This is a genomic window from Nocardiopsis sp. MT53 (genome assembly GCF_019598965.1).
Lineage (GTDB): Bacteria > Actinomycetota > Actinomycetes > Streptosporangiales > Streptosporangiaceae > Nocardiopsis > Nocardiopsis changdeensis.
This window is the reverse complement of record NZ_CP080600.1, coordinates 1-55119: the sequence shown is the minus strand read 5'-3', so window position 1 is coordinate 55119 and position 55119 is coordinate 1. Positions and strand designations below refer to the sequence as shown.

General features: G+C 72.4%; 63 protein-coding genes (1 of these 63 only partly in view). 21 read left to right on the top strand and 42 right to left on the bottom strand.

Going from position 1 to position 55119, the window contains the following annotated elements; all coding sequences use genetic code 11:
• Together K1J57_RS32400 and K1J57_RS32395 are read right to left on the bottom strand one after the other, a co-directional pair.
• On the bottom strand, positions 1-621 hold the start of the coding sequence (locus K1J57_RS32400; RefSeq protein ID WP_220566009.1) for a hypothetical protein. 1248 nt of this gene lie to the left of the window's left edge; 621 of the gene's 1869 nt are visible here — the first part of the coding sequence; it begins with the start codon at positions 619-621; its stop codon lies beyond the left edge, outside the window.
• 404 nt (positions 622-1025) lie between these two features.
• Positions 1026-1247, bottom strand: coding sequence for a hypothetical protein (locus K1J57_RS32395; protein WP_220566008.1), 222 nt, complete (start codon positions 1245-1247; stop codon positions 1026-1028).
• Between the two features lie 394 nt (positions 1248-1641).
• Between K1J57_RS32395 and K1J57_RS32390 the strand changes: the two genes are divergently transcribed.
• The 4 genes from K1J57_RS32390 to K1J57_RS32375 all read left to right on the top strand — a co-directional run bounded on the left by K1J57_RS32390 (position 1642) and on the right by K1J57_RS32375 (position 6799).
• Complete coding sequence (locus tag K1J57_RS32390; RefSeq protein WP_255647290.1) at positions 1642-1914, top strand: hypothetical protein; 273 nt, start codon at positions 1642-1644, stop codon at positions 1912-1914.
• Between the two features lie 48 nt (positions 1915-1962).
• Positions 1963-3513 carry a MinD/ParA family protein gene (locus K1J57_RS32385; RefSeq protein WP_220566007.1) on the top strand — a complete coding sequence of 517 codons (1551 nt, stop codon included), beginning with the start codon at positions 1963-1965 and terminating at the stop codon, positions 3511-3513.
• A gap of 74 nt (positions 3514-3587) precedes the next feature.
• Complete coding sequence (locus K1J57_RS32380; protein ID WP_220566006.1) at positions 3588-5636, top strand: hypothetical protein; 2049 nt, start codon at positions 3588-3590, stop codon at positions 5634-5636.
• The gene (locus K1J57_RS32375) at positions 5636-6799 is read left to right on the top strand and encodes a transglycosylase SLT domain-containing protein (RefSeq protein ID WP_220566005.1); all 1164 of its coding nucleotides are present in this window, start codon (positions 5636-5638) and stop codon (positions 6797-6799) included. The genes K1J57_RS32380 and K1J57_RS32375 overlap by 1 nt, the downstream gene beginning before the upstream one ends.
• Before the next feature lie 41 nt (positions 6800-6840).
• Here K1J57_RS32375 and K1J57_RS32370 read toward each other — a convergent pair whose 3' ends face one another.
• On the bottom strand, positions 6841-7485 hold the full coding sequence (locus K1J57_RS32370; RefSeq protein WP_220566004.1) for a hypothetical protein: 645 nt from the start codon (positions 7483-7485) through the stop codon (positions 6841-6843).
• 29 nt (positions 7486-7514) lie between these two features.
• Here K1J57_RS32370 and K1J57_RS32365 point away from each other — a divergent pair, with 29 nt between their 5' ends.
• Positions 7515-8189: a hypothetical protein gene (locus K1J57_RS32365; protein WP_220566003.1), complete on the top strand. Its 675-nt coding sequence runs from the start codon at positions 7515-7517 to the stop codon at positions 8187-8189.
• Here the strand turns inward: K1J57_RS32365 and K1J57_RS32360 are convergent.
• The 24 genes from K1J57_RS32360 to K1J57_RS32245 form a co-directional block, all read right to left on the bottom strand.
• Positions 8179-10722 carry an ATP-binding protein gene (locus K1J57_RS32360; RefSeq protein WP_220566002.1) on the bottom strand — a complete coding sequence of 848 codons (2544 nt, stop codon included), beginning with the start codon at positions 10720-10722 and terminating at the stop codon, positions 8179-8181. The genes K1J57_RS32365 and K1J57_RS32360 overlap by 11 nt on opposite strands.
• A gap of 21 nt (positions 10723-10743) precedes the next feature.
• Positions 10744-11220 (bottom strand): conjugal transfer protein, encoded by a 477-nt coding sequence (locus tag K1J57_RS32355; protein WP_220566001.1) that lies wholly within the window; start codon positions 11218-11220, stop codon positions 10744-10746.
• An 11-nt stretch (positions 11221-11231) separates the two neighbouring features.
• Positions 11232-12137: a conjugal transfer protein gene (locus K1J57_RS32350; protein ID WP_220566000.1), complete on the bottom strand. Its 906-nt coding sequence runs from the start codon at positions 12135-12137 to the stop codon at positions 11232-11234.
• A gap of 158 nt (positions 12138-12295) precedes the next feature.
• Complete coding sequence (locus K1J57_RS32345) at positions 12296-12559, bottom strand: hypothetical protein (RefSeq protein WP_220565999.1); 264 nt, start codon at positions 12557-12559, stop codon at positions 12296-12298.
• Positions 12556-12918, bottom strand: coding sequence for a hypothetical protein (locus K1J57_RS32340; protein WP_220565998.1), 363 nt, complete (start codon positions 12916-12918; stop codon positions 12556-12558). The genes K1J57_RS32345 and K1J57_RS32340 overlap by 4 nt, the downstream gene beginning before the upstream one ends.
• 83 nt (positions 12919-13001) lie before the next feature.
• The gene (locus K1J57_RS32335; RefSeq protein WP_220565997.1) at positions 13002-13481 is read right to left on the bottom strand and encodes a hypothetical protein; all 480 of its coding nucleotides are present in this window, start codon (positions 13479-13481) and stop codon (positions 13002-13004) included.
• Positions 13478-13834, bottom strand: coding sequence for a hypothetical protein (locus tag K1J57_RS32330; protein ID WP_220565996.1), 357 nt, complete (start codon positions 13832-13834; stop codon positions 13478-13480). Before K1J57_RS32330 ends, K1J57_RS32335 begins: the two co-directional genes overlap by 4 nt.
• Positions 13835-13927: 93 nt before the next feature.
• Complete coding sequence (locus K1J57_RS32325) at positions 13928-14281, bottom strand: hypothetical protein (protein ID WP_220565995.1); 354 nt, start codon at positions 14279-14281, stop codon at positions 13928-13930.
• Between the two features lie 62 nt (positions 14282-14343).
• Positions 14344-15405, bottom strand: coding sequence for a hypothetical protein (locus tag K1J57_RS32320; protein ID WP_220565994.1), 1062 nt, complete (start codon positions 15403-15405; stop codon positions 14344-14346).
• A gap of 113 nt (positions 15406-15518) precedes the next feature.
• On the bottom strand, positions 15519-16490 hold the full coding sequence (locus tag K1J57_RS32315) for a DUF4192 domain-containing protein (RefSeq protein ID WP_220565993.1): 972 nt from the start codon (positions 16488-16490) through the stop codon (positions 15519-15521).
• Between the two features lie 152 nt (positions 16491-16642).
• Positions 16643-17077: a hypothetical protein gene (locus K1J57_RS32310; RefSeq protein ID WP_220565992.1), complete on the bottom strand. Its 435-nt coding sequence runs from the start codon at positions 17075-17077 to the stop codon at positions 16643-16645.
• Between the two features lie 248 nt (positions 17078-17325).
• The gene (locus K1J57_RS32305) at positions 17326-17862 is read right to left on the bottom strand and encodes a hypothetical protein (RefSeq protein ID WP_220565991.1); all 537 of its coding nucleotides are present in this window, start codon (positions 17860-17862) and stop codon (positions 17326-17328) included.
• 150 nt (positions 17863-18012) lie between these two features.
• Entirely contained in the window at positions 18013-18390 is a 378-nt protein-coding gene (locus K1J57_RS32300; RefSeq protein ID WP_220565990.1) for a hypothetical protein, read from the bottom strand.
• 62 nt (positions 18391-18452) lie between these two features.
• A complete protein-coding gene (locus K1J57_RS32295) occupies positions 18453-18617 on the bottom strand; it encodes a hypothetical protein (protein ID WP_220565989.1) in 165 nt (54 codons plus the stop codon).
• 98 nt (positions 18618-18715) lie between these two features.
• Complete coding sequence (locus tag K1J57_RS32290; protein WP_220565988.1) at positions 18716-19075, bottom strand: hypothetical protein; 360 nt, start codon at positions 19073-19075, stop codon at positions 18716-18718.
• 45 nt (positions 19076-19120) lie between these two features.
• Complete coding sequence (locus K1J57_RS32285) at positions 19121-19549, bottom strand: hypothetical protein (protein ID WP_220565987.1); 429 nt, start codon at positions 19547-19549, stop codon at positions 19121-19123.
• The gene (locus K1J57_RS32280; protein WP_220565986.1) at positions 19546-19731 is read right to left on the bottom strand and encodes a hypothetical protein; all 186 of its coding nucleotides are present in this window, start codon (positions 19729-19731) and stop codon (positions 19546-19548) included. Before K1J57_RS32280 ends, K1J57_RS32285 begins: the two co-directional genes overlap by 4 nt.
• Positions 19731-19919, bottom strand: a complete 189-nt coding sequence (locus tag K1J57_RS32275; RefSeq protein WP_220565985.1) for a hypothetical protein — start codon at positions 19917-19919, stop codon at positions 19731-19733. Before K1J57_RS32275 ends, K1J57_RS32280 begins: the two co-directional genes overlap by 1 nt.
• Before the next feature lie 56 nt (positions 19920-19975).
• A complete protein-coding gene (locus K1J57_RS32270; RefSeq protein WP_220565984.1) occupies positions 19976-20665 on the bottom strand; it encodes a PadR family transcriptional regulator in 690 nt (229 codons plus the stop codon).
• Positions 20662-21432: a hypothetical protein gene (locus K1J57_RS32265; protein ID WP_220565983.1), complete on the bottom strand. Its 771-nt coding sequence runs from the start codon at positions 21430-21432 to the stop codon at positions 20662-20664. The genes K1J57_RS32270 and K1J57_RS32265 overlap by 4 nt, the downstream gene beginning before the upstream one ends.
• A gap of 72 nt (positions 21433-21504) precedes the next feature.
• Positions 21505-21789 carry a hypothetical protein gene (locus K1J57_RS32260; protein WP_220565982.1) on the bottom strand — a complete coding sequence of 95 codons (285 nt, stop codon included), beginning with the start codon at positions 21787-21789 and terminating at the stop codon, positions 21505-21507.
• A 66-nt stretch (positions 21790-21855) separates the two neighbouring features.
• Positions 21856-22359 (bottom strand): hypothetical protein, encoded by a 504-nt coding sequence (locus tag K1J57_RS32255; RefSeq protein ID WP_220565981.1) that lies wholly within the window; start codon positions 22357-22359, stop codon positions 21856-21858.
• Between the two features lie 175 nt (positions 22360-22534).
• Positions 22535-22912, bottom strand: coding sequence for a hypothetical protein (locus tag K1J57_RS32250; protein ID WP_220565980.1), 378 nt, complete (start codon positions 22910-22912; stop codon positions 22535-22537).
• A gap of 15 nt (positions 22913-22927) precedes the next feature.
• The gene (locus tag K1J57_RS32245; RefSeq protein ID WP_220565979.1) at positions 22928-24175 is read right to left on the bottom strand and encodes a hypothetical protein; all 1248 of its coding nucleotides are present in this window, start codon (positions 24173-24175) and stop codon (positions 22928-22930) included.
• A gap of 408 nt (positions 24176-24583) precedes the next feature.
• Here K1J57_RS32245 and K1J57_RS34095 point away from each other — a divergent pair, with 408 nt between their 5' ends.
• The 6 genes from K1J57_RS34095 (at position 24584) to K1J57_RS32215 (ending at position 30093) form a co-directional block, all read left to right on the top strand.
• Complete coding sequence (locus tag K1J57_RS34095) at positions 24584-27229, top strand: hypothetical protein (protein ID WP_220565978.1); 2646 nt, start codon at positions 24584-24586, stop codon at positions 27227-27229.
• Positions 27230-27402: 173 nt separating this feature from the next.
• Positions 27403-28119, top strand: a complete 717-nt coding sequence (locus K1J57_RS32235) for a hypothetical protein (RefSeq protein ID WP_220565977.1) — start codon at positions 27403-27405, stop codon at positions 28117-28119.
• A 55-nt stretch (positions 28120-28174) separates the two neighbouring features.
• Positions 28175-28708 (top strand): hypothetical protein, encoded by a 534-nt coding sequence (locus tag K1J57_RS32230; protein WP_220565976.1) that lies wholly within the window; start codon positions 28175-28177, stop codon positions 28706-28708.
• 186 nt (positions 28709-28894) lie between these two features.
• Positions 28895-29059, top strand: a complete 165-nt coding sequence (locus K1J57_RS32225) for a hypothetical protein (RefSeq protein WP_220565975.1) — start codon at positions 28895-28897, stop codon at positions 29057-29059.
• Positions 29056-29292, top strand: a complete 237-nt coding sequence (locus K1J57_RS32220; RefSeq protein ID WP_220565974.1) for a hypothetical protein — start codon at positions 29056-29058, stop codon at positions 29290-29292. The genes K1J57_RS32225 and K1J57_RS32220 overlap by 4 nt, the downstream gene beginning before the upstream one ends.
• A gap of 237 nt (positions 29293-29529) precedes the next feature.
• Positions 29530-30093, top strand: a complete 564-nt coding sequence (locus K1J57_RS32215; RefSeq protein ID WP_220565973.1) for a hypothetical protein — start codon at positions 29530-29532, stop codon at positions 30091-30093.
• 189 nt (positions 30094-30282) lie between these two features.
• On the opposite strand, the gene K1J57_RS32210 is transcribed toward K1J57_RS32215, so the two are convergent.
• Entirely contained in the window at positions 30283-30495 is a 213-nt protein-coding gene (locus K1J57_RS32210) for a hypothetical protein (protein ID WP_220565972.1), read from the bottom strand.
• A 44-nt stretch (positions 30496-30539) separates the two neighbouring features.
• On the opposite strand from K1J57_RS32210, the gene K1J57_RS32205 reads away from it, so the two are divergent.
• Positions 30540-33899, top strand: a complete 3360-nt coding sequence (locus tag K1J57_RS32205; RefSeq protein WP_220565971.1) for a helix-turn-helix domain-containing protein — start codon at positions 30540-30542, stop codon at positions 33897-33899.
• A 254-nt stretch (positions 33900-34153) separates the two neighbouring features.
• Positions 34154-34657 (top strand): hypothetical protein, encoded by a 504-nt coding sequence (locus K1J57_RS32200; RefSeq protein ID WP_220565970.1) that lies wholly within the window; start codon positions 34154-34156, stop codon positions 34655-34657.
• Positions 34658-34775: 118 nt separating this feature from the next.
• On the opposite strand, the gene K1J57_RS32195 is transcribed toward K1J57_RS32200, so the two are convergent.
• Positions 34776-35135 (bottom strand): hypothetical protein, encoded by a 360-nt coding sequence (locus K1J57_RS32195; protein ID WP_220565969.1) that lies wholly within the window; start codon positions 35133-35135, stop codon positions 34776-34778.
• A 156-nt stretch (positions 35136-35291) separates the two neighbouring features.
• On the opposite strand from K1J57_RS32195, the gene K1J57_RS32190 reads away from it, so the two are divergent.
• Positions 35292-35696: an RNase adapter RapZ gene (locus K1J57_RS32190; RefSeq protein ID WP_220565968.1), complete on the top strand. Its 405-nt coding sequence runs from the start codon at positions 35292-35294 to the stop codon at positions 35694-35696.
• Positions 35697-36107: 411 nt separating this feature from the next.
• On the opposite strand, the gene K1J57_RS32185 is transcribed toward K1J57_RS32190, so the two are convergent.
• From K1J57_RS32185 to K1J57_RS32170, 4 genes are all read right to left on the bottom strand, one after another.
• Positions 36108-37265 carry a hypothetical protein gene (locus tag K1J57_RS32185; RefSeq protein ID WP_220565967.1) on the bottom strand — a complete coding sequence of 386 codons (1158 nt, stop codon included), beginning with the start codon at positions 37263-37265 and terminating at the stop codon, positions 36108-36110.
• 221 nt (positions 37266-37486) lie between these two features.
• On the bottom strand, positions 37487-38206 hold the full coding sequence (locus tag K1J57_RS32180; RefSeq protein WP_220565966.1) for a hypothetical protein: 720 nt from the start codon (positions 38204-38206) through the stop codon (positions 37487-37489).
• A 55-nt stretch (positions 38207-38261) separates the two neighbouring features.
• Positions 38262-39029, bottom strand: a complete 768-nt coding sequence (locus K1J57_RS32175) for a hypothetical protein (RefSeq protein WP_220565965.1) — start codon at positions 39027-39029, stop codon at positions 38262-38264.
• Between the two features lie 159 nt (positions 39030-39188).
• On the bottom strand, positions 39189-39776 hold the full coding sequence (locus K1J57_RS32170; RefSeq protein WP_220565964.1) for a hypothetical protein: 588 nt from the start codon (positions 39774-39776) through the stop codon (positions 39189-39191).
• Positions 39777-40076: 300 nt separating this feature from the next.
• On the opposite strand from K1J57_RS32170, the gene K1J57_RS32165 reads away from it, so the two are divergent.
• The 5 genes from K1J57_RS32165 (at position 40077) to K1J57_RS32145 (ending at position 42929) form a co-directional block, all read left to right on the top strand.
• Entirely contained in the window at positions 40077-40286 is a 210-nt protein-coding gene (locus K1J57_RS32165) for a hypothetical protein (RefSeq protein WP_220565963.1), read from the top strand.
• Between the two features lie 113 nt (positions 40287-40399).
• Positions 40400-40693 carry a hypothetical protein gene (locus tag K1J57_RS32160; RefSeq protein WP_220565962.1) on the top strand — a complete coding sequence of 98 codons (294 nt, stop codon included), beginning with the start codon at positions 40400-40402 and terminating at the stop codon, positions 40691-40693.
• A gap of 222 nt (positions 40694-40915) precedes the next feature.
• Positions 40916-41731 (top strand): hypothetical protein, encoded by an 816-nt coding sequence (locus K1J57_RS32155; protein WP_220565961.1) that lies wholly within the window; start codon positions 40916-40918, stop codon positions 41729-41731.
• Positions 41732-42343: 612 nt separating this feature from the next.
• Positions 42344-42616, top strand: a complete 273-nt coding sequence (locus K1J57_RS32150) for a hypothetical protein (RefSeq protein WP_220565960.1) — start codon at positions 42344-42346, stop codon at positions 42614-42616.
• A gap of 91 nt (positions 42617-42707) precedes the next feature.
• Positions 42708-42929: a hypothetical protein gene (locus K1J57_RS32145; protein WP_220565959.1), complete on the top strand. Its 222-nt coding sequence runs from the start codon at positions 42708-42710 to the stop codon at positions 42927-42929.
• Between the two features lie 40 nt (positions 42930-42969).
• On the opposite strand, the gene K1J57_RS32140 is transcribed toward K1J57_RS32145, so the two are convergent.
• On the bottom strand, positions 42970-43359 hold the full coding sequence (locus K1J57_RS32140) for a hypothetical protein (protein WP_220565958.1): 390 nt from the start codon (positions 43357-43359) through the stop codon (positions 42970-42972).
• Between the two features lie 478 nt (positions 43360-43837).
• Between K1J57_RS32140 and K1J57_RS32135 the strand changes: the two genes are divergently transcribed.
• A complete protein-coding gene (locus K1J57_RS32135; protein ID WP_220565957.1) occupies positions 43838-44389 on the top strand; it encodes a hypothetical protein in 552 nt (183 codons plus the stop codon).
• Between the two features lie 19 nt (positions 44390-44408).
• On the opposite strand, the gene K1J57_RS32130 is transcribed toward K1J57_RS32135, so the two are convergent.
• The 8 genes from K1J57_RS32130 to K1J57_RS32095 all read right to left on the bottom strand — a co-directional run bounded on the left by K1J57_RS32130 (position 44409) and on the right by K1J57_RS32095 (position 54382).
• On the bottom strand, positions 44409-45023 hold the full coding sequence (locus K1J57_RS32130) for a hypothetical protein (RefSeq protein ID WP_220565956.1): 615 nt from the start codon (positions 45021-45023) through the stop codon (positions 44409-44411).
• Between the two features lie 116 nt (positions 45024-45139).
• A complete protein-coding gene (locus tag K1J57_RS32125) occupies positions 45140-45667 on the bottom strand; it encodes a hypothetical protein (protein ID WP_220565955.1) in 528 nt (175 codons plus the stop codon).
• A 63-nt stretch (positions 45668-45730) separates the two neighbouring features.
• Positions 45731-46378, bottom strand: a complete 648-nt coding sequence (locus tag K1J57_RS32120) for a hypothetical protein (protein WP_220565954.1) — start codon at positions 46376-46378, stop codon at positions 45731-45733.
• A gap of 393 nt (positions 46379-46771) precedes the next feature.
• A complete protein-coding gene (locus tag K1J57_RS32115; protein ID WP_220565953.1) occupies positions 46772-48475 on the bottom strand; it encodes a hypothetical protein in 1704 nt (567 codons plus the stop codon).
• 332 nt (positions 48476-48807) lie between these two features.
• Positions 48808-49140 (bottom strand): hypothetical protein, encoded by a 333-nt coding sequence (locus K1J57_RS32110; RefSeq protein ID WP_220565952.1) that lies wholly within the window; start codon positions 49138-49140, stop codon positions 48808-48810.
• An 88-nt stretch (positions 49141-49228) separates the two neighbouring features.
• On the bottom strand, positions 49229-50209 hold the full coding sequence (locus K1J57_RS32105) for a hypothetical protein (RefSeq protein WP_220565951.1): 981 nt from the start codon (positions 50207-50209) through the stop codon (positions 49229-49231).
• 304 nt (positions 50210-50513) lie between these two features.
• Positions 50514-53660: a PHP domain-containing protein gene (locus K1J57_RS32100; protein ID WP_255647289.1), complete on the bottom strand. Its 3147-nt coding sequence runs from the start codon at positions 53658-53660 to the stop codon at positions 50514-50516.
• 323 nt (positions 53661-53983) lie between these two features.
• The gene (locus K1J57_RS32095) at positions 53984-54382 is read right to left on the bottom strand and encodes a hypothetical protein (protein WP_220565949.1); all 399 of its coding nucleotides are present in this window, start codon (positions 54380-54382) and stop codon (positions 53984-53986) included.
• Positions 54383-54624: 242 nt separating this feature from the next.
• On the opposite strand from K1J57_RS32095, the gene K1J57_RS32090 reads away from it, so the two are divergent.
• Positions 54625-54786, top strand: coding sequence for a hypothetical protein (locus K1J57_RS32090; RefSeq protein WP_220565948.1), 162 nt, complete (start codon positions 54625-54627; stop codon positions 54784-54786).
• The last annotated feature ends 333 nt before the right edge of the window (positions 54787-55119 follow it).

The following is a 55119-nucleotide window of genomic DNA, read 5'->3' as shown; positions in this document are numbered from 1 at the left end:
GCGCCCCTCCCGCTTGACGGCCTCGGCCTCCTCCTCGGCGTCCATCTCCCGGGCGCCGAACGCGACCGCCAACGCCTCGAACCGCTCGGCGGTGTTGGTGGCGGTGTCGCACACCATCAGCGCGTCGGCCGGGTCGGCCGGGTAGAGCAGCTCCGCGCGGCCGCCCGCGCGGTGCGGGGACCCCGGCGGCCGCACGGCACCGGTACCGCGCTCGGTCAGCGGACCGACGTCCAGGGTCGGCAGGCACCGGGCGGCCGCCCGCCCCAGCCGGGCCACCTCGTCCGGGTCCATGCCCTCCTCGGCCGAGACGGGCACCCACACGTGGATCCCGCCCGCGGGCCCGGACCGGACCACCATGTGCCCGAGACCGACCTCGTCCAGCAAGCCGGTGACGGTGTCGGCATCACGCCACACCGCGGCCGCGCCGTCCGGGTGCCGGGAGACGTCCAGGTCGAACACCACGAACAAGAACCGGTGATCGGCGTCGGTCAGGTGCAGCGCGTAGGGGCACTCCGGCTCACCGGCGTCCACCGGGGACGACTTGCCGTAGTCGTGAGAACGATCCGGGTCGATACGTACGTTCCGGCGCGGTGCGATCCAGCGCACCAGCTCGTCCCACACCTGCTCAGCAGGGGAAGCGGCAACGGGGGACGGGGCTGGCCCGGAGACGTCTGTACGCCGCTGTACAGCACGCTCCCGCCCGAAATTTGGGCGTACTCGGCCAGACCCGGGGGGCTCATGTATGATGGGCTCCGTCGGGTTTCTACCGGCAACGACAAAGAGCCGTCCCGCAGGACGGTGGTACCGAAGGCCCCGCCCGGTGAGGGACGCGGAAATCGGTTGGTGAGGCGGATCGTTGGCGCGATCTACCTCGTGAGCTTCCGGTTGGCGCCGGAAGTTCGGACCCGGCAGCTAGCCGGGTGTTTGAAATTTTGGAACGTTAGGGATCGCAGACTTTGGCGAGCGGTCGATCCCGCACACTCTCTCGTGATCAGGCCCGGTCTTCGACCGGGCCTCACGCATGTCTAGGCGGTCATCAGTCGCCCTTTCTCGGAGTCCTGAGATGGCATGTAGGGCTCGACCACGCCGGTCATGACCGCTACGACGTAGTCCTGAACGGTTGCATACCCGGCATCCTGAGCGGCGGCCTGGAGTGCGTCGTCCACGATGCGAGGAAACCGGATGGTGCGCTTGTGACGGTCGCCCTTGGCGGGGCGACCGCGACCACGCTTGCCGGAAGTACTCATGTGTCTATGAATATCAGACGCCGAAAACTGTGAGGGCCGATTCTGGCGTGTCCGCAGGACTTTCTTGGTGTCCGATTCCGGTCACAGTCCCTTTCGGTACTGATGTCCGGTTCTGTCGGAGGATGCTGGTAGCGTCACCGCGACCGGGACTGCTCAACGGTCCGGATGGTCGCTCCGCGATCATATCGTCACTCAAAGACACCATCCGGTGGCGGATAATGATGGACCGAAAACCCCTGGTCTCGGTAGGATCACCCTATGGAACGAGCGGTGCACGTGCATCGTCTTCGGATCCTGCACACCTCGATACCCCTGACCTGGCGCGGTGAGCCGACTGGCCGCCCCCCGACAGTCGCCTCTGCCGCCCTGCCGTCCCCCACACGGAGTCACTGCCATGGAACTCGATCCCCTGGCGTTCGCCGTCCTTGCTGACGCCACCGCACCCGACACCGGCGGCCTCGCGGAGTTCCTGCGCGGCTTCTTCGGGCCGCTCTTCCTGGTGATCGTCTCGATCGTGGCGATCTTCTTCCTGTTCACGAGGGAGATCACACGGTTCGCTCAGTTCATCGTGCTGGCGATCTTCATCGGGATCATCTTCTACGTCCCCGGGGTCATCGAGGTCATCGCGGTGGCGCTCGCCCGCGCCATGGGCGTGTCCACGCAGTAACGGCACCCGTCGCCCGCACCACCGATCACCGAAGGGGGCTTCCAAACCATGACCAGCCGTGGACCGAATTCCGACATGCCGTCGGCCGCCGACCTGCACCGGCGCGACCCGACGCTGACCCTGTCCACCCACGCCGAGGCGGGGGTGCGCACCGGCGACCAGGCGCCGCCCCGCCGCCCGGCGCCGCCGGCACCGGAGCCGGAAGACGCCCGCGCTGAGGCGGACGCTGACGACACCTCTGAGGCCACGGTGAGGCTCGGCCCGGCCGCGCCCGAGCGGCCGCAGGCGCCCACGCCGCCGTCTGCGGTCCGGCCGTGGGCAGGCGACACTGCGGCACCCGTGGCGGCTCCCGCTGCCCCGTCGGCCTCGGCGGCCCCCTCGCCTTGGGCGGCCTCCGCTGCGGCCCTTCCCCCTGCTCCTGCGGCGGTACCGCACGCGGACACTCCCGCGTGGGGGCCCGGACCCAACGCACAGTCCTCCGTACCCGGCGCCGGTACCGGCCCGGATCTGTCCTTCCTGGCCCCTCGCACCGCCGAGGCCGCAGCGCCTCAGCCGGAGACCGTGCCAGGGGACCCGAATTCTCTGGCGTTCGTCCGGGGTGAGGCGCCGGCACCGGCAGAGCCGCCGCGCGCGGAGACCTCCGCGGATCTGACCACGGACCGGCTGGCGATCACCCACACCGCCCCGGTGCCCACGTCGCCGCTGCGGCGGGTCTGGAACCGGATCACTGGCCGTCAGGCCCCGCAGGTGGAGTCCGAGACGGAGGCGTGGCGGCGGGCGATGCGTGCGGGGGCGACCACGCGCACGCTGCGGCCGCAGCGGATCGCGGTGCTGTGCATCAAGGGCGGGGTGGGCAAGACCACCGTAACGTTCCTGCTCGGCAGCATGCTGGCGTCGCTGCGAGGTGACCGGGTCATCGCAGTTGACGCCAACACCGATCAGGGCACGCTGGCCGGGAAGCTGCGCACGCAGACATCCAAGACGATCCAGGACCTGCTGCGCAAGGAGGAGGTACGCGGGTACTACGACGTGCGCGAGTTGACCTCACAGGCGCCGACGGGCCTGGAGGTGCTCGCCTCCAATGAGGATCCGGGCGTCACCGCGGCGCTCACCGCGGCCGACTACGGGCAGGTCATCAAGTATCTGGATCCGAGTTACTCGGTGATCCTGTCGGACTGCGGAACGGGCATCCTGCACGATGTGATCCGCGGTGAGGACGGGGTCCTGCCCCACACCGGGCGCCTGGTCATCGTGTCCAACACCTCGGTCAACGGGGCCAAGAAGGCCGCCGAGACCATGGACTGGTTGGAGAAGAACGGGTATCGAGACCTGGTTCGTAACTCCATCGTCGTGATCAACATGGTCCGTGAGGGAAGCCAGAATCAGCTGGACCTGGCGCAGATGCGGGCGCACTTCACCTCGCGCGCACATGCGGTGGTGGAGATCCCGTTGGATCCGCACTTGGTCCAGGACGGGATCATCGACATGGACGCGCTGGACGTGCGCACGCAGGATGCGGTGCTGCACCTGGCGTATCTGGTCGGCAAGGAGTTCAGCCGTGAAGAGGACTCCGAGACGAGCGAGGGCGGTTCCGAGTGAGACCCTCCCCCCTGGCATGACCCCTGCCCCGGGACCGGTACCGGTCCCGGGGCTTTGCTGGAAAGGACCCGCGCGTGACCGGCGCCCCCACCCGCCCCCGCCGCCGCGGCCGCCTGCGTTGGGCTCTGGCCCTGGTGGCCATGGTCGGCTCCCTGCTGCTCACCCCCTCCAGCGCGGCCGCGTGGGGGTGTGAGGCCAAACCCGCTCCGACCCCCTCCACTACCGGCACAGGTGTGGACTCGGTCCTCAATGACCAGGCGGTCATGGACCGGGGCGACGTCAAGGGGTTCTACGAGAACTTCCTCATGTCGGGTACGGAGTGGCACGTCATCGTGCCCACGGACAGCTGCACCGATGAGCAGCGCCTCCAGGCGTGGCCGATCCTGTACAACATCGTGTTCGGGCTGGCCAAGGGCATCGACATGCTCGCCATCGAGGCGCTGCGATTCGCGGTCGACCCGCCGTTGGACGCACTGCAAGAGGTCGTGGTCGGTGTCGTCGGTCGGCTGCGCGAGGGGGTGTGGGAACCCCTGCTGCCCTCGCTGGTGATCTTGGGCGCCGTCACCCTGGCCTGGTGGGGGCTGGTACGCAAGCGGTCCACGCTGACGTTCGAGGGCGCGGTGTGGATGATCGCGGCGACCACGCTCGGTTTGTGGGTGCTCGGATCGCCAGCCTCGTTCATCAACGGTGTCGGCAACATCATCAACTTCGGCACGAACCTGATGAACTCCGCGGTGGTCGGGACCACGGAAGGAAGCGAGCCGGACCGGTGCATCCCGGGCTCGCCGGCCGTCACGCAGGCGTTCGCCGAGGATGACACGGAGTTCCTGGCGAGGCAGCAGAGCGAGTACCTGTGGGAGGCGCTCGTGTGCCGGCCCTGGATCGTGGGGCAGTTCGGCAGTGGGGAGACCGCGCAGCAGCTCGCGGGCGATCACGCCTGGGATCTGCTGTACGCGCAGGCGTTCACGCGGACCGAGTCGGTGTCGGTGGGCGTCAACGTCAGCGAGGACGGCGTGGATGAGTACTACGACACGCTCGTGGACGAGAAGCAGGCCGAGTACGAACGCATCGCCGGCCTGGTCGAGGACGCGCACACGCCGACCTGGGACATGTTCCGCGGTTCGGCGGACCTGGGCGGGGACCGGGCGATGGCGGCGCTGGTCGCCCTGGGGGCGTCCCTGACCGGTGGCCTGCTGATCCTGGCCGCGGCGTTCGGTTTGCTGGTGTGCAAGCTCGGCCTGCTGCTGCTGATGCTGGCGGCGCCGATCTTCTTCCTGTTCGGGATCCATCCCGGGCGCGGGCGAACGATCCTGCTGCGGTGGTGGGAGCTGCTCGCCGGCCTCATGCTCCAACAGCTCATGTGGCAGGCCGTGGTGCTGATCCTGGTCCTGGTGCTCAACACGATGGTGACCACTGTGCGGCCCTACGGGTTGTCGCTGCTGCTGATGTGCGCGCTGGTGGCCGCCGTACTCAAGTACAAGAACGCGCTGTGGGGCACCCTCACCCACGTGTCGTTCTCCGGAGACACGGCGCCGTCGCAGGGCGGCGGCTACTCCATGACCAAGGACCGGATCCAGCGGGCGGCGATCGGCGCGGTCCAGGGCGCGGCCAAGGCCCCGTTCGCGATGGCCGGCGGGGCGGCCGCGGGCGCGTTCAAGGCGGCGGTGGTCAACCCGGCCAAGCGGGAAGTGAACGCGCGGCGGGCAGTGGATCACGAGAACCGCAAGGAGGAGATCCGCGCCGACGACGCGACCGCGCTCCAGAAGCGGCAGGAGGCGTTCGCGGCCCGGTACGGGCAGGTGGCACCGGACCGGCGGGCTCCCCGCTCCTCCCCGCGCGAGTACGCGCGCGGCAAGGGCGGGATGCGGCCCACGCATGCGCACTCGCGGCGGCGGGCGCGAGCGGCCGAACAGGCGCCTGAGCGCAAGCCCGCGACGTACATTGACGTGATCCAGGGGCGGCAGAACGCGGGGGTGCGGGGGAACCGGACACCGGATGCGGCGCCGCCGAACCGGCGCATGCCCTACAAGGCCGAGGCGGACGTGGTGGCCAAGCCGGGCCGCAAACGGGGCGGCGGCGGGGGCAAGCCCGCTGCGCAACGGCGCCGCCGCGGAGGGAAGTGATGGGCGCCAAGGGCCCGCTGACGGGGCTCGGGGTGGGGCTGGGGGTGTGCGCCCTGGCGTTGGGGATGATGACCTACCAGCTGGTGACGCAGACGACGACGCTGCTCGGGGGGCCCGGCTGCGCCGAGGGGGAGATGACGCCGAGCGGCATCACCGAACAGGCCGGGGTGACCGACCTGGCCGAGGACGAGATCCCGGCGGACATGCTGGAGCTGTACCGGGACGCCGCCGAGGAGTGGGGGATGGACTGGGCGCTGCTGGCGGCGGTCGGGTGGCAGGAATCCCGGCACGGCACCGACCCCTTGTCGGAAGTGGAGAACGACAAAGAGGCGTTGGGGCCGATGCAGTTCACTCCGCCGGCGTGGGTGGATCACGGGTTGCGGTGGGGCGATAAGACCGGGGAGGAGGGAAAACCGTCCCTGGATGAGCGGTTGGACGCGGACACGTCGGTGTGGTCGGCCGCCCATAAGCTCACCGACCAGGGGGCGAACACCGATCTGGAAATGGCACTGGTGAAGTACTACGGTGCGAACACCGACGGGTATGTGGATACCGTCCTTGAGAAAGCGGACGAATACCGGGACGGGGACTTTACTCCGGCCGGGGGCGGTGACATCGTGGTGGCGTCGGTGGACTGCCCGGACGGTACGGGCACTCCGGGTCAGGCGCCGGATTACGATGTGGGCGATCTGAGCGGGCAGACGCACCTGGAGCCGTGCCCGATCGACAATGAGCCGTTCGCGACGGGCCCGATCACGCCGCTGACCTGCGCGGCGCACCGGACGATCGTCGCGAATTTCCGCGACTACCTCACGAACTCGGGGAACTGCAAACGCGATTTCGATGACGGCGGGGAGCATTTCCACGGTCGGGCATGCGATTACATGACGTCGCCGATCGGCGTGTACTCATCGGGCAACGATGAGCAGAAGGGCATCCGCATCACCGAGTTCGTGATGAACAACCACGCCCAACTGGGCGTGAAGTACATCATCTGGTACCAGTCGATTTGGCACCCGGACCGCAACAGCTGCAACAGCGGGTCGACGGCCTACTACGCGAACGTACCGAACATGTCGTATGGGATCTGGTGCGGGATGAGTGATCGCGGAAGTGTCACGCAGAACCATTATGACCACGTGCACGTGTCATTCATCGAGTGAGTGGGGCATATTCGTTCGCATCAGATGCAAGATTGGTCGGATCAGAGGATTTCGGCGCGGTCGACCTTCCACCGGCCGCCCTCGCGGGTGGTGACGGTGACGCCGTACTCGCCGAGGTCCTTGACCTCGCCGCCGGTGGTGGGGGTCGCCGACAGGGACAGGTGCAGGGTGACGGACCGCTCCTCGAAGTAGGTGATCTGCTCGACCTGGGCGCTGCCGATCCACGCCACGTCGGCGTCGGCGGCCAGGACGCGCCACAGTCCCTCGGCGATGCCGTCGGTGGTGGTCAGGGTCTCGGCATGGGGTTCGGTGGCCCAGCGGCTCACCCGGTCCACGTGGGTGGTCCAGTCGTCGCGTCCGGAGTCGACGGTGGCGGCGTCGGCCAGGAACGCCGTCGCGGTCTCGCCGGCGGCGGTGAACTCGGCCATGCTGAGCGGGAACCAGTCTTCGGCGCGGCCGGCGTCGGCGGGTGCGGCCGGGGCCCGGGTGGGTTCCTGCGGGGGCACGGTGGGGGTGGGGGAGGGGGCCGCGGTCTGCTCGGGGCCGGGGTCGTCGCCGGTGACGGCGTCGCGCACGGTGAAGAAGAGGCCGCCGGCGATGAGCAGCGCCACGACGATGAGGATGGCGATGCGGGTGCCGCGCTGGCTCATGGGCTGGTCGGGGGCGCTGATGAGGCGCTCGAACACGGGAATCTCCTAGGCGTTACGGTGGGGGCATGATGCGTGCACTGACGGTGGCGGCCGCCGTGGTGGTCGTGGTGGCGGCCGCGGGCTGTTCTGCCGACGAACCCGGTCCGGGGGCTGCGGCCGAGCCCACAGGGTCGCCGTCGGCGGATCCGTTCGCGCCGGTGTCCGGGCAGGCCCAGATCCGGATGCTGTACACCGGGGTGCCCGGGACCAGCCGCCACCCGAGCGCGGCCGCCTACGATGCGGCGGTGGAGCTGGGGGCTCCGGTGGGCGACGGGGCCGGGTGCGGCCTGTCGGCGCCGGCCGGGACGGTCACCGTGCCGCTGACGCTGACACTGACCCACACCGCTGATCCGGACCGGCCGGTGCAGGCGGCCGGCCCCTCCCCCTCTCCCTCCGCCTCCATCTCCGATGGGGCGGGGGTGTCGTCCGATCCGCTGCCGGCTGAGCCGGTGGTGTCGGTGGAGGCGGTGGGCGGTGCCGGCCCGCTGCGGTGGCAGGACCCGCGGGGCGGGGACTGCACCGATGAGCCGGATCTGTCGGCCACCGGCTCCTGGGAGTTCCGCCAGCAGGTCCAGGTGAGCGGGTTCCTGACCGGTGTGCCCGCCGCCGATCCGGCCGGGGCCGGGGTGCGGGTGGGGTTCGTCCGGGAGCTGTGGGAGATCCACGAGGGGACGCCGGAGCCGCTGACGGTCACGTACTGACCTCCGCGCGGGGGGCGTCCTCGTCCTCCCACTCGGCCTCGTTCTCGAACCCGTCGTTCTCGTCGTCCAGGCGGTCGCCGGGGTGGGGCCGGTTGGGGTTGGTGTCCAGCCACTCCAGCAGCTCCTGCGACACCAGGTCCACGGCGACCTGCGCGGTGCGGCCGTCCAGGTCGCGCATGAGGCACACGCCGTTGCCGAGGTTGCGCAGCACCGCCTGGTGGTCCTCGGTGTCGGCGACCCCCAGCAGCTCCATCACGTTGGAAACCTCGGTGGACTCGCTGGAGCGGAACGCGAACACCGTGGACACACAGTTCGTCACCTGCTCGTTGAGCAGGTCGCCCGCGTTCTGGGACACCAGGATCAGGGCGGTGTTGCGGGAGCGGCCCATCCGGGAGACCTCCGGGACCAGCTTGGCGCCCTCGGGGGTGGAGGTGACCGCCCACGCCTCGTCCAGGAAGATCGCCTTGGGCAGGTGGCGGTCCAGGCCGTGCATGAGGCGGCGGGCGAACTGCGACACCAGGAACAGCAGGGCCACCGACAGCCGCTGACCATAGCTGTAGTCGTCGCGGTTGAGGCTGGCCTCGGGCAGGGTGAGCCCGGCCAGGGTGAACACGGTCGTCCACCCCTCGGTGTCGATCTGGTCGGCCTGCTGGGGGGCGAAACAGAGGTTGGCCAGGCTCATTTCCGCCATGGATCCCAGGACGGCGCCGAGGTTGCGCGAGGCGGGGTCCTCCTGGGCCTGGAGGTGGTCGACGACCTTGGCCAGGGACGGCTGGGGCTGGTTGGCGACCGCGCCGACGGCCTGGATCATCGCCGACTCGCGCTCTTCGCTCATGCGGGGCAGCAGCAGGCGCAGGGTCTCGGTGGCCATGGTCTTCTTGGCGGCCAGGTCGTCGCCGAACGCGAACGGGTCCAGCAGGCCGGGCTGGGCCGAGGCCAGGGACATGATGCGGGCCTTGCGGCCGCGGCGCTGGAGCAGTTCAACCAGGGACTCGGCGTCGCCCTTGGGGTCGATGGCCGCGATGGTCACCCCGCGCAGGGCCAACTGGTAGATGAGCAGCAGCGCCAGCGTGGTCTTGCCGCCGCCCGGCTCGCCCGTGACGGCGATGGCGGTGGGCCGGTTGCGCGCGGCGGCCACCAGCGGGTCGAAGTGGACGATGGAGCGGGCCCGGCCGACGGTCTCGCCGATGTAGGGCCCCACCCACCCGTTCCCCGCCGGGTCGGGGGTGTCGCCCACGGCGACGGTGGCGGTGGGCATGCCGCCCGCGATGGTGCGCAGCGGCTGGCGCTGGGCGTATGCCTGCACACGGACCTGGTCGCCCGGCAGGGCCTCGTTCAGCAGCGACAGCTGGTCGCCGGTGGGGGCGACCACGTCGATGCCGATGTCCCGATAGTGCTCGATGACCGCTTCCACGCGGTTGCGGACGATCTCCTCGGTGGGCCCGGACACCATGAGGCGGTGCCAGCCGTAGACGAACGGCAGGCGCTCCTTGGTGATGCCGTGCTCCAGGGCGCGGGCGGCGTCGATTTGCTCGGCCAGGGCAATGGGGGCCTCTACCCCGGCCTCGCGGATGTGGGCGTCCATGTCGCGGGCGTGCGCGAGCTTGCGGCCCACGTCCTTGGCGGCCTTGGCCGGCGGCACCAGCTGCATGCGGGAAGTGATCGCGACTGGGAACGGCAGCGAGTCGGCGTGGTACAGCCACGGTTCGCCGTCGGGGAACGCCATCAGGTCCGGGAACCGGGAGAACGCCAGGTAGGCGACGCAGGTCGACTTGGTGCCGTGCTCCAGGCGCAGCAGGGTGCGGCCGTTGTGGACGGTGCCCTCGGCGAGCTGCTCGATCTCGCCGCGCCCCCACGGGCGGCGCCCGGCGGCGCTGGGCTGGTGGTCGGCGCCGCTGACGGTGTGCTGCAACAGCCATGCGACCTCGTCGGCGGTGGCGTGGCGGGCGCTCAGGGCGCCGGCGGCCAGGGCGCGGCCGAGCCGCTGGGCCTGGTCGTGCCAGCGGTCGACCTCCTCGGCATCCACACGCGGGTCTTCCATCCCGAGCGCGTGCTCCAGGGAGGTGTACAGGGCCTGGAAGTGGCCAAGCACGTCGCCTGCGCGGCCGCTGGTGCGCTGGCCGAGCCGCACCCCGAGGTAGACCTCCTTGCTCCAGAAGTCCGCGGCCCACACGTGCCGGTAGGTCTCATCCAGGTACGCCGACCAGGCGCCGGTGGCGGCCTGCCGGTCGCGGGGGTCGCGGATGCGCGCCAGCGCCGCGGTGGTGCGGTCGTCCAGGGCGTTGGCCCACTCGGCGGCCGGGTAGTCGCGGTGGGCGATGCGCAGGTGGACCTGGGCGTCGTTCATGCGGATGGCCGCGAGGGCGATGGTGACGTTCATCGCCAGCACCTCGCGGTCCTCCAGGGTGCTGAACTCGTAGGCGTAGGTGGGCAGGCGGAAGTACGCCCACGCGGTGGTGTCGGTGAGCAGGATCAGGTCATCGAAATAGGTGGCGGCCAGGCGGGCGCTGCGGGGCGGGCGGGGCAGTCGCATGGTGGGAAACCTCGCAGGGGATCAGGCGGCCGCAGCGCCCGCCTGGCGGGCGGCGGAGGGCAGAGGGCGGGTCGGCAGGGCCCGCACGACCGGGGCGGGGGTGTGGGCGCGGCGGTCGGGGGCGCCGACCGGGTCGCGGTGCCAGACCACGGCCGCGGTACGCACCCGGGCGGGCTCGTACTCGGGACGCAGCCGCACATAGGTGCGGGCCTCCAGCAGGAACCGGATCTGGCTCGCGGCTAGTTCGTCCAGCCGTTTGGCCTCGATGACCGGGCGGGTCGCCCCCCACGCCAGGACGAACGGCGGGACGATCCACAGCACGTGCCAGGGGGTGGAGAACGGCACCCGTAGCAGGGCCATGAGCGTGCACCACACCACGACGATCACCACGAAGATCGCCGCAGTGGTGACCGGCACCGGCATAGGCAGGCGGAAGTCGTAGAGCTTGTACAGGCGCTTCTCGATGCGCCAGATATTGGTATAGGTGGGCAGGTCCATCCCGGGGCCTCCTAGGAACCGGCCGGAGGCGCAGGGGCGCCCTGGACGTCGACCACGAACCAGTTCCCCGCGGTCTGCTCCAGGGTGATCCGGTAGTGCTGGGTGAGGCCGCCGTCGGTCTCCTCGGCCGGGCGCCAGGTGACGGTGGCCAGCGCCTCGCGCGGCCCGTCACCGTCCACGGGCGGCACCGTGAGGTCGCCGAGCCCGCCGAACGTGAACGCCCCTTCGGGCAGGGGGTCCACCTGGGCCTGCGGGGACAGGTAACGGGGCAGGTGGTCGGGGGTCTCGGCCCACGCCTCCAGGAACCCGGTGATGACGGGCGTCATCTGCTCGGCGGCCGCCTCGTCGGTGGCCTGTTCCTCGGCCGGGGCCGGCAGGGTCGCCGGCTCGGGGGCGGGCAGCAGTGCGGGCAGGCCGGAGACCACCAGGGCGCCGGTGTCGGCCGCGTAGATCGGCACGTCCAGGTGCATGGGGGCACCGCCCACCTGGGCGGCCAGGGTGACGATGCCGTGGTGGTCATCGGTCGCGTTCACCTGGACAGTGCGGATACCGTCCACGGTCATCTCCGGCACCGCGAAATCCCGGAGACGGTCCTCGGGAACGTAGTCGGCGAGCGTCACCGCTGGGGCCTCGTCGGCGTCCGCGCCCTGGGAGAAATACGCCTGGGCGAACCCCTGGGCGAACGCCGCGGCGGCGTCCTCAGGGAACGCGGTCGCCGGCTCCGCAGCGGCGGGGGCCTGCTCGGCGACCGGAGCGGCGTCGGCGGTCCACAGCCGGTACTGGTTCATGGCCGCGTTGACGATGACCGCCAGGAAAAACGCCCAGATGATCCCGCGCCCGGCGTAGATCCACCAGCGGCCGCCGGTACCGGAGCGGCGTGGCCGGGCGGGGGTTTCGGTCGGGGGAGTGGGGGACATCGTGGGCTCCTCCAAGGGGGATGAGCAGCGGGTGACCTCATGTGACGGGGGCGAACACGTCGCATACGGATTGTAGAGGTCAGCACCGGATATGGGCACCGAGTTCCACGCCGAGGGCCCGGCCGAAACCGGCCGGGCCCTTCCTGCACCCGCGTTGGTCAGCCCTGCGGGGTGGGCGGGTACCCGCCCGACTCGCCGCGCCACTGGCGCAGCAGGTCACAGAGGAACTCCCCGACGGTCTGGCTGCCATCAGGCTCATACTCGTCCCACTGAGACCAGGCGTGTTCGGCGAACGCCTCCGCCGAGTGCGGCGGAATGTAGCGCTCGGCCCACGTCCGGATGGCGAGGTCTTCCGGCCCGTCGGCCTCCTCGGACAACACGGCCGGGTCACCCCAGCCGGGGAACGGGGTGGTGGTGCTCATCGGCTCTCCTCGGTGGTGATCAGGGCAGCCCGGACCAGCCGGGCCACAGCGGCCTGGTAGTCGGGATCGGCGTGCTGGGACAGCATCAGAGCGGCCGCCGCGGCGTGGGCGTCGACGTCCTCACGGCGGGCGGTCAGGATCCGGATCGGCTCCTCGCGTTCTCCGGTGGCCACCCACCGCATGACGCGGGTCAGCCCGTCGCCGTCCAGGGCGGCCGCGTAGAGCATGGCGGCCAGGACGCCGCGGGCGGCGCGGCCGGTGGGGGTGTCCGTGGTGGCCTCGGTGGCGGCGGCCAGGACGGCGGCCCGGGTGCGGGCCTCCTCCAGGGTCGGCGCCGTTGGGGTCGGGCTCTCGGTCATGGTGTGCTTCCTGCGGTCGTCGGGGCGGGCGGCCGCCGCGCGCCCGGGGGCGGGTGCGCGGCGGCCCGGGGTCGGGCTCTCGGTCACGGGTGCGCCGGGTCGGCGCCCGCCTGCGTGACCAGGTAGGTGCTGGCCAGGTCGCCGTGGGGGTCCACCTGGTACCCGGCCTCGGACAGGATTCGGCGCGCCTCCGTTCCGGCCCGGGGCACCGCCGGGTCGGTGGCGACCTCCACCGCCTCCAGGCGCGGCGCCGCAATGTAGGGCGCGACCGTGGTCAGGGCCGTCCCGAGCGGGGCGAGTATCTCGCGGATGTGGGTCAGGCGGCGCCGCCAGTCGTCGCCGACCAGGGGCGGGCGTACGGCGCGGTCGGCGGCCAGGGCGGTGCGCAGCCGCTCGGGCAGCGGCACCGGGTCCAGGGCCTGGGCCAGGGCCTGGAGGGTCTCCAGCGGCCCGCCGTCGGTGGGGGCGCCGGGGCCGCGCACCACGTACGCCTCCCATGCCTGGTCCCATTCCACGGTCAGGGCGGTGCCGGGCACGGGGTGGACGCGCGGGTCGGCGATCATGCTTCGGCCCTCTCGATCATGGTGGTGATGATGTCGCAAATCGTCCTGCGGGCCTGCGCGCTCCCGGATTCGTAGGCCACCAGGTGGGCGGCCAGCGGGCGGGAACTGCGGCGGCCGCGGACATCGGTGCGCAGCTTCCCCAGGATCTTCCGGGGAGCGGTCAGGGTGCGGGTGCGGTTGAGCCAGTGCAGAACGTGGGTGTCCTCACCGCCGACGCGGTCGGCCGCCGTGCACAGCGCGGCCAGCACGTGGGCGGCGTCGTACACGGCCGGGTCGCACTCGGGCTCGGCGGCCAGCCGGTCCAGCTCGTCCAGGGCGCGGCGGGCCCGGGGGGCGGTGGTGTCGGTCATCATGGTGGTGCTCCTCGTGTTCCTTGTCGGTCCGGGGAGTGCCGGGGGCCGCCCGGCTTTGGCGAGTAGGCGGCCCTCGGTCCTCATCATCTCGGGTCAGCGCGCTGCGGTCTGCGAGCGCAGGCGCTGTTCCTCGTGGGCGATCTCGGCGGTGAGCCGGTCGCGCTCGGCGCGCAGCATCTCCAGGCGGCCGATCGCTCCGGTGACCACGAGCACACGAGCGGTGGCCACGGTCACGGTGTAACCGGACGCCTGGAGCAGCGTGATTACCCGGCTCTGGTCGTACTCGTTGTACAGCGTGAGCAGCACGCCGGTAGGAACCAGCAGCGAGTTCTTCACAACGGTGCAGGCTCCGTCTGCCATTTCGGCGATGGTGATCACGTCCTGCTGGTCCTCCACAGTGGTGGGGATGCGGCGCGGGACGGGCGGGGTGTTCAGGGCGGGTTCCATCTGCGGTGTGCTCCTTCTTCTCGGGGTGGGGGCGGACCCCGGTGGTCCGCCCCCGGTGGGTGTCAGCGGCCGGTGCTGTACATGGCGTTGACTCGGGTGACGATCTCGGTCACGACGCTGCGGTCCTGCTGGGGGACCGGTTCGGCGGGGCCCGTCAGGTGGGCGCGCACGCACGCGCCGGGCAGCGGGTCCACCGCCCATCCGTCGGCGCGCAGCGCGTCCTGGGCGTCGCGGAGCCGGGCGCGCGGGTGCCGGTCGGTGGCCGGGTCGTGCGTCCTGCCGTCGGTGAGGTAGTAGACGTACACCCACGGATCGCCGTCGGCGTCGGTGCCGCGCGGCTCGACCATGTACCCGGTGGCCGTGCAGGTCTCGGGGTCGTAGCCCTGGGCCAGGTCGGCCAGGTGCAGCCCGGCGGCGGTCAGGGCGCGGACGGCCCGCGCCGCGGCCGCGTCCTGGGCGTGGGCGGGGTCCAGTCCTCGGCCGTGGCTCTGGTGGGCGATCACCTGTCCCTCCAGCGGGGCAGGGTCGCGGGGGGTGGGATCGCAGGCGCGGTCGTGCCCCTCGGGCTTGCGGCAGGGGCGGCCGCTCACGAACCGCGTCCCGCACTCGCCCGGCGCGGGCTGTGGGCGGTGGTGCCGCTCCTGGCGCGGAGCGGGCCGACACGCCCCCGTGTGGCCGACCGGTTCGGCGCAGGTGCGCCCGCCGAAGAACCGTGTCCCGCACTCTTGGGCGGCGCCGATGCGCTCGGGGTGGGTGTCGGCGCCGGTGCAGGCGGTACCGGTCTGGGCTCCGCAGCGGGGGCAGTCGACCGCGTAGGTCTCGGGCGGGGTGGTGTCGGCTCCGGCCGGTTCGGGCCGGTGCCGGGCGGCGTCGGTGCGGCGGGCGGCGCGGATGCGCTCGGCCTCGGCGATGCCCTCGGGGGTGAGCGGGGGCTCGCTGGTGCCGTTGGCGGCGGCCATGCCCCGGGCGATCAGGGCCCGCTTGGTCTGGGGCGGGGTGCGGCGGGTTCCCCCGGCGTTCAGCCAGCGCAGGACCGGGGGCTCGTTCAGGGCCTCGCCCTCGATGAGGGCGCCCAGCAGGGCGGCCTGCATGGTGGCGGACAAGGGGCGTTCGTTGCTGCTCATGGGTGGTGTCTCCTCGCAAGCGTTCAGGGAAGGGGCGGGCCGCCCGCCTGGGGCGGCCCGCCCAGGGCCCGGCCGGTGCCGGGCCCCGGACGCCCGTACGGGCTCGGGGGGCGTCAGCCCTTCTTGCGGACCGTGTCCAGCCACCGCTCCACGGGCAGGCCGAACGTCAGCGCCTGCTGGACCAACTGGGCCAGCGAGTACGACGGGTCGGCGTCCAACGCCACGCGGACCCCTGCCTGGGCCAGGGGGAGTTCCCCGCCGGTCCACGCGGCGACGGCGACCAGCGACGCCGGAGCCGCGCGCAGCGGCCTCGGCGCGCTGCGGGTCACCTTCGACCACAGGTCGGTGTGGGTGCTGGCGTTCTCGGGGTTGATCGCCGCCCACACCCGGTCACGGGCGGGCACCGATCGCAGGTACACGGCCAGACGCACGAGATCGTCGGTGTCCTGCGGTCCCTGGCCCGCCTTCTCTGCGTCCACCGCCCGCATCAGCTGCTCGGCGGCGCGGGCGACGGGGTCGGCCCACCGCCGGGCGGCGTCCACGGTGTCGGCGACGATCTCCTTGACGTCGTCCTCGGGGACCTCGACCGGCGCCAGGCTGAGGCGGGCCTGCGTGATGGGGTCCATCGCCGGAGCGGGTAGACGGACCTCGCCGCGTGCCACCATCTCGGCGGGGACGGTCGACTGGTCGGGGTCGAAGGGGACCCCCTCGGCCGGGCAGCACCCGGCCTGGCACGTGTAGGACCAGTACCGGCCCTCGTGGACACGCAGGGCGTCCACGAGCGTCAGCCGGGTGTGGCGGACCGCCGACTGGACGGCGTCCACGTACGGGGTGACCCTCGGCCCGGGGCCGTAGGCGATGAGCATCAGCCCGTCGCCCTCGCCCTGGGCGGCGGCGACCAGGCGCGCGGCGTCGGTGGTCGCCTCCATCGGGGCGTGGGTGTCGTCGAAGTCCTTGCGGAGGCCGACCTGTACGCGGGTGCCCCTGGTCACCAGGGCCACCATCCCGCACTGCGGGGGCTCCCCCAGGAGGTAGGGGATCGCCGCGATGACGCCCTTGGGGTCTGTGATCTTGATCGGGCGCATGCCTTCTCTTTCTCGTCGGATATGCGATGCGGTCGGCGGGAGCACCACCCCCCACCAACACAACCCATTTTACAAGGAAGACCCCACCTTTTGCAAGTCAATCGGCGGCCTCGACCCTCCTATTTCTGCTGGTCAACGCGCTATTTTCTGACTCAGCCCTCGTGTTTGCGTTGGCGCGCCCACAAGTGCTCGTCCACGGTGCTGCGCTTCCACCGTCGCACGCCGTCGCGCGTGTCGTCGGGCTCGCCCAAGCGGCCGCGGGAGACGTCCGACCACACCGCCGAGATGTCGATGCCGGTGTACTCGGCTATGGCGGCCTGGTCCAGCAGCCGACCGGGGGGCACGTCGGTGTCCCGAGGGGGCAGCCACACCCGCTGGCGCGCGAACGCCTCGACGTCGTCGGCGTCGTACAGCCGCCACCGCCCCCGCTTGCCGACCACGCGGACCGTGCTCTGCCACGCGTCGGTGCGCACCCACTTCTCGCGGACCACTCTCGCGGAGCGCCGGTACAGGCGGGCGATGTCGGCGACCGTCACCGGCTCGCGGCCGGTGCCGGCACCGGACTCCTGGGCTACCATGGTGGCCAACTCCTACCTTCGTCTCTTCTCGGGGCGGGTATGAGATGCGATGGCGGTGGGAACACCACCGGCCCTGCGGGGCCGAACCCACCGCCACCTCTACTTTGACCGGTGCACCGCTCCGCGCGGTGCACCGGTTCTGCATTTTCCGGGTCCGACCGTAGCCGGAGGGCTACGTTCGGGTGACCGCCACGGTCACCGGAGCGGCCTGCGGTGACCGTGGCGGTCACCGCGGGCGGGGGACGGCCCCCCGGCGGCTACGCCTCGTAGTCCATCCCGAACAGCCCACGTGGGAACTGCTCGTGGTAGGGCAGTTCGCGAAAGTCCTCCTTGCCGATCTCCTCGCCCGGCTGGGGCTCGTCGGTGCGGAACCTCTCCACGAACTCGATGAACGACAAGGGCGGCCACCCGTGCCCGTGCTGGACGCCGGGCAGCATCGACTCCTCGATCCCGAACACGTCGTCATCTTCCAGCAGGTTCTGGATCTCCTGTTGGAAGAACCTCTCCGCCTCCTCGGCGGTCACACCGTCCTCGCCCACCAGCTGCACGATGGGGACGCTCCCGTAGTAGGCCACGCGGGGCATGGCCCGAGTGCGGCGCGCGGTGACCCGGTGGCCGGTGGCGTGCTCGACCTTCATGTCCTCGACCTGCGCCGTGTACTGCTCCACGGCCAGCTGACGCCAGACGAAACCGGCCCCTGGTGTGTGGCTGAGCAGGTAGTACCGCAGAGTGGTATCCGTGTCGTCATCGGGCACGAAGTCAACGAACGCGTGGTGCTTGGTGGTGTACGGCACTGGTCTTCTCCTCGGGTCGGGGTGCTGTGAGGGCCCGGTGTGGGCCACCCCGCTACCGCGGGGACAAGGGGTGCGGCCCCTCCATGGCGGCCGCCTCCGCGACGGTGCGCGGACGGGCTCAGCCCGGGCTGCCGGCGCCGGGGCTGCGCGTCACGAAACGACCGTGGCCACGGTCAGGGCCGCCATGATGGCGGCACGGACGGCCTGGCAGTGCTCGGGGCGGGCGTGGTCATAGGCGGCCAGGTCAGCGGCGACCAGGCGGCCGGGATAGGCACCGCACGCACCGACCCGATGCGCACCGAGGATACGGCGCGGCACGGACAGGTCCGGCGCGTTGGTGAGCCAGTGCTCCACGTGCTCGTCTCCGCCGCCGGAAAGCTCGGCCGCGGTCCACAGCGCCGCCAGGACGCGTGCGGCCTCCAGGACGATCGGGTCGGGATCGGGCCTGATGACCTGGGCGTAGAGGTCGGCCGCGGCCGCGCGGGCGCGGGGTAGGTCGGGCCTGGGGGAGTGGTCGGGGTGGTCCATGATGCTGCTCCGTATCTGAGGGCCGGGCCCCGCCCCGGGAAGGCCGGGGCCCGGCAGGGTCGTCAGCAGGTCGGGGGCTGGCCGTACCGTTCGCGTCCAGCCGCGCAGGCGTCGGCGTGCAGGGGCCCGGTCACCGGTCCGTGATCACGGTGCCGCTCGGCGGGCGAGGCCGCGCGCACCCCCGTGCGGGGCGGGCGGTCCGGCGGGGTGTCGTCCTGGGTCATCATGGATACCGCTCCTCTTTGTTCCTCGTCAGAGCCGGGGGGAGTGTTCGCCGGGGCCGCCCCCTCTTTGCCGGTGGGGCGGCCCTCGGTCCTCATAGGGGTCAGGCAGCGCCGGCAGGGATCCGGCTCACGGACAGCACGCGGGCCAGCCGCTGGGCGGCGCGCCGCACGGGCAGGCCCGCCTGGTCCCGGTCGGCCTCGACGGCGCGCAGCAGCACCGCCACGGCGGCCGCCTCGCGGCCCGCGGGGGACCTGTCCAGCAGGCGCCTCCATCCGCGCGGCGCCGGCGCGGTGATCTCCTCGGCCAGAGCCTGGGCGCTCTCCCGGACCAGCCGGGGCAGACGCCCGATGGCCTGGGCCTCGTGGATCTGGCGCAGCAGTGCCGCCAGCGCGTCGGCCTGGGAGGTGCGGCGCGCCTCCAAGGTCCGCACCGCCCGTGAGATGCGGATCTGAGGTGGCATGGTCTCTTCCCTTCGTCGTTTCGGGTGGGGGTGGCGGCCGCGGTCTCAGCCGCGGGCCTTCCTGCTCTTGGAGCGGCCTTCCTGCTCCAGGGCCCAGGTGATCACCGCGGTGATCGCCTCCCGGTCGGCCTGCCGGGCCAGGTCCTCCAGGTCCCGGGCGGCCGCGTAGGCGTCCGGGGTGCCCTCCCGCCGGAACCGGGCGGCCGCGCCCTGCGGGTCGGCCGCCGCGGCGGAGATCTCCGCGACGGTGAGGTGGGCGCCGCAGGTCCGGCGGGCCTGGTGCATCGCCTCCAGGGCCAGGTGGGCGCGCAGGGCGTCCAGGTCCGCGGCGTCGGCCCGGTCGCGTACCCGCCACCGGACACCGATGGCGGCGGCCGCGGGGGCGGTGCGGATGACGTGGCGGATCTGCCACGTCCACATCCCCACCACCAGGGCGGCCAGGGCGACGATGAAGACCACTGCGGCCAGGGTCACCGCTCCCCCTGGGGGCCGGCCAGGATGACGTCGGCGCCGGGCCAGTTGGCGCGGGCGGCCGCCAGCGCCTGTTCCGGGCTGTCGGCTTTGACGGCGTCATGGATCGTGTCGTAGGGGTCCTCCCACGTCACGCGGACGAAATGCTCGGGCCGGGTGTCGGCCGCGTAGTCGTAGCCGCCCATCAGCCACCGTCGCTCTTGCGGGTCTCGACGTGGCTGTTCGCGCACGTCAGCTCGCGGACGTACAGGTCGGGGCCGCTGGTGCGCTTCTCGAACTTGCTGGTGCCGCTGACGATGTCGGCGCCGCACCAGCAGGTGGCGCCGTCCTCGTTGATGCCGGAGATCTCCCCGCGGCTGAGTCGTCCGAACATGATGCTTCTCCTTCTTCTCGGTGGCCCGGGGGCGGGCGCCCCCGGGCGGGGACGGGTCAGTTCTTGAGGTTGTCCAGGGCGGCGGCGACCTGCATCATGACCGCGCTCCGTGAGCGGTCGGGCATCTGCTGGTAGACGCGCAGCAGTTCGATGCAGGCGGTGCGGGCGTCGGGGTCCTCGGCCTCACCGGAGGTGCGGGCCCGGAGCAGCTCGTACGGCTCCAGGCTGTAGGTGCTCGCCCACCGGCGCACCTGCTCGGGATCGGCCTCGGTCACGGCGGCGGCGTAGAGCAGAGCCGCCAGTACCTCGCGGGCGGTATCGGTGAACGCATCGGCGTAGCCGTCCGCGTCGGGGCCGGGTCGGCCCATCAGGGCGTCGGCGCGGTTCCGGGCGGCCTCCAGGGTCGGCCGCTGGTCGGGTGCGGCCGCGGCGGCGTCCCGGGCGTCGACCAGGGCGCGGGCGTGCACGCGACCAGCTGCGGTGAGCCGGTAGCTGCGGCGGGCTGGGCGGCCCGCCTCGTCCTCGTTGATGTCCTCCCACGTGCCGGTGATCCAGGCGTCCCGCTTCAGGCGGGCCAGGGCCGGGTACAGCCTGCCGCTGGGGAACCGCGTGGTCTGCATGAGGTCGTAGCCGAACCGCGGACGGTCGGGGTCGGCCAGGAAGACCCGCAGGACCTGGATGTGTGGGGGCTCGGCCGCGCCGAAGAGGCGGCGCCACCAGTCCGGAGTCCAGTTCGGGGTGTTCATGCGTCGGAATCCTTCGGTGTGTCGGTCGTGGTGGGCGGGTCCCACTGGTCGATCCCCGCCAGGACCAGGCGGTTGATGTCGCCGCGGGTTCCTGCGGGGAGCCTGGTGGCGGTGTCGGCCAGGACCTGGCGGGCGGCCTCGGCCTGTTCCCGGGGGGCGCGGGCGAGTCCCTCGGCGGCTCCGGTGAACGTGGGGTCTTCGGTCCAGGCGCGCAGGTCGGCGCCGGTGGCCTGGTCGTACCGGGCGGCCAGAAGCAGCGCGCCGAGCACGTCGGCGGCCTGGGCCGCCAGGTAGGGGCTGGTGGGCTCCTCGGCGGTGGCTGCCTCGACCAGGGCGCGGGCGCGCTTGGTGTGCGCGGGCAGGGTCGGGGCCACGGGCAGCACGGTGTCCGGGACGCCGAGCCGCTCGATCAGCCTGCTCTGGCGCTTCTGGGTGCTGGCTCCCCCGGCGTGGCCGCGCAGGGCGGCGAGGTCGTCCCAGGAAACGCCGTCGTGGGCGTACTGGGCGGCGGTGATGATCACCTCGGCGTGCTCGATGCCGGTGTGGGCGTCGCTGATCAGCACGGTGGCGGCGTCCAGTTCCTGGCGGGTCACGGGCGCGGCGGCGTACCCGTCGGCGGGCCCGCGACTGAGGTCGGCGGCCACGCGGGCGACGGCGAGCGCGGCGAACGTGTGCGGGGTGCCGGTTCCGGCCTGGGCGGGAAGGTCGGGGTAGCGGGCGGTCAGGATGCGCACGGCGTCGTCGGCGGTGAGGCGGTCTCTGGTCACGGTGTTCCTGTCGGGGTGGTGATCGGGGAGGGCCGCCCCGTGGACGGGTCGGGGCGGCCCTTGGGTGGGTGGTCAGATCTGCACGGCGTCCTCGTGCTGTCCGCAGTGGGCGCACACGCCGTGGTCGGGGTGGTCGTAGTGGGAGCGGTCGGCGTCGGCGTGCCCGGCCTGGATCTGGTTGCCGAGCCATCCGAGCTGTTCGGGGTCAGCCTCGGCCTTGTGGGTCTTGCCGTCGGGGCCGGTCAGGGCGATGGTCGTCTTGGGGCCGTCGCTCATGGGGTACTCGGCGAACATGGCGGCCAGCAGCTCGGCGACGTCCTCGGCGCTGGTGCGGGGGGCTTCCTTGCGGTGGTCCACGGTGTGCTCCGTTCTCGGTGTGGTGGGGCCGCCGCCAGGACGGGGCGGCGGCCCCGGGGTGGGTGGTCAGCCGGTGGCGATGGTGAGCCGGTCGCCGCCCGGGGTGCGAACGATGACCTCGGGCCCCCAGTAGGCGGGGGCGATGGCCTCCACGCTCATCTGGGGGTCGACGGCGGCCAGGGCGCGCAGGATCTCCAGCAACAGGACATAGTCCCCGTCGGCGGGGTCCACGTGGGCGGCGACCTCGTCCAGGGGCAGCGGCCGGTCCGCGCGGGGGGCGGCAGACTCGGCGGGGGTGCGGGGGTAGTGGTCGTAACCCTCCCCGATGACGGCCACGGTCAGTTCCCGGTCGTCGTCGCCGATACGGCCGCCGACGGCGACGCTCGTGCGGGTGGGGGCCAGGGCCACGGTGGCGTTCGCGGGGACGTCGGTGGGCTCCAGGGCGGCGAGGATCTGGGCCAGCAGTTCGACGGCAGGGAGCGCCTCGACCTCGGCCGCGAGTTCGGTCCGCACGTCCTCCGGGGACAGGTACGGGTTCTGCCCGGGACCCACCCGGCGGGTTGCCACCATGACGACCACTCCGTTTCTCGTCGCTTTGACGATCTCTGATGTAACCATCATAGCGCGGATCTAGCGTGATGTCGTCACTTTGACGAGAAAATTTTAAGACCGTCACTTTGACGATCTCGGATCTCGTGCCGGTTCCCTGCGCCGGGCGGACCGGCCCGGCGCAGGGCTCACACCGTCAGCCCTGCTCCTGGATCCACCGGCGCACCTCCGCGCCGCTGACCGTCCGCCCCGAGGGCAGCATGACCACCGCATCGTCTGCGAAGTGGGCGTGCGCCATCCTGCGCATCCAGGCGGCATCGTCGGGGGTCACCTCGTGGGCGTGCAGGGGACCGCCCGGCTCCGGTGCGGCGACGGCCCCCGGCTCCGGTGCGGGCGCCGGTTCTCCCCGCCGCTCACGCCCTCGTTCGACCCCGGCGGCCAGGCCGGGGTTGGCCCGGTGCAGGCGCCCGAGCAGCCGGGCCCCCTCCGGGGACCGCCACGGGTCGGCGGCCTCATCGGGTCCCGTGCGTGCGCCGCGGCCGGTGAGCCTGCGCCACAGGTCAGCGAATTCCATGAGGGCTTCCTCCCGTCAGCGCGGGTACACGGTGGGCGACAGGCCGAAGGCGCGGGCGCGCCGCTGCACGTCGTCCTCGGTGGGGTCGTCCGTCAAGCCGGCCTCCCGGTAGACCCCGGTCAGCCCCAGCGCGTCGCAGAGGCGGCCGAACCCGTCGGGGTACATGTCTCCGGCGGCGGCCTGGGCGTCCTCGACCTCGCGTTGGAAGCCCTCCCAACCGATCTCGCGCATGCGGGCGATGTCGGTGCGAGCGGCGTCCAGTTCGGCCAGCTCCCCCCGCGCGCGCAGCAGGTCCTGCACGGCCTCCTCGTGGCCGGCGACGTTGTCCGGGGTTTTCAGCTCCTCCAGCAGGGCGTCGATGCGCTCGGCGTCCAGTCGCGCCGTCCCGCGCTGCTTGATGGTCCGGGCGGTGTCGGGGTCGTCCTCCTCCAGCCACCAGGCCAGGAAGGTGCGGGCGGCCTGGGACAGAAGGACCAGTGCGGGGGAGCCGGGGGGCTGGGCGCGGGGGTCTGTGGACATGGGGTGCTCCGGGTCGGGCAGGTGGGACAGGGCCAGGACGACGAGGCTCTCGACGGAGGCGCGGAAGTGCTGGTCACCGGTGGTGTGCGCGGTGAGCAGGTCCTGGGCGGCGCGGGCCTGGTCGGTGGCCAGGTCCTCCAGGGCCTCCAGGGCGGGGGCCAGGTTCGCGGTCTCCAGCCAGGTCCGCAGCGCCTGCGCGGGTTGGCCCGCCTCGGTGCGGACGAACAGCAGGGCGGCGAGCAGGTCGGCGGCCGCCGCGTTCTGGTGGGGGTTCACCAGGCGGCCCTCGAGCGCCTCCTGTAGCAGGGCCTTGGCGTGCTTGCCGTACTCGCCCAGTACCGGGCGGGCGGGCAGCTCGTAGGTGGGGATGAAGAACTCGGCCTGGATGCGGTCCAGGCGCTTGCGGTAGCTGGAGCCGCTGGTCTTGCGGCGCACCACGGCGATCTCCTCCCACGTCATTCCGAGGGCGTGGGCGCTGTGGGCCAGGAGCAGCTCGGCGAAGCGCGGGGCGCGGGTGGCGTCCTCGACCAGGACCAGGCCGGCGCGGGCCTGGTCGGGGGTGAGCGGCTCCACGCCGTCCACGCCGAGCTGGCGCAGGGTGACATCCGCGGCGAGCCTGGAGACGGCCAGGACGGCGAACACCGAGGCGATGCCGTGCGCCTGCGCCTCCAGCTCGGGGTAGCGGGCGGTGAGGACCTGTTCGGCCCACACGGCGCCGTCGGGGGCGGTGAGGAGCCGGCTCATCGGCGCCCCCCTCGGTGGATGCGGTCGGTGCGCGCTGCGGGCGAGCGCGCGGGGTCGGTCGGGCCCATCGGGGACTCCTCATGGACGGTCGTGGTTCTGGGGTCACGGTTCGGGGGTGCTCACAGGTCAGACATGCCCACCCGCGAAAACCGGCCCCGTCTGTCACAGGTGATCGTAGCTTGCTTCCCGAAAGTTTTCTGAGAAATGAGGATCGTCCATCATGGACGGTGGCGCATAAGGCCAGTTATGCGCGGGCGGGGGAAACCCCCGCATCCTCGAACCAGGGTGATCCCCCGCATGGGGCATCCGGTGTTCGGCCCCGGCTTCGGCCCTGCGGGGTGGAAACCAGGCGATCCGAATGCGGCGTTCGCCTGCGGTCACCGGCCTGAGGCGTGTAGCTTCGCCCCCATGAGTACGAAGCCGACCACCTGCACCGTGCCTGTGGAGCCCGCCCCCGGGTCCGCGCACCGGGGTCCGAGCACCGCACAGTCTTCTGCGGGGCGCACCCCCGGCCCGCCGTCGCCGGAAGCGGCCCGCGCCCTGCTGGCGGCCGCCGACGCGCTGGAGGCCACCGGCGGCCGCCCCGCCCCCGACACCACCGACCCCGACCTGACCCGGCTCCTGCGCGGCATCACCCCCGCCGAGGCCGCCGTGGACCGGGCCGCCCTCATGGCCATCGGCGCCGCCCGCAGCCGCGGCTGGTCCTGGCCCCGCATCGGCAAAGCCCTGGGGCTCACCGCCGACGGCGCCCGCGACAAGTTCGACCGCGCCGCGGCCCGCCACCCCGACTACACCGCCCCCCTGCCCCCTACCCTGGGCGCCCACATCTCCCGCGCCAGCGACCTCATCGCCGCCATCGCCGACCCGCCCGGCCCCTACCTCGCCCACGCGGCCGCCCGGCTGCTGGGCGCGGTCCTGCTCACCGCCACCCTGGAGGAGACCCCCCACCTGGTGGGCCACTGGCTCACCGACCCGGCCCTGGCCGCGGTGACCGCGGCCGCGGCCCGCCACCCCAAGAACGACGGCGCCCACAAGGCCCTGACCGAGTTCGCCGGGGTGCGGCCCGGCACCCGCGCCGACCTTCTGGACATCCTGCGCGAGGCCGTCCGGGACAGCCCGTGGGCCCTGGCCTCCGACACCGCGGTCGCCGCCCTGGACGCCCCGCCCGCGGCCGCACCGGGCGCCGCCGACAGGCCGGTGCACCCGCTGGTGGAGCTGTACGAGCGGATCCACGTGCTGCTGCCCGTCCTGGCCCCGGGGCCGGTCGCCAGGGCACTGCGCGACCTGGGGCAGGCGCTTCACGTCGGTGTCCCGGACCTGGTGGACCAGGCGATGGCGACCGTGGCCGGCCTGGATGCCGCAGAGCGGACCCGCGCTCTGGGCGAGGACGGGGAGCGGCTGTGGCAGCAGGCGCACCGGGCCTGGGACGCCGACAGCGCACCGCTGCCGGCCACCGTGCCGCCCGGCAGCGGCGGCACCCCCCGGAGCACCCCCACGCGGTCAGAATGGGACGCGGTGCAGAACCTGCTGGCCCTGGCCGGGCACATCCGCCAGGTGCCGTCCGAGCTGGAGCCCGGCACCGCCGCGAACGCGCTGGACGCCCTGGCCAATGCCATCGACACCGGCGCCCCCACCCTGCTGGAGAAGCCGCTGGCGGCCGTGGCCGCACTCGGCGACGCCGAGCGCGCACGCCTCCTCGGCACGGCCGGGGAGCGGCTGTGGGAGCGCGCGTGGCGCAACTGGGGGCCGCTCACCCCGCGCCCGGACCTGGTGGCGGCCGCCGGACTGCCCACGGCCGCCGCCGAACCCCTGGCGCAGCTGTGCGACCGCGACGTCCTTCCCGCGCTGGTGCGCTCCGGGATCGGCCACCCCCTGGGCGAGGGGCTGGGCGCACTCATCGACGCCTACCGCACCGGGAACGCCGCGGCCCTGGGCCGGGTGGTGCGTTCACTGTCCGCGGTGAACGGACCCGCCGTCGCGCAGCTCATCCGTGAACCGGACACCGCCCGCGCCTGGCAGGTGCTGCACCGGATCGCCACCGGCCCCACCGAACCCCCCGCCGGGTCCGAACCCGAGGACGGTAAGGGGGCAGGACTGTCCGGGTACGGTCTGGCCCTGCACCGGGGCGGGCTGACCCGCGCGGCGGCCACCGCGCTGGCCGCATCCGTGGGCCGCTTCGCCACCGCCGCGCACCTGGCCGCGCGCCGCCAGCGCGACGGCGTGCTGCGCCACGCCCTGGCGGCGGTCGATCCCGCCTTGACCAGCAGGGATCCGCGGCGGATGCGGACGCTGCTGCACGCCCTGCCGCACCTGGACGCGTACGGGCTCCCGGAGTGGGGGGAGCTGGTGCTGGAGCTTCAGACCCACGCCCGGCACCTGGAGGCCCCGGTCAACGTGCCCATGCTGGTCGCCGACGCCGGCCTGCCCGAGGACGTGGCCCGCCACCTGGGCGGCCTCATTCGGGCCGCCCGGGTCGGGCTGCTGGCCGCCGACGCTCCCGGGCACGCCCCGGTGGCGGCCGCACCGGCCTTCCACGCGCTGTTCGCCGACTTGGACGCCGCTTTGGCCGATGAGCTGCCCGAGGCCCTGGACCAGGTGGCGGCTCTGGAGGAGATCGACCTGCCCGCCGACGACCCTGGTGCGCTCACCCTGGCGTGGGAGACGCTGGCGGCGGCCTGGAAACGCTGGCGCGCCGACAACCCCGGCCCCGTCCCGGGGGAGCTGGGGTTGGATCTGGGGGACCTGGGCGATCCGGAGCAGACATGGCAGGACGCCGCAGCCCGGACGCTGCCCTCGGCGCCAGAGCTGGCCGTGGCGGTGGGACGGCTCATCACGGCCGCCGCCCCGCACCTGGGCAGCGGCGACCTGGGGTGGGCGAACACCTACAGGGCGCTCCACCACCTGGTGCAGGTCGTGGAGACCGGGCACCAGGCCACCATCAGCGGCGCCCTGAGGGGGGTGATGGCCCTTCGCCCCAACCGGCCCCCGATCAACAAGTACCCGCAGGTCGCCGAAGCGCTGCGCGCCCTCGCCCATGCCTACGACAACCAGTAGGAGAGGGGACCGTCACCGCACCTCCCGCCGGCGCCCTGGGCGACACCCTCTATGTCGCACTGAACGCCGGCGGGAGCCTCCGCCCGGCTACGGCCCGGTGAAAGCAGCAGCGAGCCACCCCCGGCAAACTGATCGCTGGAGAACCTCTACTACGACCCCCAAGGATCTCGCAGATGCCGATCACTCGATCAAAGGATCCCACTAAATCCTTCGACCTCGGCCCCATCGTCCTCTTCCAAGAGGAACTCGTGGACATCGCGACAATCATCCACGGCTCGTTCGACACACTAGAGATCGACTTTCACGACGACGCGGGAAGCAAGGGTGAACTGCCTTCCGATTTCAAGGATTATGACAGGGAGGAGATCAATTCCCTCACCATGAAAAGCGAGAGGGGGAAGACTTCTTTGACGGTTACCCTGGATCCCGGGGAGGCGAAAATCCACATCGTCAACCCGGACGACGCAGCACTGGGCACCGCCCAGAGGATCCTGGACGCCTGTGCAGAGCGCAGGGGGAAACCGATGACAAGGGTGCGGCAGCAGGCGCTCCTCTACGGGCTGGCTGGCCCCGTGGCACTATGCCTCTTGGCCATGGTGATCCTTTTTTACTTCTTGACACAAGAGGACGCACCACCAGCCCAGGTATTCATTACAGCAGCTTCGTCCGCTTTGATCTTCTCGGCGCTAATAAGCACCATCACCTCTTACATGTTCCGGGCCGCGAAGCTTCCCGTAGGGGCACGCATCATCAACGCACCCCGGTCGACGCGGCCCACGCATTGGGAGAAGCATCGGGTGACGTACATTTCCAATACCATCACGGGGGGAATCTCTCTCCTCCTCGGTGGGGTGATCGGCTACTTCGTCAACCAGCTCCCCCCGCTGTGACCCCATCTTCGACCTACCCCGGGAACACGACCCTTCGGACGAGGAAACGAATCCTGTGAAGTTCCATGACCCCCACGAGGAAGCCCACGGTCCGCACCTGGTGGAGATCCCCCGCCAGGACGACCCGTACAAGGACGAGTGGCTCGTGGTGCCCTCCGTCCGCTTGCAGTGCGTGGGCCGCACTCAGGCCGGACGCCGGTGCCGCAACCACGTGATGGACGGCCGGCGCGACCGTATCAACGGCGGCCTGGACGTGCGCTGGTCCACCGCCGGGATGATCGGCGTGTACCAGATGGGCGGCAGCACGGACGCGCTGCGGGCCTGGCGTGAGCAGCGGTGCGTCAAGCACGACACCCCCGACGCGGTGGACGCCTGCGCGGTGGAGTGGCGGCCCTACTCGGCCGAGCGCGACGCCGCGCACTTCACGCAGCCGATCCCGGCGCTGCCGCGGCTGCCCGAACCGGGCGAGAACTGGCGGGAGGTGCCCGACTGGCTCGTGTACCTGTGGCGGCATGGCCGGTTCCAGCGCGAACAGCTCGGGATGCCCCCGGGCGCCACCTACACCCCGGGGCGGGGGTGGACGGGATGAACCGGGTGGTGCTGGACGTGCTCGCGCGAAGCCCACAGCTATCGTCCGGAGTCGGCCGGAGAGGACGCCCGGTGACCCCAACGGGCCGGTCCGCCCCACTGCGACACGACCAACGACGAGAAGACCGGTGAGAACGGCTCCGGGGAAGACCTCCCCTGTGCCGGCACCTGAGCGGAGAATGGACGGATGAGCACAGACGAGACCCCCCGCCGCTTCGCCGCTGTACAGCGCGGCAGCCTCGAGAAGACGAGCGTGACCGTGACCAGCGGCCCGCTGGTCGACGTCTCCGACGACGACCGGCCGCTACCTCTCCTGGCCCCGCCGGACACGGAAAAGGAGAACGGCCAGTGAGCACCGACCGCCTGCTGTCCGTTCTGCACCGCCATCCCTGGCTGTGGTCCGGCCTGGGCGGGGCGATCGGCCTGGGGTTCCTCCTGGCCGTGCGCTTGGCCCCGGTCGTCTCCGGGATCGCCCTGATGGTGCTGGGTGCCGCGTTCCTGGTGTTCGTCGGCTGGTACCTGTTCGTCACCCTGTGGGACCTCCGCGGTCTCTACCGCCCGGAAAGGGAGGACTCTGATGTTTGAGACTGCTTCACCGACGCCCCGTGACGCATCTCGCGATCTGCCCTCTCCGCTGGACGGCGTGCCTGTTCGGCTGCGGCCGGGGCTGCCTCGGTCTGTGGCCGTACTGCACGCCGCCGGTGATGTGCCTCCGGGGCTGGCAGAGGCGTTCGCCAGGGCGACGGCGGCCGCGGAGGACTATCTCCGGGGCCCCGGTGGCGCCGGGTGCGGCCTGCACACGCACCGCATTGCCGAGAACCGGTGTCCGGCCCGGTGACGGCCTCGGCGCCGGACCCCGGCGGCGCGCCGGCCGGGGAGCTGGGCGACATCGGCCGGTCCCTGCTCGCGTCGATCGGTCAGATCGCCGACCTCCATCCGGCGGCGGTGGGGGAGCGGTACGGGTCCGCGCAGGCCCTGGTGCTGGACCAGGGCCGGGCGTGGAGACCGGTACCGCTGCCCGAGGACCTGGAGGACTGGCGCGGGTACCCCGGGCACTGCTATGAGTTCGCCGCCCACTTGGCCGATGCCGTGGACGGGCTGGTGTACGTGGAGGGCTATGCCACGCCGTTCGCAGGGAGCACCTGGGCGTTTCCGCACGCCTGGGCCGGGCGGCTGTCGGACGGGGCGGCACTGGATCCGACCTGGCCCGAACCCGGGACGGCCTACTACGGGATCCCGCTCACCGCCGCGTACCGGCGCGATGCGCCGCGCGCACTCGGGGCTCAGGCGCTGCTGGTGGAGATGCTCCCGCGCCCGGTGCGCACGGCCGGGCTCCCGGCCGGGGCTGTGGCCACCGGCGCCGACGAGTCGGTGTGCGGACGTTAGCGCTCGGTGCAGGGCCCAGCAATCGGGGAGCCCCATGATTCCCGGCGCAGGCTCCGACGTGGGGGCGAAGACACTGGTCGATCCCTGTGTTCGCACAGGGGGTGACTGGTGCGCACGAGTCGGGGCGCCGCCGGGGTGTCCCCGTGCGGCGCCCTCGCGTCGGTGAGGCCCCCTTGAAGAGGACGGTGGTCACCGGAGCAGGGTGACCAGTGCGGCCAGGGCCGTGGCCAGGACCGCGGCCAGGGTGAGGGTGGCGGCCAGCGTCGCCGCGGCGTGGCGGATGGCCTTGGGGTAGGTGGCGCCGTCGCGGCGGGCCAGGTAGGCGGCGCCGGCCCCGGCCAGTACGGCCACGACCGTGACCACGGCACCGGACAAAGCCAGGGATACGATCCACGCGGACATGTCGGTTCTCCTCCGTCATCGGTGTCCAGTCGACGGGATCGAATGTGGCCGAAGGGGTGGCCGCCGGTGACCGCCTGGACAAAGATGAACACCGACGCACATATGAGGCGGTCGCGACGGGAGGCGATGTGGACCAGGCCGGCCCTCGGGAGGAACTGAGTGAGCGCCTGGACACCGCCCGCCTTCGGTCGGGGCTGACCAAGGAACAACTGCGCGCCCGCGCTGGGTTGAGCCGGACCACGGTCAGCAACGCGCTCAATGGCACCGGGCCGCTGCCCACGAAGGAGACCATCACGGCGCTGGCCCGGGCCCTGGGCCTGGAGCCCGGGCCCCTGCTGGAGCTACGCCGCAAGGCCGCGGATCCGCCTGGCCAGGTCGGGGCGGTGGCCGCCCCCGGGTCGGCCCCGCCGGACCTCCCTGCTCCGGACCCGTCAACGCACGCCGCCAACACGATCATCGGCGACCTCTCCCACAGCACCGTGATCCAGGCCCACACGGCCATCATCTCCCCGCCGAACCCGCCCGCGCCCGCCCCCCGGCCCGCACCGGGCAGGCCCATCGGTGAATGCGACCCCCACGACCTGGAGATGCGCGTGGCGGGCAGCCCTCCGACTTCACCCGCTGCGACCGTGAGCGTGCCCCAACGCGACACGGCACGGCTGCCCGGATACGTGCGGCGGGACCACGACGACGTCCTGGACCGCGCCGTCCGGGCCGCCCTGGGCGGGTCCAGTCGCATGGTGGTGCTGGTCGGATTGTCCTCCACCGGCAAGACCCGCGCCTGCTGGGAAGCGGTCCAGCCCCTGGCCGAGCACGGATGGCGGCTGTGGCATCCCTTCGACCCCACCCGCGCCGAGGCGGCGCTGGAGGGCCTGGGCCGGGTGGGTCCGCGCACGGTGGTGTGGCTCAACGAGTCCCAGCACTACCTCGCCCACCCCCGTTTCGGTGAACAGATCGCCGCGGCCCTGCACGTCCTGCTCACCAACCCCGCCCGCGGTCCGGTGCTGGTCCTGGGCACCCTGTGGAAGAAGTACTGCGACGCTCTGACCGCCCAACCCGACCCGGGACATCAGGACGCGCATGCCCAGGCCCGGGCCCTGCTGGAGGGCCGGCAGGTCACGGTCCCCGTCGCTTTCACCAACGACCAGCTCGACAACGCCCGAGAGCTCGCCCAATCCGGTGATGGCCAACTCGCCCACGCCCTGGAGCACGTCCGTGACGGGCGTCTGGCGCAGACGCTGGCCGGGGCTCCCGAACTCGTGCGCCGCTACGAGACCGCCTCGCCGGGGGCCAGGGCGCTCTTGAACGCGGCCATGGACGCCCGCCGCCTCGGGGTGAGCCTGCACCTGCCCCTGGGTTTCCTGGTCCAGGCCGCGGAGGGCTACCTCACCGACGACGAACTCGACGCCTTGCCTGACCAGTGGGTGGACCAGGCCCTGGAGGAGGCGGGAACGGTGGTGCACGGCGGGCAGGCCCCGCTGCGGCTGGTCCGGACCCGCCGCAGTGACCAGACCACCTCCACGGCGCAGGGGCCGGTGTACCGGTTGGAGGACTACCTCGAACAGCACGCCAACCACACGCGTCGGGAGAAGTGTCCTCCGGCTTCGTTCTGGCACGCCGTAGAGGAACACCTCACCGACCCTGATGACTTGTACATCCTGGTGAAGGCGGCTCGGAATCGCGGCCTGCTCTGGCACGCAGTCCGACTCAGCCAGCGGGCCATCTTGGCCCGTCACCCCCGGGCCGCGCTTCTGGCCGTCAGGCTGCTGTTGCCTGAAACCGATCCCGACCAGCATGGTGCGGGCTGGATCGCGGCGCACACCGTCCCCACCGACCCGGACACCGCCGCCTTCCTACTGGAGAAGCTGCACAACGCAGGGCAGGAACAGGCGGTGAAGGAACTGGCGTCCCGGGCGGCCGCACACGCCAACCTCACCCAACCGTACGCCGCTGCCTCCCTACTGAAGAAACTGCGCGACGCAGGGCAAGAACAGGCGGTGAAGGAACTGGCGTCCCGGGCAGCCGTACACGCCGACCTCACCAACCCGAGCGCCGTCGCCTTCCTACTGGAGAAGCTGCGCGACGCAGGGCAAGAACAGGCGGTGAAGGAACTGGCGTCCCGGGCAGCCGTACACGCCGACCTCACCAACCCGAGCGCCGTCGCCTCCCTGCTGGAGGTTCTGCACCGCATGAGGCAGGGACAGGCCGTGACTGCCTTGTTGGCACGCAACCCCGCCGTACACGCCGACCTCACCCAACCGCACGCCGTCGCCTCCCTGCTGGAGGTTCTGCACCGCATGAGGCAGGGACAGGCCGTGACTGCCTTGTTGGCACGCAACCCCGCCGTACACGCCGACCTCACCGACCCGAGCGCCGTCATCTCCCTAGTGGAGGGGCTGCGCGACGCAGGGCAGGTACGGGCCGCGAAGGAACTGGCGTCCCGGGCGGCCGCGCACGTCGACCTCACCGACCCGCGCGCCGTCGCCTTCCTACTGGAGAAGCTGCGCGACGCAGGGCAGGAGCAGGCCACGGCTGCCTTGTTGGCACGCAACCCCGCCGTACACGCCGACCTCTCTCACCCGGGCAAAGTGTTCTTCCTGGTGGGGGAGCTGCGCGACTTGGGGCAGGCACGGACCGCGAAGGAACTGGCGTCCCGGGCAGCTGTACACGCCGACCTCACCGACCCAGGCGCCGTTGGCGTCCTACTGGAGTTGCTGCGACACACGGGACAGGAACAGGCCATGGAGGAACTGGCGTCCCGAGCAGCCGTACACGCCGACCTCACCGACCCGAGCGCTGTCGCTTCCCTCCTGAGGGACCTGCACGGAGCGGGACAGGGACAGGCTGTGGCTGCCTTGCTGGCACGCAACCCCGCCGTACACGCCAACCTCACCGACCCGGTCGCCGTCAACTTCCTGTTGAAGGCGCTGCGCGACATGGGGCAGGAACAGGCCCTGGAGGAACTGGCGTCCCGGGCAGCCATACACGCCGACCTCACCAACCCGTCCCCCGCCGGCAGCCTACTGGTCGCACTTCACCAAACGGGGCAGGCACAGGCCGCGGAGGAAGTGGCGTCCCGAGCGGCCGCACATGCTGACCTCACCCACCCGCACGCCGTCGCCTCCCTGCTGGGAGCGCTGCACCGAACGGGGCAGGCACAGGCCGCGGAGGAACTGGCGGCCCGGGCAGCCGTACACACCAACATCCATGCGCACGATGTCGCCTCTCTATTGGAGGAACTGCACCGAACGGGGCAGGAACAATCGGCAGCGAAATTCGAGAGGCGAGTACTGGACGCCGGCGGGCTCGCTGTGCCGCCCCCGTCGCTGTGGCCCTACGGCCGTCATCCGGACGGCTCCCCCGCGGGGCGGTGGACGTGGGAGGAACCAAGGCCACGACCCTGACGACTCCGGCATCATGTTGTGCCCCATACAGTGCTGATGCGGCACTGCCTCCGTGCCGCTGCCCGACGAACGCGCACCGGTCCGGACGATGTCACCCGTGCTGCCTGCGGTCGGCGCACAGGCTTGGGAGCACACCCCAGACGCAGACGGAACCCGTCCGCCCCTACTGGGGGAGAGCTGGCCTGGTGTCCGGTCGCGGCCAGAAGGCGCTCTTGGGGTGCCGGGCCACAGGCCGGTCTTCTACGGTGGCGTGCATGGACTCCCTGAGCACGTTGTCGGCCGCCCACCCCCGGTACGCGGAGGAAGCGCGGTCGGCGCTGGCCCGCTACCTGGATCACGCCATCGCCGAACAGGGCCAGGTCGCGGCCCTGGTCGCCGGAACCACCGATGCCGTGGGCTGTCGGCGGCGGCGCGATGCGCTGGTGCAGGCCCGCCGTGTCCTGGACGCCGACGGCCCGTCGGCGGTGCCCACGATGGTGATCGCGGGGGCGGTGGGCCACTGGCAGGCCCGGTTCGATGAAGCCGACGACCGCATACTCGGAGGACAGGTCCAGATGGCGGAGCTGGGCCGGTTGCAGATCGACAAGGTCACCGCGCTGTTGGCGGTCAACGCCCTGACGGACCTGGCCCGGTCCCGCGGCATGAGCCTGGGCGGGCCTGGGCTTCACCGTGCCGGCGCGGTGCGGCGCGGCCTGGCCGGCGCCTGGGCGGCGGTTCGTGGCGTGTTCGAGCGCGGAGCACTTCGGCGCCCGCGCTGACTGGTGTCCGGCTGGCCGGGCCAGGCGCCGCCGCGTCGGTGTGACGGACTGCGCGGACGTCCTCGACCGCGTCGCGGGCCGCCCTGTGCTCCAGGGCGGCCCGCGGTAGTGAGTGTGCCTACTCGTCCTGCTCGGCAGCCTCTGCGGCGATGTTCAGCATGTGCTGGGAGATGTCGACCATGGCGGCCACGGTCTCCCATCCGTACAGGGTCGCGGGGTCGTGGCCGTTGCACTTGGTCTGCTCCCAGTACACCAGCGTGCTGCGGTGGATCTCCTCCCACCCCTGCTCATGGGCGGCCCTGCGGTCCGCGGGGAGCCTGGTGAGGATCTTGCGGTAGTGCTCGGCGAACTCCTCGGCCAGCGTCTGGAACGTGACCTGGGGGTTGTCGGTGCGGGTCGCCTCGTCCACCTCGATTTTCAGAGGCTGGTCGTCGGGGTCGGGGGTGAGGTTACGCAGGTCGTCGCTGAGGTCGGACACAGGGGGTTCCTCTCGGGGGTCGGGGCGTCGTCGCGGACCATCATCGCAGCGGACCCGGCCCTGGGGGGCAAAAATCGGGGTGTTGCCTGTTGCCTGCGGCGATGGGCAACAGGCAACCCCTGCCGGGACCGGCGCGCCGACCGCCACCCTGGCGGTATGCCTGCTTCTTCTCTTCCTCCTCGGCTCCGGATGATCTCCTTCGGCTACGCGCACGGTGCTCCACTCGGGATGTGGCTGGTGTGGGACCTGCGGGCCCTCCTGGACGATCCGGCCTACGTACTCGACGACCTCCAGCGCCAGCGGACCGGCTTGGATCCGGTGATCGCAGCCCACGTGCTGACCACGCCCGGCGCGCTGGAGGTGGCCGCGGGCACGGTGGCGGCGCTCGACCTGCTGCGGCGCCGGGTTGGCGCTGGCCCGGCGGTGATCGGCTGGGGGTGTACGGGCGGTAAGCACCGCAGTGTCGCCATGGCCGAACACCTGGCGGTCGCCGCACGGGCGGCCGGGTGGGTGGTCGACGTCGTTCACCGGGACCTGCACCGGCCGGTCCTGGCCGGCTGAGGTGAAGGTCCTGCGTGCCGCGACCACGCCCGGCCGCCCGTGCGGCGGCCGCCCGGTGGAGACCTGCCTGAACGTCCTTGCGGCTCTCCAGTGGAAGCTCACCTACGCATGGGGGGAGTCGGTACAGGTCGGTGCCGATGACACGCCCCCCAGCGCGGAGTAGCCCCCTCCCTGGGCGCACCGCTCCGCTACAGCCCGGCGATGCTGCCCCGGGCCCTGGCCATGCCAGGGGCGGCCTCCTCACCGCGGCGCGGTGCGTGCTTCGCTCGTCCTGGCGATCGGGGTCCTCGTCGTTGGTGATCTACGTGTCCGGGGGCTGCTCGTCGGGGGCGAAACCGCGAACCATCCTCCAGACCACGGCGAATCGCCCACATAGCAGGCCCTCACGCCCGCCCTGCGGGTAGCCGAGCATCACGCTCGAAGCCCACCTTGGGCAAGTTCAGCGAACGCCTCATCCCACCCCACCGACTCGGACCGCCCCCCGCTGTACCGCTGCACCACACACGGCTCCCACTGCTTTCGCCGCCTCTCCCACTTCCCGACGATCTGCACACCGCCTCTCCGGACCTTCACCGTCCGTGAAAGCGGAGAACCAGGGCCTGCCGGGCTGATGCCGGCACCGATGACCTCCCACCCGGCCGTTTCCGCGTAGTCGATGAACTCCAACACCAGCCGGGGCAGGTCCATGCGGAACGGCGGCCGGGCACCCCGCAAGTTCATCGTCGGAGCGGTCGGCGCCATCTCCCCCCTGCTCGTCGCCACCGCAAGACGGTCCGCCCACTCCATGGCCGGGGTGATGTTGCGAGGCCACCACACCACGTTCATCACATACGGGGAGCGGTGGTGCCTGAACAGGTCGAACAGCCCGGCGACCGGGGGCTGCAAAAGCGCCGGCCAGCGCGCGTACACCTCTTGCTGGGTCGCCCCGCCCTCTAGCAGGTGCACCATCTTGACGGCCTGCTGGTTGTCGTTGAACACCTGGACCTCACCAGGAACGCAACGGGCAAAAGACACCGCCCGGTACAAGGCGATCAACTCCGCGGTGTTCGACGGCAGATAGCCCGGGTCCGCTTCGATGAGGCCGCACTGGTACCACCCGGCGTCGGATGTCACCGCCCATGCCCCTTGACCGGTTCCGGTAGACACCGAAGCGTCACAAGCGATCTGCCCGATCCGGCCCGGGTCGAACGCGAACGGCGGTGTCTGCGGCCGGTCGGAGTGCTTGGGAACGCGGTGAGGGTGCTCGAAGTGAAGGCGGACCTGGGCCTGACGCGCGATCCGGACACTGTTCCTCACCACCTCGGGGCCAGCGTCCCTATGCGCCTGGTGCTCGCGTTGCGCCACTTCAGGGGTGGTGTTCGCGTCGAAGCCCACGAACGCCGGCACTACGTCCCGCCCCCCGCTGAACTCCACGAAACGGACACGAAGGTCGTCGGCGAGGTGGGCCTGGGGGCCATCGAAGGTGCCGCGGAGTTCGGTGCCCTCGGTGGCGATGATCCATTCCCACCCGGCAGGGGCCGCAACAGCTGCAACCCCGACCGGGAGCGGGTTCGGGTTCTGGGGGTCCATGAGGTCTATTCTAGGCGGGAAAGCCCTGCACAGCAGGGGTTTCAGCCCCTCCGGCAGGAAGTTGGGCCCCACACCCGAGGCACAACCCGGCGGCCACCTCCGGCGGGTCCAGCACCGTTCCCACGGTCTCCACAGGCACCGTCCCGCCAGTCACAGGCCGCCGGGCTCACCCCCACGGCCGCCGACACCCTGGCCGGTCCTGGAGCGCCACGGTGTGCCGGTCAGCGGCTGGCGCTCACCCTGGCCACGGTGCGGGCCAGCTGGTCGGCGTCGCGCACGGCGTCGCGGTCGGCGGAGGCGTAGACCAGGTAGTTGCGGTACGGCTCGTCCTGGTGCACGACCTGGGCACAGAATCCACGGTGCCGACCCGGCGGGTAGTCGTATCGCGGGCCGAACGCGTCGGTGATCTCGACCCGTACCGCGCCGAGGTCCACCATGACGCAATCGCCCTCGGTGGAGGGCCGGGCGCGCACACCGTGCGCGGTGAGCGCGGCGAGGATCAGGCTGCCGGTGGTGGTGTCGCCGGGGTCCTCGCCACGGGTGTGGGCGGCCTCCTCGCACACCGGGCACAGGCGGGGGCGGCGGGTTCCCGGATGGGCGCACGCACCCCGTGCGGCCACGGCCCGGCCGGGCCCGGTGGTCCAGTAGTGCGGCCAGGTGCGCAGGTCCTGGGGTGTGGGCGCGGAGGCCGGGGCCGGGGGGTAGGGGTCTCTGCCCCAGTCCCACGCCAGGGTGTGGGCGCTGCGGCGGGCGGGGTGCGCCGGGGGCAGGTCCGTGCGTGCTCCCTGGGTGAGGTAGACCCCGGCGGGGGTGCGTCGGGCCAGGACCTGGTGCACCAGGTCCGAGGTGTCGATGTCGTCGGGCAGGCGGCCGTCGGGGCCGATGCGGTCGGCCAGGTCCGCCAATCCGAAGTGGCCCCGTGCGCGGGTGGAGCGCTCCATGGGCGCCCTTTCTCGGTAGCGGGGGCCGCCCTTCGCCGGGCGGCCCCCTGGGGTGTCAGGAGGCGCTGGGCGTGCGAGCCAGGTCGGCGACCGCGTCGGCCACGACGTCGATGTGCCGCAGGGTCACGGGGGAGGCCCCGTACTCCATCTGCTCGTCATCGCCGTCCGCGTCGAGGTACTCCACGATGACGTTCACGCTCGCGGCCGGGGTGCGGCTGACGTTCTCGTCCTGGGTGCACACGCCGATGTGGGTGTACACACCGGAGCACGACTCGGTGTCCACGCTGACGTGCTCGACGGCGCGCCCGCCGTCGTCGTGGATGGTGCTGTCCAGCCCGCGCTCGGCGAGCGCGTCCATCAGCAGCAGCCCGACGGGCAGGACGGTCAGGTCGGCCATGTCCGCCACCTCGCGCGCATCGCGCAGGAGCGGCAGCCACGGAAGGGCCCCGGCCAGCAGGCGCACCAGCGCCTGAGGGGCGCGGGCCGGTCGCGTCCCGGTCCGGGGGCGGGCGAGGTCGCGCACCAGGACCCTCACCCGGCGGTGGTCCTGCGGGCGGCGGTCGACGTAGCAGTCCATGAACTCCGCGAGCCGCCGCCGGTCGCCCTCGGCGGGGGTGGGCCAGCGGGAGGCGTATTCCAGCGCCCGGGGCCACATCCGGGCGAGGGCGTCGGCGCGGCTGGTGCCCTGGTGGCGGGCGGCGGCGTCGATGACCACCGCGACCGCCGAGCGGAGCCCCTCCAATCGGGGTGCGCGCCATGGGATGGATTCGAGCCGGTTCAAGGCCATCAGGTCGATGGCCTCGCGGGGAACGTCGTCGTACACGGTTCTCCTGGTGTCGGGATCGGTCGTATCGCTGTCGACGCGAGAAGGCCAATTCTCCGCATCAACAGTCACTATATTACCAGGATTTCACCGCGCGGGGTTCCCGTGCCCGCCGGAAACCCCTGGTGACAGGGGTCACCCGCCCGCAACCGGTCGCCCTCAGGAAGGGGCGTGCTCGATGAGGATCTGCTCGTCGTCACCGGGGTCGTAGTCCCACGCCGCCCAGCAGCCGCGGTCGGCATCCCAGTACGGGCCCGGGTCCATCTGGGCACCCGCGCTGATCCGGTCGCGGGCCTCCTGGAGGGTCTCGCCCTCCTCGGGTGCGGTGTCCAGGTCCTGGAGCAGCTCGCGCAGCTCCCCGCGGCGTACCCGGCGCCAGTGCCCGACCTGGGACTGCCACCGGGCGGCCAGGTCGCGGGCCAGCTCGGCGACGTCGGCGGCGTCGGCGCGATCGGTGTCCAGGTGGGCGTAGGCGACATCCAGCCACCGGCCGCACGCCTCGTGCTCGCGGTTCACGGCCTCCACCGCGGCCTCCACGCCAGCGGCCTCCGCGTGGAGGTACAGCGGGCAGGGGGCGGTCCGCGGCAGGGGTTCGCGGCAGCGCGGGCACCGCTCATAAGGATGGTCGGTCCACAGCACCAGCACGTCCACCTCCCGGCGGGAACCGGTCAGGGTGGCGCTGTGGCGGGTCAGGTGCACGTGTGCGGGCAGGTGCCGGCGCACCTGCTCCAGGTCCTCGGTGTCCATCGGGTGCCGTCCTCACCGATCGCAGGAGAGCCCGACCGGACGCGGTCCGGCGGGCGGGTGGATCAACGTGGACGGCGGCGGGCGCCGTTGAACCACCACCGTAGACGGGGGCGCCGACGTTTCCCCGGACCCTCCGGCCCGCCGCGCCGCGGCCGCCTCCACCCCGATGTGGCCTGCCGGCGCGGCGACGAGGGCCTGCGGCAACCGGGGCGGCGCCGCATGTTCGGTGCGAGATCATCAAGCAGAGGCGAATGCGTCGAAGCCGGAGCGCACTCCCACCAGGATCGCTACAGTACGCGCATGCTCAATTACAGAACCGAGTCGCTGCTGACTCACGTGGACCGGACGGTCCTGCTCGGCGCGGCCCTGGCGTGGGCGGCGGGCGTCTGGCTGGCCCTCTCCACCGGGCCCGGCACCGGCAGCCTGCTCCTGATGGCGACAGGACTGGCGCTGATGGTGGCCCAGCAGGTCGGATACCACCTCCGGCGGTGGCGGGAGCGGCGCCCGTGACACCGACGCCCCCCGTCCCCCCAGTACCTGATGCGGCCCACGCCGACGCGCGGCCGCTCCCGTTGTGGTCGTGGCTGATCGCCCTGGCCTGCGCGGGGTTCAGCGTGTACACCATGCCGCTCAAAGTCCCGGCACCGGCGGGCGTGTTCCTGGCCGCGGCGGCCTGCCTGGTGATCGCCTACGGAGCGCTCGCCGACCAGCGGGTGCTTCCGCACAGCGCCATCAACGGGCCGGTGGCGATGTGGGCGCTGCTGGTGTCCTGCCCCCTGGCGCCCGCCCTGGCCACAGCGTGGGGGCAGGGAACGGTGTACGACGTCGTGACCGGCGCCATCGTGGGCGCCACCCTGGGGTTCCCGGTGTGGCCGGGCCTCGTGCTCGTCCAGGCGACCGGGTGTGCACGCCGTTGACCGGACATTCCCCGGTCGACGGCCCACCCGGCCCCGTCTCCGCTCATGGCGGATCATCTCCGTGCCCGCCCGGATGTCCGCGGGCCCCGCTACGGTGAAACACACCGCACCTTCGAGGTGCGGCCGCACCCACAAGGGTGCTCATCGTCCCTTCGAGGGGCTCCCCGCTCCGCCCGCGCCCGGGCGGGGCCCGGTTCCGCACGCCCTCGAACGGAGACACCCGTGTCCTTCACCCTTGACACCGCCTTGGTGCCCTACGCCTTCGCCGACAGCCCGACCCGGCTGGCCGATCCGCCCGAGCTGGGGCACATCGTCCGGGTGGATCTGGCCCGGGAGCGCATCACCGCGCGCCTGGCGCTGCCCGAACACCTGTCGGCCGGCGACGAGGGGCGGTTGCGCCCCGACCCGCTTCCGCAGCCGCCCGCTGCGGGAAAACCGCTCTTGCAGGACTTCCGGCTGACCCTGCCGCCCGCTCCGGCCGCCGCGGTGGAGGCGTGGCTGACCGGGGTGCTCGCCCCGCTGGCGGCCACGATCCGCGAGGGCGTGACCTGGCTGGAGCCGCCGGACCTCCACGACGCCGAACCCCGCCGGCCCCTGGTCACCGGCTTCGCCCCCGCGGCCGCCGTCGCCTTGGCCGAGCTGGCGCAGGCGCAGGAAGCCGCATGGGACCAGGGGTTGGACACCGCCACGGCCGTGCCCGAGCCGTGGCGGGCCTACACCTGGCACCAGGCTTGCCGCTCCGAGCGCGGTGGTGACGACCACGGGCTGCTGGGCGGGTTCACCCTGGGTGGCGCCCGGTACGTGCGCATCTCCGGCGGTGGGAGCATCCGGCAGTGGTGGACCGGCGCCCCGGCCGAGCTGGCGCGGCTGCTGGTGAAGACCACCCCCGCCTGGGCCCTCCGGCCGCACCGCAACCAGGGCGTGGCCGTGCTGGTGTGGGACCGCCCGGACCTGGCCCTGGCGGCGCACGACATCGAGACCGGGCAGGCGCCGGCACCGGTCGCGGTGGCGGAGGCCGTCGCGGACGCGCGCCTCTAGGCGAGCACTCCGGTACCCCGGGACCAATAACTAGGGGACACACATCGCCGGGGACTGGTGGTACCCGGGGGCTCACGCCCCCGGGACCCCCTGTTCCGGCCGGGAACCCGGCGCCGACCGGATGTGCGGGCGGCGCGGGAGGCAGGCGCCGGAACCCCGCCCGGGCCGAGGAAGCCCCTCGCGCCGCGCATGGTTCCCGCACAACCATTTTTATGTGATTTAAGCCACACAGCGATGAGCCTTGGGATTGCTCATCCCACTGGACAGGGGTAACGCGACAAAGCTACTCTTGACTTGCCCTTAGCGGAGCTTTGCCTAAACACATCTTGATCTTGTTTTGCCTGGTCAGAGCGTTGCACTCGACCCGGCGGCCGGACGGCCCCGACCTCGCGTCGGGGCCGTCCGCGTACCCGACCCCCCGACCGACCAGCGACCGGGAGACCTGCACCGACCGCCCACCGGCGGCCCGACGAACACGCGCACCCATAACCGAACGACGGCCGATCCGCAGCGATCGGCCGTCGGCGTATCCACCCCGGGGACGGCCCACCGCGCCGCGCCCCTGTCACCCATGTCCGATTCCGCCTGCCTGTCCGAGAGGAACCTGTCGACGTGTCCGCACCCTCCACCGTCCGCCGCCGGGCCCGAGGGCTGATCGCCCTGCTCTTCGGCGCCGGGGGACTGAGCGCCCTCGCCGCCATCGCCCAAGCCCTGGCCGACACGATCCCGCCCCTGCCCGCCTGGGCGTGGGCCCTCCTGCTGCTCGTGGCCCTGCTGGCCCTGGTCTTCGTCCTCGCGCTGGCGGTGCTGCGCGCCTGCTGGCCCTCCCAGTCCGCGCACCGCATGGAGCTGATCAAGGCGCTGACGCGCCGCAGCGCTCCCTGACCTCCGCTGTTCCCCAACGACGGCGGGGCCTGCCCTGGAATGGGCCGGCCCCGCCGCGGCATGTCACTCGCACAGAACCAGGAGATCCGTGATGTCCGACTACACCCCCCGCAAGCGCGTCCGCGGCTACCAGCGCAAGGACGGCACCTACGTGCGCGGCCACTACCGTTCCCGTCCCGGCGCCGGCGGCCCTCCGTCCCGGGGCGGCGGCTCCCGGGGCCGGGGCGGTTCCTCCGGCGACTTCGGTTTTCTCCTCGGGGCGCTGCTGGTCCTGATGATCATCTTGGGGGCCATCGCGCAGAACGTGGCCTGACCCCTCCGGGCCGCCCCGTGTGCGCGGGGCGGCCCGGCCCTCACTCCGGGCCGGGTCCGGGGCGGCCTCCCCTGGCGCCGGCCGGCAGACCGCTGGGGGTGGTGCCGCGCAGGTGCGGCGGTGACACCCGCCACCCGTAGCCGTAGTGGTGGCGCAGGTACCGGTTCCGAGTGGCGGTGCGGGAGAGCCCGACCAGGCGTGCCGTCACCACGTAGGACATCCCCAGCCCGTCCACCAGGTGCACGATGGCGGCGGTGTCCACATCCGGGCGCGGGCGTGAGCCGCGGCGGCGGACCTCCACTCCGTGCTCACGCAGGTGCCAGCGCACGGTGGAGGGGTCCCGCTCGAAGGCGCGGCCGATCTCGTAGCTGGTGTACCCGAGCCGGTACAGCTCGGCCATGAGTGTGCGGTCGCGGTCGCTGTGGTCCATGGATCCGTCCCTGTTCGTCCAACGCCGAAAGGCGGCCCGCCGCCTGGGCGGGCCTTCACCGGGTACTTCAACGTGGACGGCCCGGGGTGTCTCGGGTGGGCCGTGGAAGGGGCCCAGGGTAGACCAGGCCGGGGACACGCGACGTGAACGGCGCCGGCGGGCCGCTGCTCCCGTGTTCGCCGATGGCCTCCGCCCGTGGGCGCCGGCGGGCTAGACTCACGAACAGGCCGCACAGGGGAACGCTCGATGGTGTTCCGCGCTCGCGTACAACGATCAGCCTGTGCGGCCTCCCCGCCTCCGCGGGGGTATCGCAGCACCGCCGGCGCACCGGCGCCGGTGAAGGACACCCCGGCTCTGCCCGGGGGAGTCGTGGCGGCCCCGCCCGGGGCCGAGGATCACAACCGCTCCTTGCACAGGGGCGGCGGGCCCGTGTGCCTGCCGTCCCGGTTCGGATTCCTCGGCCGGAAGGGCACATCTCATGGCAGCGCCGCAGCAGCACGTCACGACCGCGCTCACCAAACGGACCAGGGACGGGCGCACCGTCCGCGTAGAGGTGGTGCACACTGTGCGCCCCACCGACCTGGGTCGCCAGGACGACGTGGTCCTCATCGCCTCCCTGGACGGGGTGGAGCTGGGCCGGGGCTGGGCGCTCACCCACCCCCGAGACCTTCCCGCAGGAGCGACGGCCGCGCTCGGCCGGGCGGCGTTCACCGCAGCCGAGGCCGCCCAGATCGAGGCCGCACTCAAGGCAGTGCGGTCCACCGTCCCGCCGAACCTGGAACAGGCCCGCGCCCACCTGGTGGAGGCGCTCCGGGCCGCGCAGGACATCGCGACCGAGGCGGCGGGCCGGGCACACGACGCCGGAGAGCTGGACCCCTACCTCTCGCCCCGCGGGGACTCCGGCCGCCACGAACAGGCCGTCACCGACGCCCTCCAGGCCCTGGAGGCGTTCGACCGTGAGCATCCCGAGCTGGTGGCCGCCCTGGAGCGCCGACGCCGGCAGGACGTGCTTCGGTGGGCCCAGCAGTAAGAGAGTGTGCGGGCGCCGGTCAGCTCGCCGTGACCAGCAGGCCGCGCAGCAGAGCCCCGGTGGGGGTCAGCACGTATCCGCCGTCGGCGGGCGCCTGGTAGGCGTAGCCGTCCAGCTCCTGGCCGGGAACCCGGGCGGCGCGCCCCTGGTGGTCGAACGCCGCCAGCTCGGCCAGGTGCGGCAGTAGCGGGGGAGCCCACGCGGTCCCGGTCAACAGGGGGATCCGGACCGGGCCCTGGTGGCCCTCGAACGCCCACAGCTCCACCGGGACGCCCAGCTCGTGGAGGGCGCGGGCGGCGGGCAGCAGCAGGACGGACAGCAGGTTCCTGGGGTCGGTGCCCACGTCGAACCGGACCATGTCGGGGTCCTGGTCGCAGATCAGTCGCAGCAGGAGCCCGAGCTGCCCCCAGGCGAACGCGTCGTGGCCGGCTCCGACCAGGTCCAGCACGACGGCGGCGGGCATGGCCAACCGGGTGGTGGGGGTGATGCCGGTGAGGACCTGTACGGGGTCCTCGCCCGTCAGCGCGCCGACGGACTCGATGAGGTGGTCCAGGTCCTCGCCGATGGCCACCAGCGGCTCCTCCGGGCTCATCGGCAGCAGCGGCACCGGCGCCGAGGACGGTGCGAACACCACATGAGCAACCACTCTTTTCACTCCTCTAACAGGTGTGGGCACCGGTAGCTCTCGGACGGTACCGCGCGAGCCCGGCCGCAGGGACCGGAATTCGGTGCTCGGAAGCGGGGGCGCCGTCACCGGGGGTGAACGTGTTCCCGGCGCAGCGGTGTCCAGGACGTGCGGCCGCTGCGGCACTGGACCGTGACGATGAGCGGGGCGCTGTTCTGGTCTTGGCGCCAGTGCGCGGGCACCGCCCAGGGAGGGGGCGGGGTGGCGGTGAGCCTCAGCGCGTAGAGCTGCCGCACGGCGACGTCGGTCAGCTCGACGGTGCGTCCGTCCCCCTGGGAGAGCTGGTAGGGGCCCCACAGCTGCGCGTCCAGGTCCTCCTGGGTGGGTCCGCCGGCGACCACGGGGGACCGCGGGTGGTCGTCCTCCAGACGGACCTGGAGTGTGTCCAGGCGCTCCAGGGAACGGGGTCCGGTGACGGTCACCTCCAATACGGCACGGTCGCCGTCCTGGCGCCGGACGGCGACGTGTACGTGCGGGGTGAGTTCGTCGTGGCGGCGGTCGGCGTCGCGCCGGTGCTGTGTCAGCTGCGGGTACAGGGCGATGCCCGAGATGAGCAGGCTGAGCAGGGAGATGATGAGCGCGGCGAGGGCCATGCGCGGATCCTAGGGCCATCCGTGCCCGCCCCGGCCGGGGTGTCCAGTTGCGGCCAGGGCCGGTCACGGAGCAGTGGGGTCCACCGCCTGGAAGGTGGGGCAGGGTGCAGCCAGGCGGCGGCCCTGGCCGTCTCGGCAGACGGGGCACACCATGGGGGATCGGGCGCCGCGGGCGGTGCACCGCCACGTCTCGGTGAGGAGGTCGAAGTGGTGGCGGCGCTGGTCGGTGAACACGTCGCGGCCGCACGCGATGCACTCGGTGTCGCTGCCGTGGGGGTCCAGCAGGGCGCGGGGGTGCTCGGGGACCGGCTTGTGCAGAGCGCGCACGGTTTTCACCTGGCGTTCGAGGCGTTCGGCGCGGGTGCGGGCGCGCGCGGCCTGGGTGCGCAGGGTGGATAGCTCGCTCTCGGCTGCGCGGGTGCGCTGTTCGGCGTCGTGGGCGGTGCGGGTCAGGGCGACCAGGTCGGGCAGGTCTTTCACGGGGGCGGTGGCGGCGGCGCCGACGAGCCGCACGCTGCGGGGCGCCCGGGGGTTGCGGGTGATCATCCCGAGGCGTTCGAGGGCGCGTACGTGGTGGGTGACGCTGGAGGCGCTTGCCAGGCCGGCCCGGGCGCCGATCTCGCGCAGGGTGGGGGCGTGGCCCATCTCCTGGGTCAGGGCGGCGATGGCGTGCAGGACGGTGCTCTGCGGGGCGGTGAGGAGCTGGGGCATGGGGGTGCCTTTCTCTAGCGTGCGCAGGAGGCGGGGGATGAGCGTGGCATCAGGGCCTCCGTTCCACAGGCGCGGAACGGCATCATCGCAGATCACACGGACACGTGCGCTACGGCCTGGCCTTGAACGGGGCCCTAGCGGCGGCGTGGGTGGCGGTGGCGCGGGAGCCGTCGGGGCGGTGGTGCGAGTTGAAGTGGTGACCGCCCTGGAGCGCCGACGCCGGGACGTGCTTCGGTGGGCACGGCAGTAAAAGGGGTCCTGTGGGCGCTGGTCAGCTCGCCCCGGCCCGCCTCCGGAAGGTCACCACGCCGTGCCCGACAAGGGCCGGGAGGCGGCGCCTGCCGCCACCGTGTGGTGCTCGGCCGCTTTCGTGCCCTGCGCGGTCTGACCTGGTCAGTTCGTGGAGATCACGGGCAGGTGGCGGCCCAGATACCCGACCACGACCGTCGGGGTGGGACCTTCGGGGTGGGGCAGGAAATGGATGCGCGGGCAGATCCCATAGTCGACGTCGAGTTTGATGTGCGCGAACATCGGCGCCTTCCCGGTCGGGTCGAGGTCGGTGGGGACGGTGAACACGCGTTGGGCGGCCAGGCGCTCGTTGCTGCGGACGGCTTCGGACTCGGTGGTGCCGAGTCTGCGCGGCGGGATGATCCGGTACCCGGTCGGCGCCTGGGTGAGGTAGAGGTGGAAGCCGACTCCCGCCTCGGGGTGGTCCTGCTGGTAGCGGCACCAGTCCTCCAGCGCTTCCATGGCCTGCCACGCCCTGCCCACCCACAGGGCCTCTTTGGCGCGGTCCAGGGCCAGGTCGTGGACCGGCCCCTCGTCCAGGGTGAACACCAGGTGGGGCAGTTCCCCGGACGTGATGCGCTCCAGTAGGTCCTGCACCCGCCGGGGCGGCCCGCTCGATGGGGGCGGTGGTGGTGCGGGGGCTGCGGCGAGCTGGTGCAGGCCGTGTTCGGCGGCCTGGGCGCGCAGCCAGGCGGCTTCGGCCTCGGCACGGTCGGCGCGGTCGGTCTGCCGGTCGCGCTCGGTGGCCAGGTCGGTGTTGTCCTGGTCCAGTTCCTCGGCGCGGGCGGTCGCGGTCGCCGCCAGCGCGGTCAGGCGGGTCACCTCCGTGCGCAGGCGCTCGACCTGGTCGGCCAGGCGGGCGCGTTCGCGTGCCTCGTCGATGACGTCGTTTGCGCCTGCGGGTTTTTGGTCGGTGGGGGAGGAGGCGGTGGTGTACACCAGCGTTGTCGTGTGCGGGTCGGTGTCCAGCTGTGTGGTGTGGTGCTCCAGCTCGGCCAGCACCTCCGCCACCGGTTCGGGTGGGGACGCACGGTGGGCGTGGCCGGTGACCGCGGCCCGGGCCAGGTCGGGGGTGCGGGGGTCGGTGGGGTCGTACTCGGCTACGGCCAGGGCCGGGGGCGGGCCCAGGACGAACAGCCGCCCGGGACGCAACCGCACGTGCGAGGGCAGCAGCGGGGTGACCTCCTGTTGGGCGGCCACGTCCAGGACGTGCACGGCGGCCATGCCCGCCAGGGTCGGCACCAACCCCGCGGGAAGAGGGCGTGGTCCGGGCTGTGCGGGAGCGGGGGAGCAGCCCAGGACCAGCGGCAGGATGCGGGTCGGATCGGTGAGGGCATCGGCCAGGGCCGCGACGCTGCCGGGGTCGCGGTGCAGGACCAGGCGGCCCGGCAGCGAGGTGTGGCCGTCGGCGGCGCCGAGCGCGGCCATGAGGTCGGTCAGGACTTGCGGAGGAAGTATCTGGTCTCCGGGGGCGGGCGGGGTGCGGTGGACGGTGGCCTGGACCCAGGCTCCGGCGGTGGGGGTTTCGACCACGGCCAGGCTCGTCGTCCACCGGTCGTCTCCGCGGTCGGTCAGGACGCTCACCTGTACCCCGCGGGTGCCTTCGTGGCCGGTGTGGGATGCGACCACGACGCGGGAGCGGGCGCTGAGCCGGTAGCGGCCCGGTGCGTCCAGGTGTGGCACGGCTCCGGGGTGGTTGCGGTTGGCCCATCGCAGGATCAGGGGAGCCGCGGTGTCCACCGCCGGACCGTCGCCGGTGCACCGCCACAGGCAGCGGTAGGGGGCGGGGACGGGCGGGACGGTGGGCACGGGGCTCCTTCGTGTGGGCGGGGGCGGGCGTTTCATCATGGCGGGTCGCAGCCTGTCGTGTCGGTCGAGTGGCTGAAGCGGGCGGCCTCGGCTGCCCGCGGGGATGTCGTTGCGCACTGTGGTGGAAGCTGTACGGGTGCTCTGTCGGTGCCCAGCGGGGCCGCCTCACCAAGGCCCGCTGGGGTGTCAGGACAGGCCGGGTTCGCGGGCCGGAGCGGTCACGGCATCGGCCACCGCAGTGATGCTCTGTGGGGTCACCGGCCGCCCCGGTGGGAACAGGGGTGGCCTGTCCGGGGCGGCCGGTGGTGTGCTGCGGGGTCGGCTCCTGTGGGTCAGGTGCTAGCGCAGCCTGCGGTGGTGAGCAGGGTGATGGCCTGGGCCACGGTGATGTCCCGAGCGCCGGTGCGGGTGTGCTCGCGTACCTGGGCGGGCCGCCATACGCCCCCGGTGGGACGCACCCAATGGGTCTCCACGCTGTAGCGCCCGCTCGGATCGGCTGCTGGCCAGAGCACGAACAGGTAGCAGAGGGCGGGGGCGCGGCCCGTGGACGGGGTGAAGCGGATGTCCGTCCGGTAGCGGGCGGTGGTGGCGGCCTGGAGGAGATCGGCCAGGGTGGGTTCGGTGGTGTGCCCGGCTGGCACGGCGCCGGGCTGCATTCGGTGCATGGTCAAGGTCCTCGACGTCGTCAACACGGTCGCGGGTGGCGGCCGCAGCATCGGTGTGCGGCCGCCACCCTGGGGGCGCCTGGGCCGGTCAGCGTTCGGTGAACAGGACCAGCGCCGGATCGGCGTCCGCGTGACCGTCGGCTGCCGCGCCGAGAAGCCCTTGACCGGTTCCGGGGTCGGTGCGGTACGGCAGCACCGTGACCTCGGTGACCGGGTCGCCTAGGTCGGGGGCGCCGTTGTGGGCGACCACGAGGCGCGCGGCCGGGCTCAGGCACTCCCGCTCGGCCTCGAACAGGGCCTGGAGCAGGCCCTTGACGGTGACCGTGTTGACGGAGCCCTGGGGGATGCCGTGCGCTGCGGAGGCGGCCTCTCCTCCGGTGATGAGGTCCACGGCCTGTTCAGGGCGGACTTCCTCGTTGATGCGCTTCCCGCTGGCCGGGTCCCGGCGGTGCACCTCGGCCCGGAACGGGTCCGTGGTGCTGTGGCCCGGGGCCCATTCAGCGCGCAGGGACCACAGCCCGCTTGGGTCTCCGGTGGGCCAGGTCACGCGCAGTTCGGTGACGCCGGTGACAGGATCGCCCGTGAGGCGGTAAGCACGGCCGTGGCACGCGCACAGTTCGGCCAAGGCGAAAGCCGACCGTGGGGCGGCCACCTGGCCGGGAACACGGGTGACCCTGTCTTTCTGGGCCTCGGCGATGAGGCGGGCCCGCATTCCCAAAAGAGAGTCGATGACCTCACGCGCGACCTGCGGCCCTTGCGGGACTTCGCGGCGGTCAGTGGTGGTGTACAGGCTGGTGGGGGTGAAGGCCAGCGAAGCGATGCGCAGTTTGCTGGACAGGTCCACCGTCATGAACAGGCCAGCTTCGTCGGTGTTGGAGGTGTCCCACAGCCACACCTCTTCGACTTCAGGCAGGCTCAGCGGGCCCAACCGGTCAAGGAAGAAGTCCCAAACCTGCGCCCACAGGCACGTGATGTCCTCAGGCAGTGACAGCTGGAAGCTGTCTTGTGGGTGGGCAGCGGCGAACGCCTCCCACTGGACGTCGGTCAATCGCTCATCGGTCGATGGCATGGGTGTCAACCCTTTCGGGTGGTCGAACGGTCGTATCGGTTGATGCGAGAAGGCCAATTCTCCTCATCAACAAGCACTATATTACCATAGTTTCAAGCTGGCGGGTGTTCTTCGCCGCTCCTTGGGCCTCAGAACTCCGGCAACGCGCCAGCAGTCGGTGACCGCCTCGGGCGGGCGCGGCCCATGGTGAAGATCCAGGTCGCCCCCGTACTCCGGAAGCCCTTTCGGCCCTCTCCGACAGGCCCCTGCCGGACGCCTCGGCAGACCCGCCGGCAGCGGCAGGACTGAGCGGGACACGATCCGCTCACCCCAGGAGAGGGCGCACACCGGTGACGGTGAGGGTGGGCAGGGCACCGGGGGCGGCCCGGCGCACCCGGCCCCGGACGACCACCAGCGTCTCCGCTGCCAGCGTGGCGGCGGCATGGGCGGCGGTGTCGGCGAACATCGCGCACTCGGTGACGCCGGTCCGGTCCTCGACGGTGAAGAACACGACCCGCCTTCCGGAGCGAGTGGGCGGGGTCTGGTAGCCGATGCGGCGCCCGGCGACGGTGACCCGGGAGCCGTCGGGGTGGTGGTGCAGGTCCGCGGCGACCACCAGTCCGGTGGGGGATGCGGCGAGTTCGGTGAGGCGGTCCACGTGCGGGTCGAGGTGGTGCCCGCTGATCTCGTACCCCAGGACGCGGGCCTCCTCGGCGAGGCGCTCGGTGTGGGTGAGCGGTAGCGTGCGGCCCGTCGGGATGGGGGCGGGTGCGGCGTCCAGGGCGAGCTGGTCCCCGCCGCCGCCGGCGGCCGCCGCGGTGCGGGGGCGGGCTCGGACCAGGGCGTGGGCGTGCAGCAGGACGTCGCGCCGTCCGGGACCGTCCGGGGTCTCTGCTGCGCAGAGGGCGTCCAGGGCGCCGACCATGATGAGGTCGTCCAGGGCCTCCGAGGGCAGACGGGTGCGGGTGATGAGGTCGCGCAGGTCGGTGTAGGGGCGGCCGGCCAGGAGCCGGTCGCGGTCGGCGTCGGTAAGGGATCCGATGTCGGACAGCGGCGGGCGGATCCCCCGTGCCAGATCGCCGACCTTCTCCACCTGCCAGGTGGCGGCGGAGGTGTGCAGGTCCAGGGGCAGGATGCGCACGCCCATCCGGCGGGCCTCGGCGATGAGGGTGCGCCGCGGGTACATGCCCGGGTGGTGGGTCAGCAGCCCGGCGAAGAACGCGGCGGGGTGGTGGGCCTTCAACCACACAGACTGGAGGGCGGGGGTCGCGAACGCGGCGGCATGGGCGGCGCAGAACCCGTAGCTGCGGAACCCGTCCACGATCTCCCACACCTTGGCCGTGGCATCGGCGGGCCGGCCGCGGGCGGCGGCCGCCGCATGGAACTGCTCGCGGACCTGGGTGAGCCCGTGCGGGGTGGCGAGGGTGCGGCGCATCGCCTCGGCGGCGTCCAGTCCGCACCCGAGGTAGACGTCCAGCACCCGGAGGAGCTGCTCGTGGTAGAGCACGGCGCCTCCGGTATCGGCGAGGACGGGGTCCAGGTCGGTGTGGGGTGTCGGTCGGGGGCTGCCCGCCCGCCCGTCCAGGTAGGCGCCGACCATGTCCACCCCGACCGGGCCCGGTCTGAACAGGCTGATGTCGGCGATCAGATCCTGCATCCCCTGGGGGCGCAGGCGCGAGAGCAATTCGCGCTGGCCACCTGATTCGACCTGGAACGCCCCGATCGTGGCGCTGGTGGCCATGAGGTGCAGGGTCGCGGGGTCGTCCTCGGGGACGGTGTCCAGGTCCGGCGCGGTGCCGGTGGTGGCTTCGATCTGGGCCAGGGCGTGGCTGATCGCGGATTGCATGCGCACGCCGAGCACATCGAGTTTGAGTAGTCCCCACTCCTCGACGTGGTGCTTGTCGGCCTGGAGCAGCGGGTACCCGGCCGGGGAGGGCTGGGAGGCCACCCGGTCGGGCAGGTCAGGGCCGCCGAGGACGAGACCGCACGGATGCATCGCCAGGTGCCGGGGCAGCCCGGCGAGCTGTTCGGCGAGGTCGTACAGGGCCTCGGTCCGGGGGCCCGTGATGGCGCGCACCGCCCGGAGTTCGGGCAGTTCGGCGATGGTCTCCCGGATCCGGTCGGCCCGTACCCGGGGGATCGCGGACGCGATGAGGTCGACTTCGGCGGCGGGCAGGGACAGGGCGGCGCCGGCGTCGCGCAGCGCGCTGCGGGCGCGGTAGGTGTCCACCATGGCCACCGCCCCGGCCGGGCCCGGGTGGGAGGCCAGCACCGCGTCGTACGCCTCCAGGCGGCGGTGGGATTCCACGTCCAGGTCGATGTCGGGCAGCTCCCCGCGTGAGGGGGTGAGGAACCGTTCGAACAGCAGGCCGTGCTGGAGCGGGTCCACGGGGCTGATCCCCAGCAGGTGCACCACCAGGGAGCCGACCGCCGAGCCCCGTGCCGCGCACCGGATCCCTTTCTCCCGGATGGCACGGGCGGCGTCATCGACCGCGGTGAAGTAGCTCCAGTACCCCATCCGGTCGATGACGGACAGCTCGTAGGCGGCGCGCTCGCGCGCGGCGGGGGAACGCTCCAGCCCCAGGCGGGCGGCGCCGTCGGCCACCCGCGCCCGGAGCTGGGCGCGGGCCTCGCGGTGCTCGGGCAGGTGGGCCTGGCCCATGCCGAGGTCGGCGGCCGGGCCCAGGACACAGGACGCGGCCAGGGCGCGGGTGTGGGCGAGCAGCCGGCGGGCGCGGGCCGTGTCCCCTGAGCAGATGCCGACCGCCTCCCCGAACACGGCCTCCTCAGCGGCCGGGTGGGCGCGGCCGGTCTCCGGCTCCAGCTCGGGGATGCCGGGGGCGTGGCTGCGGATCCGGTCCAGGGCCGCGGCCAGCGGCGCCCCGTCGGGGGCGGGGTAGCGGACCGGGCCCGCGGCGACCACCAGCAGGCGGCGGTCCTCGCCCAGGCGCAGCAGGGCGCGGGCGCTCTCGCGCTGGCCGGGGACTCCGTGGTCGTGCACGCCCAGCACGGTGTCGGCGCCGCCGGCCTGCCAGGCGTCCAGCGCCGCGCGGGCCGCGGCCGGGTTCCGGTGGGCCAGCGCCCTGCCGACGTCGGAGTCCAGGCCCAGCAGCACCACGAGCCCGTCGGGGCGCTCGGCCACCATCGCGGGGGTGATCGCGGCCGGGGCGGGCCCGTGGTGGGCGGCGCTCACCAGGCGGCACAACGACCCCCACCCTGTTCGACCGCGGGCCAGTACCGTGGCCCGGCCCCCGCCGGGCACCGCCAGGGCCAGGTCGGCACCCAGCACCGGGCCGAGCCCGACCTGTCGGCACGCGGCGACGTGCTCGGCGGCGCCGATGAGGGTGTCCCGGTCGGTGAGCGCGGCGGTGGTGTACCCGGCGAAGGCCGCGGCGTCCACCAGGGTGCGCGGAGCGGCGGTGCCGTGCCGCAGCGAGTAGAACGAGGCGACCCGCAGATGCAACGCGCACACCCCTCCCCTCTGATGCTGCGGCTCCGGGGAAGTGCGCCGCCGAAAATCGAACCTGTGTTCGATGACTGTAGCGCTGTGCGAGACCACGGAAAACCCGCCTGACCTGCCCTGGAACCCCTGCTGGCGCGGGGATCCCCGACACGGCAGGGCTTTCCGCGGTCGAAAAAACTCCCCGAGGACACCCGGTTTTGTCGGTGGGGACCTCTACAGTGCCCTCGGCGGTTCCCTGCCCGGCCGCTGGCACTCGGGGCGAAGTCGGCCGCCCCCTCTGGCCCCACGCGACCGACGGATGAACGATCCCTGAGACTGCGGCGTGTCGACGATCAGGATCGCGAGGGGCGAGGGTCGTCCGTCGCGGTGATGACCGCGGGCAGGTAGAACACCACAGCCAGCACCGCCCAGCCGAGCCGGCCGGACGGCTCCAGCCCACGCAGGCCCGCCGCCTCGAACGCGGCGTAGACGAGCCCGGCGAGGATGAGCGCGATCAGGGCGGTGAGCCTCCACCTTCCCGGGGCCGCGCGCGAGGACCGCCACCAGATGAGGCAGACCAGGATGAGCGGGTAACCGACCGCCAGCGCGACGCCCAGCGAGGGGCGCAGCATCCAGATGCACAGGGCAGCCCCGGTGGCGGTGAACAAGGTCAGTGCTGCGGCGTTGACGGCGCGGGCGAGGGGGCCGCGTTCGGGCAGCGCGGGTGGGGGTGCGGTGTCAAGAGAGGACATGGCCCTATCCTGACGGCCGGCGGCCCGGTTCGCAGGCGGGGTTGCGTGATCCGTTTTGCCCAGCCAGGGACGAAAGCCCTGTTCGGGTGGCCGCATCCGGACAATGTGCATGTGCAGATGCACGTGCACAACCCTGAACGAGGGCGGTAGATTCCGTGTGCCGGGTGCCGGTCCTGCTCACCCCCTGTGGGGTGCCCCTGGTCGCGGGCGGGAGGGCCCTGCCCGCTGGGTGAGGAGGCACTGTGCGCATCCCCGGTAGAGGCCGCTCCGACGATGAGAGCGGCCGACAGCCGCAGTGGTGGCTGTGGCGCCTGGCTGCGGACGCAGCCCGGACCGTGCTTGCACTGGTCCGGGCCGCCCTGTGGCTGTGGCGCCAGGGAGAGGAGGGACCCACCGGCCAGTAGGGACCTGGCCGGTGGAGTCCCAGGGGAGGGCCCATGCGTGTGCGTCTCAATTCACCGCGCGGGTCCTCCCCTGGCCAGCGTAGGCGCTGCCAGGGCCGTGCGCAGCAGAACCGCCCGTAGGACTCTGCGCCATCCCCGGGGCCCCGAGCGCCGAGAGCATGTCGGCGGACGCCGTTCACCTGGGATGCCCGGTGCGATGGGTTTGGGCTGTTTTCCTGCGGCACCGCACCTGACCTCGGTACGGTAATTCCACATTGTTCTCCTAGCCTGGCCTTGAATCCTTGGTGGCTTGCAGGGGCCGAGGCGCACAATGGGAACGGGGCGCCCTCACGG

Coding starts and splice junctions, on each gene's coding strand:
- K1J57_RS32225 (WP_220565975.1), top strand. CDS start 28,895: ATGAGCACAGACGAGACCCCCCGCCGCTTCGCCGCTGTACAGCGCGGC.
- K1J57_RS32360 (WP_220566002.1), bottom strand. CDS start 10,722: ATGCGACTGCCCCGCCCGCCCCGCAGCGCCCGCCTGGCCGCCACCTAT.
- K1J57_RS32110 (WP_220565952.1), bottom strand. CDS start 49,140: ATGCACCGAATGCAGCCCGGCGCCGTGCCAGCCGGGCACACCACCGAA.
- K1J57_RS32245 (WP_220565979.1), bottom strand. CDS start 24,175: ATGAGCCGGCTCCTCACCGCCCCCGACGGCGCCGTGTGGGCCGAACAG.
- K1J57_RS32330 (WP_220565996.1), bottom strand. CDS start 13,834: ATGATGACCGACACCACCGCCCCCCGGGCCCGCCGCGCCCTGGACGAG.
- K1J57_RS32135 (WP_220565957.1), top strand. CDS start 43,838: ATGGCAGCGCCGCAGCAGCACGTCACGACCGCGCTCACCAAACGGACC.
- K1J57_RS32350 (WP_220566000.1), bottom strand. CDS start 12,137: ATGTCCCCCACTCCCCCGACCGAAACCCCCGCCCGGCCACGCCGCTCC.
- K1J57_RS32190 (WP_220565968.1), top strand. CDS start 35,292: ATGCCTGCTTCTTCTCTTCCTCCTCGGCTCCGGATGATCTCCTTCGGC.
- K1J57_RS32145 (WP_220565959.1), top strand. CDS start 42,708: ATGTCCGACTACACCCCCCGCAAGCGCGTCCGCGGCTACCAGCGCAAG.
- K1J57_RS32375 (WP_220566005.1), top strand. CDS start 5,636: ATGGGCGCCAAGGGCCCGCTGACGGGGCTCGGGGTGGGGCTGGGGGTG.
- K1J57_RS32185 (WP_220565967.1), bottom strand. CDS start 37,265: ATGGACCCCCAGAACCCGAACCCGCTCCCGGTCGGGGTTGCAGCTGTT.
- K1J57_RS32385 (WP_220566007.1), top strand. CDS start 1,963: ATGACCAGCCGTGGACCGAATTCCGACATGCCGTCGGCCGCCGACCTG.
- K1J57_RS32095 (WP_220565949.1), bottom strand. CDS start 54,382: ATGTCCTCTCTTGACACCGCACCCCCACCCGCGCTGCCCGAACGCGGC.
- K1J57_RS32300 (WP_220565990.1), bottom strand. CDS start 18,390: ATGGACCACCCCGACCACTCCCCCAGGCCCGACCTACCCCGCGCCCGC.
- K1J57_RS34095 (WP_220565978.1), top strand. CDS start 24,584: ATGAGTACGAAGCCGACCACCTGCACCGTGCCTGTGGAGCCCGCCCCC.
- K1J57_RS32165 (WP_220565963.1), top strand. CDS start 40,077: ATGCTCAATTACAGAACCGAGTCGCTGCTGACTCACGTGGACCGGACG.
- K1J57_RS32345 (WP_220565999.1), bottom strand. CDS start 12,559: ATGAGCACCACCACCCCGTTCCCCGGCTGGGGTGACCCGGCCGTGTTG.
- K1J57_RS32120 (WP_220565954.1), bottom strand. CDS start 46,378: ATGCCCCAGCTCCTCACCGCCCCGCAGAGCACCGTCCTGCACGCCATC.
- K1J57_RS32200 (WP_220565970.1), top strand. CDS start 34,154: ATGGACTCCCTGAGCACGTTGTCGGCCGCCCACCCCCGGTACGCGGAG.
- K1J57_RS32160 (WP_220565962.1), top strand. CDS start 40,400: ATGCCGCTCAAAGTCCCGGCACCGGCGGGCGTGTTCCTGGCCGCGGCG.
- K1J57_RS32255 (WP_220565981.1), bottom strand. CDS start 22,359: ATGGTGGCAACCCGCCGGGTGGGTCCCGGGCAGAACCCGTACCTGTCC.
- K1J57_RS32290 (WP_220565988.1), bottom strand. CDS start 19,075: ATGCCACCTCAGATCCGCATCTCACGGGCGGTGCGGACCTTGGAGGCG.
- K1J57_RS32395 (WP_220566008.1), bottom strand. CDS start 1,247: ATGAGTACTTCCGGCAAGCGTGGTCGCGGTCGCCCCGCCAAGGGCGAC.
- K1J57_RS32125 (WP_220565955.1), bottom strand. CDS start 45,667: ATGGCCCTCGCCGCGCTCATCATCTCCCTGCTCAGCCTGCTCATCTCG.
- K1J57_RS32315 (WP_220565993.1), bottom strand. CDS start 16,490: ATGCGCCCGATCAAGATCACAGACCCCAAGGGCGTCATCGCGGCGATC.
- K1J57_RS32365 (WP_220566003.1), top strand. CDS start 7,515: ATGATGCGTGCACTGACGGTGGCGGCCGCCGTGGTGGTCGTGGTGGCG.
- K1J57_RS32270 (WP_220565984.1), bottom strand. CDS start 20,665: ATGAACACCCCGAACTGGACTCCGGACTGGTGGCGCCGCCTCTTCGGC.
- K1J57_RS32140 (WP_220565958.1), bottom strand. CDS start 43,359: ATGGACCACAGCGACCGCGACCGCACACTCATGGCCGAGCTGTACCGG.
- K1J57_RS32235 (WP_220565977.1), top strand. CDS start 27,403: ATGCCGATCACTCGATCAAAGGATCCCACTAAATCCTTCGACCTCGGC.
- K1J57_RS32340 (WP_220565998.1), bottom strand. CDS start 12,918: ATGACCGAGAGCCCGACCCCAACGGCGCCGACCCTGGAGGAGGCCCGC.
- K1J57_RS32325 (WP_220565995.1), bottom strand. CDS start 14,281: ATGGAACCCGCCCTGAACACCCCGCCCGTCCCGCGCCGCATCCCCACC.
- K1J57_RS32105 (WP_220565951.1), bottom strand. CDS start 50,209: ATGCCATCGACCGATGAGCGATTGACCGACGTCCAGTGGGAGGCGTTC.
- K1J57_RS32320 (WP_220565994.1), bottom strand. CDS start 15,405: ATGAGCAGCAACGAACGCCCCTTGTCCGCCACCATGCAGGCCGCCCTG.
- K1J57_RS32170 (WP_220565964.1), bottom strand. CDS start 39,776: ATGGACACCGAGGACCTGGAGCAGGTGCGCCGGCACCTGCCCGCACAC.
- K1J57_RS32390 (WP_255647290.1), top strand. CDS start 1,642: ATGGAACTCGATCCCCTGGCGTTCGCCGTCCTTGCTGACGCCACCGCA.
- K1J57_RS32355 (WP_220566001.1), bottom strand. CDS start 11,220: ATGGACCTGCCCACCTATACCAATATCTGGCGCATCGAGAAGCGCCTG.
- K1J57_RS32295 (WP_220565989.1), bottom strand. CDS start 18,617: ATGATGACCCAGGACGACACCCCGCCGGACCGCCCGCCCCGCACGGGG.
- K1J57_RS32280 (WP_220565986.1), bottom strand. CDS start 19,731: ATGGGCGGCTACGACTACGCGGCCGACACCCGGCCCGAGCATTTCGTC.
- K1J57_RS32180 (WP_220565966.1), bottom strand. CDS start 38,206: ATGGAGCGCTCCACCCGCGCACGGGGCCACTTCGGATTGGCGGACCTG.
- K1J57_RS32210 (WP_220565972.1), bottom strand. CDS start 30,495: ATGTCCGCGTGGATCGTATCCCTGGCTTTGTCCGGTGCCGTGGTCACG.
- K1J57_RS32335 (WP_220565997.1), bottom strand. CDS start 13,481: ATGATCGCCGACCCGCGCGTCCACCCCGTGCCCGGCACCGCCCTGACC.
- K1J57_RS32250 (WP_220565980.1), bottom strand. CDS start 22,912: ATGGAATTCGCTGACCTGTGGCGCAGGCTCACCGGCCGCGGCGCACGC.
- K1J57_RS32275 (WP_220565985.1), bottom strand. CDS start 19,919: ATGTTCGGACGACTCAGCCGCGGGGAGATCTCCGGCATCAACGAGGAC.